At 62.0% G+C, this 57,671-nt stretch carries 48 protein-coding genes; 11 read left to right on the forward strand and 37 right to left on the reverse strand.

Annotated elements, in window-relative coordinates; all coding sequences use genetic code 11:
• On the forward strand, nt 1–526 hold a 526-nt coding region (locus tag KJQ12_RS09230), incomplete at its 5' end, for a HEAT repeat domain-containing protein (RefSeq protein WP_213484421.1).
• A 118-nt stretch (nt 527–644) separates the two neighbouring features.
• Here the strand turns inward: KJQ12_RS09230 and KJQ12_RS09235 are convergent.
• The 4 genes from KJQ12_RS09235 to ndk form a co-directional block, all read right to left on the reverse strand.
• Nucleotides 645–2,780 (reverse strand): right-handed parallel beta-helix repeat-containing protein, encoded by a 2,136-nt coding sequence (locus KJQ12_RS09235; RefSeq protein WP_213484422.1) that lies wholly within the window; start codon nt 2,778–2,780, stop codon nt 645–647.
• A gap of 144 nt (nt 2,781–2,924) precedes the next feature.
• Nucleotides 2,925–3,737, reverse strand: a complete 813-nt coding sequence (locus KJQ12_RS09240) for a DUF2935 domain-containing protein (RefSeq protein WP_213484423.1) — start codon at nt 3,735–3,737, stop codon at nt 2,925–2,927.
• Nucleotides 3,738–3,826: 89 nt separating this feature from the next.
• Nucleotides 3,827–4,942 carry a transglutaminase domain-containing protein gene (locus tag KJQ12_RS09245; protein ID WP_213484424.1) on the reverse strand — a complete coding sequence of 372 codons (1,116 nt, stop codon included), beginning with the start codon at nt 4,940–4,942 and terminating at the stop codon, nt 3,827–3,829.
• 102 nt (nt 4,943–5,044) lie between these two features.
• A complete protein-coding gene (gene ndk, locus KJQ12_RS09250; protein WP_015255991.1) occupies nt 5,045–5,461 on the reverse strand; it encodes a nucleoside-diphosphate kinase in 417 nt (138 codons plus the stop codon).
• A gap of 199 nt (nt 5,462–5,660) precedes the next feature.
• Here ndk and KJQ12_RS09255 point away from each other — a divergent pair, with 199 nt between their 5' ends.
• Both KJQ12_RS09255 and KJQ12_RS09260 read left to right on the forward strand, forming a co-directional pair.
• Nucleotides 5,661–6,710 (forward strand): Gfo/Idh/MocA family protein, encoded by a 1,050-nt coding sequence (locus tag KJQ12_RS09255; protein WP_213484425.1) that lies wholly within the window; start codon nt 5,661–5,663, stop codon nt 6,708–6,710.
• A complete protein-coding gene (locus KJQ12_RS09260; protein WP_213484426.1) occupies nt 6,707–7,471 on the forward strand; it encodes a sugar phosphate isomerase/epimerase family protein in 765 nt (254 codons plus the stop codon). The genes KJQ12_RS09255 and KJQ12_RS09260 overlap by 4 nt, the downstream gene beginning before the upstream one ends.
• Before the next feature lie 451 nt (nt 7,472–7,922).
• Here KJQ12_RS09260 and KJQ12_RS09265 read toward each other — a convergent pair whose 3' ends face one another.
• From KJQ12_RS09265 to KJQ12_RS09285, 5 genes are all read right to left on the reverse strand, one after another.
• On the reverse strand, nt 7,923–8,882 hold the full coding sequence (locus KJQ12_RS09265; protein WP_015255994.1) for a glycoside hydrolase family 43 protein: 960 nt from the start codon (nt 8,880–8,882) through the stop codon (nt 7,923–7,925).
• Between the two features lie 38 nt (nt 8,883–8,920).
• Entirely contained in the window at nt 8,921–10,510 is a 1,590-nt protein-coding gene (gene abnB, locus KJQ12_RS09270) for an arabinan endo-1,5-alpha-L-arabinosidase AbnB (protein WP_213484427.1), read from the reverse strand.
• A gap of 40 nt (nt 10,511–10,550) precedes the next feature.
• Nucleotides 10,551–11,411, reverse strand: coding sequence for a carbohydrate ABC transporter permease (locus KJQ12_RS09275; RefSeq protein ID WP_213484428.1), 861 nt, complete (start codon nt 11,409–11,411; stop codon nt 10,551–10,553).
• Nucleotides 11,412–11,424: 13 nt separating this feature from the next.
• Nucleotides 11,425–12,354 (reverse strand): carbohydrate ABC transporter permease, encoded by a 930-nt coding sequence (locus KJQ12_RS09280; RefSeq protein ID WP_213484429.1) that lies wholly within the window; start codon nt 12,352–12,354, stop codon nt 11,425–11,427.
• An 82-nt stretch (nt 12,355–12,436) separates the two neighbouring features.
• Complete coding sequence (locus KJQ12_RS09285; RefSeq protein ID WP_213484430.1) at nt 12,437–13,828, reverse strand: ABC transporter substrate-binding protein; 1,392 nt, start codon at nt 13,826–13,828, stop codon at nt 12,437–12,439.
• Nucleotides 13,829–14,221: 393 nt separating this feature from the next.
• Here KJQ12_RS09285 and KJQ12_RS09290 point away from each other — a divergent pair, with 393 nt between their 5' ends.
• The gene (locus KJQ12_RS09290; RefSeq protein WP_213484431.1) at nt 14,222–15,142 is read left to right on the forward strand and encodes an ArsR/SmtB family transcription factor; all 921 of its coding nucleotides are present in this window, start codon (nt 14,222–14,224) and stop codon (nt 15,140–15,142) included.
• Nucleotides 15,143–15,225: 83 nt separating this feature from the next.
• Here KJQ12_RS09290 and KJQ12_RS09295 read toward each other — a convergent pair whose 3' ends face one another.
• Nucleotides 15,226–15,780, reverse strand: coding sequence for a Rossmann-fold NAD(P)-binding domain-containing protein (locus tag KJQ12_RS09295; protein ID WP_213484432.1), 555 nt, complete (start codon nt 15,778–15,780; stop codon nt 15,226–15,228).
• A gap of 229 nt (nt 15,781–16,009) precedes the next feature.
• Between KJQ12_RS09295 and KJQ12_RS09300 the strand changes: the two genes are divergently transcribed.
• Genes KJQ12_RS09300 through KJQ12_RS09310 form a run of 3 tightly spaced genes read left to right on the forward strand, consistent with a single transcriptional unit; the run spans nt 16,010 to nt 18,856 of the window.
• Entirely contained in the window at nt 16,010–16,840 is an 831-nt protein-coding gene (locus KJQ12_RS09300; protein WP_213484433.1) for an amidohydrolase family protein, read from the forward strand.
• A 24-nt stretch (nt 16,841–16,864) separates the two neighbouring features.
• Nucleotides 16,865–17,809, forward strand: a complete 945-nt coding sequence (locus KJQ12_RS09305; protein WP_015256002.1) for an aldo/keto reductase — start codon at nt 16,865–16,867, stop codon at nt 17,807–17,809.
• A gap of 27 nt (nt 17,810–17,836) precedes the next feature.
• Nucleotides 17,837–18,856: a zinc-binding alcohol dehydrogenase family protein gene (locus KJQ12_RS09310; protein ID WP_213484434.1), complete on the forward strand. Its 1,020-nt coding sequence runs from the start codon at nt 17,837–17,839 to the stop codon at nt 18,854–18,856.
• A 173-nt stretch (nt 18,857–19,029) separates the two neighbouring features.
• Here KJQ12_RS09310 and KJQ12_RS09315 read toward each other — a convergent pair whose 3' ends face one another.
• The 14 genes from KJQ12_RS09315 to KJQ12_RS09380 all read right to left on the reverse strand — a co-directional run bounded on the left by KJQ12_RS09315 (nt 19,030) and on the right by KJQ12_RS09380 (nt 41,359).
• Entirely contained in the window at nt 19,030–20,448 is a 1,419-nt protein-coding gene (locus KJQ12_RS09315) for a family 43 glycosylhydrolase (RefSeq protein ID WP_213484435.1), read from the reverse strand.
• Between the two features lie 18 nt (nt 20,449–20,466).
• Entirely contained in the window at nt 20,467–22,782 is a 2,316-nt protein-coding gene (locus tag KJQ12_RS09320; protein ID WP_244860538.1) for a glycoside hydrolase family 95 protein, read from the reverse strand.
• Nucleotides 22,779–23,534, reverse strand: coding sequence for a response regulator transcription factor (locus tag KJQ12_RS09325; RefSeq protein ID WP_213484436.1), 756 nt, complete (start codon nt 23,532–23,534; stop codon nt 22,779–22,781). The genes KJQ12_RS09320 and KJQ12_RS09325 overlap by 4 nt, the downstream gene beginning before the upstream one ends.
• Nucleotides 23,509–25,275: a sensor histidine kinase gene (locus KJQ12_RS09330; protein WP_244860545.1), complete on the reverse strand. Its 1,767-nt coding sequence runs from the start codon at nt 25,273–25,275 to the stop codon at nt 23,509–23,511. Before KJQ12_RS09330 ends, KJQ12_RS09325 begins: the two co-directional genes overlap by 26 nt.
• A gap of 115 nt (nt 25,276–25,390) precedes the next feature.
• Entirely contained in the window at nt 25,391–26,956 is a 1,566-nt protein-coding gene (locus KJQ12_RS09335) for an extracellular solute-binding protein (RefSeq protein ID WP_213484438.1), read from the reverse strand.
• 66 nt (nt 26,957–27,022) lie between these two features.
• Nucleotides 27,023–27,895, reverse strand: a complete 873-nt coding sequence (locus KJQ12_RS09340; protein ID WP_213484439.1) for a carbohydrate ABC transporter permease — start codon at nt 27,893–27,895, stop codon at nt 27,023–27,025.
• A gap of 19 nt (nt 27,896–27,914) precedes the next feature.
• Nucleotides 27,915–28,892 carry an ABC transporter permease gene (locus KJQ12_RS09345; RefSeq protein WP_015256015.1) on the reverse strand — a complete coding sequence of 326 codons (978 nt, stop codon included), beginning with the start codon at nt 28,890–28,892 and terminating at the stop codon, nt 27,915–27,917.
• Between the two features lie 169 nt (nt 28,893–29,061).
• Nucleotides 29,062–30,861, reverse strand: a complete 1,800-nt coding sequence (locus tag KJQ12_RS09350; protein ID WP_213484440.1) for a sugar-binding protein — start codon at nt 30,859–30,861, stop codon at nt 29,062–29,064.
• A gap of 62 nt (nt 30,862–30,923) precedes the next feature.
• Complete coding sequence (locus tag KJQ12_RS09355; RefSeq protein WP_213484441.1) at nt 30,924–32,750, reverse strand: sugar-binding protein; 1,827 nt, start codon at nt 32,748–32,750, stop codon at nt 30,924–30,926.
• Nucleotides 32,751–32,972: 222 nt separating this feature from the next.
• Nucleotides 32,973–35,270 carry a glycoside hydrolase family 95 protein gene (locus KJQ12_RS09360; protein WP_213484442.1) on the reverse strand — a complete coding sequence of 766 codons (2,298 nt, stop codon included), beginning with the start codon at nt 35,268–35,270 and terminating at the stop codon, nt 32,973–32,975.
• A 145-nt stretch (nt 35,271–35,415) separates the two neighbouring features.
• Nucleotides 35,416–37,434, reverse strand: coding sequence for a glycoside hydrolase family 127 protein (locus KJQ12_RS09365; RefSeq protein WP_213484443.1), 2,019 nt, complete (start codon nt 37,432–37,434; stop codon nt 35,416–35,418).
• A 331-nt stretch (nt 37,435–37,765) separates the two neighbouring features.
• A complete protein-coding gene (locus KJQ12_RS09370) occupies nt 37,766–38,665 on the reverse strand; it encodes a carbohydrate ABC transporter permease (protein WP_213484444.1) in 900 nt (299 codons plus the stop codon).
• A 19-nt stretch (nt 38,666–38,684) separates the two neighbouring features.
• Nucleotides 38,685–39,539 (reverse strand): ABC transporter permease, encoded by an 855-nt coding sequence (locus KJQ12_RS09375; protein ID WP_244860547.1) that lies wholly within the window; start codon nt 39,537–39,539, stop codon nt 38,685–38,687.
• 179 nt (nt 39,540–39,718) lie between these two features.
• Nucleotides 39,719–41,359 carry an extracellular solute-binding protein gene (locus tag KJQ12_RS09380; RefSeq protein WP_213484446.1) on the reverse strand — a complete coding sequence of 547 codons (1,641 nt, stop codon included), beginning with the start codon at nt 41,357–41,359 and terminating at the stop codon, nt 39,719–39,721.
• Between the two features lie 197 nt (nt 41,360–41,556).
• Between KJQ12_RS09380 and KJQ12_RS09385 the strand changes: the two genes are divergently transcribed.
• Complete coding sequence (locus KJQ12_RS09385; RefSeq protein WP_213484447.1) at nt 41,557–41,874, forward strand: hypothetical protein; 318 nt, start codon at nt 41,557–41,559, stop codon at nt 41,872–41,874.
• 19 nt (nt 41,875–41,893) lie between these two features.
• Here KJQ12_RS09385 and KJQ12_RS09390 read toward each other — a convergent pair whose 3' ends face one another.
• The 6 genes from KJQ12_RS09390 to KJQ12_RS09415 form a co-directional block, all read right to left on the reverse strand.
• A complete protein-coding gene (locus KJQ12_RS09390) occupies nt 41,894–43,252 on the reverse strand; it encodes an ABC transporter substrate-binding protein (RefSeq protein ID WP_213484448.1) in 1,359 nt (452 codons plus the stop codon).
• Nucleotides 43,249–45,198, reverse strand: a complete 1,950-nt coding sequence (locus KJQ12_RS09395) for a sensor histidine kinase (protein WP_213484449.1) — start codon at nt 45,196–45,198, stop codon at nt 43,249–43,251. Before KJQ12_RS09395 ends, KJQ12_RS09390 begins: the two co-directional genes overlap by 4 nt.
• Complete coding sequence (locus KJQ12_RS09400; protein ID WP_213484450.1) at nt 45,198–46,958, reverse strand: response regulator transcription factor; 1,761 nt, start codon at nt 46,956–46,958, stop codon at nt 45,198–45,200. Before KJQ12_RS09400 ends, KJQ12_RS09395 begins: the two co-directional genes overlap by 1 nt.
• Nucleotides 46,959–47,085: 127 nt before the next feature.
• Nucleotides 47,086–47,850 (reverse strand): DUF4097 family beta strand repeat-containing protein, encoded by a 765-nt coding sequence (locus tag KJQ12_RS09405; protein WP_213484451.1) that lies wholly within the window; start codon nt 47,848–47,850, stop codon nt 47,086–47,088.
• Nucleotides 47,847–48,395: a DUF1700 domain-containing protein gene (locus tag KJQ12_RS09410; protein WP_213484452.1), complete on the reverse strand. Its 549-nt coding sequence runs from the start codon at nt 48,393–48,395 to the stop codon at nt 47,847–47,849. Before KJQ12_RS09410 ends, KJQ12_RS09405 begins: the two co-directional genes overlap by 4 nt.
• 3 nt (nt 48,396–48,398) lie before the next feature.
• Nucleotides 48,399–48,710: a PadR family transcriptional regulator gene (locus tag KJQ12_RS09415; RefSeq protein WP_213484453.1), complete on the reverse strand. Its 312-nt coding sequence runs from the start codon at nt 48,708–48,710 to the stop codon at nt 48,399–48,401.
• 400 nt (nt 48,711–49,110) lie between these two features.
• On the opposite strand from KJQ12_RS09415, the gene KJQ12_RS09420 reads away from it, so the two are divergent.
• Complete coding sequence (locus KJQ12_RS09420; protein ID WP_213484454.1) at nt 49,111–49,635, forward strand: tubby C-terminal domain-like protein; 525 nt, start codon at nt 49,111–49,113, stop codon at nt 49,633–49,635.
• Nucleotides 49,636–49,931: 296 nt separating this feature from the next.
• Here KJQ12_RS09420 and KJQ12_RS09425 read toward each other — a convergent pair whose 3' ends face one another.
• From KJQ12_RS09425 to KJQ12_RS09445, 5 genes are all read right to left on the reverse strand, one after another.
• On the reverse strand, nt 49,932–51,053 hold the full coding sequence (locus KJQ12_RS09425) for a sn-glycerol-1-phosphate dehydrogenase (RefSeq protein WP_213484455.1): 1,122 nt from the start codon (nt 51,051–51,053) through the stop codon (nt 49,932–49,934).
• Entirely contained in the window at nt 51,050–51,859 is an 810-nt protein-coding gene (locus KJQ12_RS09430) for an HAD-IIA family hydrolase (RefSeq protein WP_213484456.1), read from the reverse strand. Before KJQ12_RS09430 ends, KJQ12_RS09425 begins: the two co-directional genes overlap by 4 nt.
• A 158-nt stretch (nt 51,860–52,017) precedes the next feature.
• Nucleotides 52,018–52,800 (reverse strand): DeoR/GlpR family DNA-binding transcription regulator, encoded by a 783-nt coding sequence (locus tag KJQ12_RS09435; protein WP_213484457.1) that lies wholly within the window; start codon nt 52,798–52,800, stop codon nt 52,018–52,020.
• Between the two features lie 549 nt (nt 52,801–53,349).
• Nucleotides 53,350–54,264, reverse strand: coding sequence for an alpha/beta hydrolase (locus KJQ12_RS09440; RefSeq protein WP_213484458.1), 915 nt, complete (start codon nt 54,262–54,264; stop codon nt 53,350–53,352).
• 29 nt (nt 54,265–54,293) lie between these two features.
• The gene (locus KJQ12_RS09445; RefSeq protein WP_213484459.1) at nt 54,294–54,929 is read right to left on the reverse strand and encodes a bifunctional 4-hydroxy-2-oxoglutarate aldolase/2-dehydro-3-deoxy-phosphogluconate aldolase; all 636 of its coding nucleotides are present in this window, start codon (nt 54,927–54,929) and stop codon (nt 54,294–54,296) included.
• Nucleotides 54,930–55,133: 204 nt separating this feature from the next.
• Here KJQ12_RS09445 and KJQ12_RS09450 point away from each other — a divergent pair, with 204 nt between their 5' ends.
• On the forward strand, nt 55,134–55,760 hold the full coding sequence (locus KJQ12_RS09450; protein ID WP_213484460.1) for a hypothetical protein: 627 nt from the start codon (nt 55,134–55,136) through the stop codon (nt 55,758–55,760).
• 67 nt (nt 55,761–55,827) lie between these two features.
• Here KJQ12_RS09450 and galU read toward each other — a convergent pair whose 3' ends face one another.
• Nucleotides 55,828–56,712: a UTP--glucose-1-phosphate uridylyltransferase GalU gene (gene galU, locus KJQ12_RS09455; RefSeq protein ID WP_213484461.1), complete on the reverse strand. Its 885-nt coding sequence runs from the start codon at nt 56,710–56,712 to the stop codon at nt 55,828–55,830.
• Between the two features lie 130 nt (nt 56,713–56,842).
• Here galU and KJQ12_RS09460 point away from each other — a divergent pair, with 130 nt between their 5' ends.
• The gene (locus KJQ12_RS09460) at nt 56,843–57,244 is read left to right on the forward strand and encodes a secondary thiamine-phosphate synthase enzyme YjbQ (RefSeq protein WP_213484462.1); all 402 of its coding nucleotides are present in this window, start codon (nt 56,843–56,845) and stop codon (nt 57,242–57,244) included.
• 33 nt (nt 57,245–57,277) lie between these two features.
• Here KJQ12_RS09460 and KJQ12_RS09465 read toward each other — a convergent pair whose 3' ends face one another.
• Nucleotides 57,278–57,616: a hypothetical protein gene (locus KJQ12_RS09465; RefSeq protein ID WP_213484463.1), complete on the reverse strand. Its 339-nt coding sequence runs from the start codon at nt 57,614–57,616 to the stop codon at nt 57,278–57,280.
• Nucleotides 57,617–57,671 lie beyond the last annotated feature (55 nt).

Consider the following 57,671-nt stretch of genomic DNA (forward strand, 5'->3'; position numbering starts at 1 on the left):
CGCGGAGGAGCTTGCCGAAGCGCTCGACGCGCCGGACTGGCAGACGCGCTATGCGGCGCTGGAGCGGACGCAGCCGGAGCCCGGCATGCTGCCGTTGCTCGCCAAGGCGCTGCGCGACGACAACGTGTCGGTCCGGCGGCTAGCGGTCGTCTACCTCGGCGATCTTCGTTCGCCGGAGGCGCTGCCCCTGCTGGTGGAGGCGCTGCGCGACCGGTCGCCCGCCGTCCGCCGCACCGCGGGCGACACGCTGTCGGACCTCGGCGACCCCGCCGCGATGCCGGCGATGATCGAGGCGCTGCGCGATCCGAACAAGCTCGTCCGCTGGCGGGCCGCCCGATACTTGTTTGAAATCGGGGACGAATCGGCGCTGCCGGCGCTGCGCGAAGCGGCGGAGGACGAGGAGTTCGAAGTCCGGCTGCAGGCGAAGATGGCGCTCGAGCGGATCGAGCGCGGCGAAGAAGCCGCCGGCACGGTCTGGCAGCAAATGACCGCCGCCCGGCGGGAGCGGTCCGACACGCAGCCATAACGAACGGGGGCGGCCCGCGGCTGCCGCGCCGCCCGCCGAACAACGCGAAGACCCGGCCGGGCCGCCTTGCCGCGCGCCCGCCGGGTCTTCTTCATGCCCCCGTCACCTGGGCATCACATTATTTCGTCAACTCCTGATTGCCGGACTGCACGTCGTCAGCCTTCAGGAACAGCTTCGCGTTGTACAGCGTGTTGTCCTTCACGATATACGGCGGAGCGCCGACTCCCGCGTAGATCGTCGATATGCCCCTCGCCGCGATATTCGCCTCGATGACATTGTTCTGGATGACCGCCTTGAGCACATCGGCCGGGTCGTTCCGCTGCCAGTAGTCGTTGATCTTCACGAGCTCGAGTTCCGCACGTTTGAGCGCGTTCGCTTTTACCGTATTGTTCTCGAACACGAACGATTTCGCCGCTCCCACGAAGACGCCGTGGCTGTCGCCGTCGAGGATGACGGACGAATTCCGGATCGTCACGTCCGAGCCCGGATCATAGATGGCGAGCGGAACGATCGGCGACTTGAACGTGCAGTTCTCGAACACGTATGTTCCGGGGGCCGAAATCGCCAGCTCGCGCTTGTTCTCCGGCGCGCTTTCAAAATAGCACCCGTTGTACGTTCCGCGCGGCAGCGTGCCGCCGCTGTGGCCGACCACCCGCAGGTTCGTGAACTCATTGCCCGTCGTGTTGCCGGCGTTGATCACACCGAGCCGCGATTCGCCGATAATCGTCATGTTCGTGACGCGGATCGGATTCACCCAGATGCCGAACCCGCTGTCCGCCCGCTTCGTATGCACCATCGTGACATTCTTGACTTCCACGCCGAACGGCCGGCTGCTGCTGATGGTGAACGACGAATCCGTAAATTTCATGCCGTCGATGGTCACATTCGGCCCTTCGATGAAGGTGTACGAATCGTTCATCTGGTTGCCGACGAGCGTTACATCGTGATAAATCACAAGCCGCGTGCCGTCGAAATGGTTGTTCTTGACGAGCGCGCCCGTGAACGGCGACGACACCGCCAGCCCGATCTTGCCCCGCGACGCAAGATGGTTGCCTTCCACAACCGCGTTGTTGCCATCGTACAGGATGACGTCATAGGCGGCATTGTTATAGAACTCGTTGTTCCGGATTTGAATGTTCGTATTGAGAAAACCGTTCTCGCCGTAACCGCCTTCGACATCGATGCCGGACTGGGGCGCAACCCCGTTAATGTCGTGAATGACGTTATGCTCGATCACCACATTGTCCGCTCCGCCGATCGTGATGCCCTGGCGGCGGTTGTGATGCAGTTCCGAATTTCGGACGATGACGTTCTCCGACGGCACCCTCGACCAGACCTCGATGTACGAGCCGTTGCTGTCGGCCCGCTCGAACACCAGATGGAACGATGCCGCTCCGGCGGGGATTTGGATCCGTTGCCGCACCTTCGCGTTCAGCTTCGGGCCGATCAGGTTGCCGTCCGCATCATAGAAATAAAGTTCGAAATCGGCGGGCAGGTTGATGTTGTTCGACAGTTCGAAGTAGGGGTCTGTTTTGAACCTCTCGTGGTTCAGCGGCACCGGCGTAATCGTCCGGATCCGCCCTTCGGCTGCCGTCGGCTTGCCGTCCGAATCGAAGGCGCCGGGGACGAAACTGCTCCCATACAGGTCCCTCACCATCTGGCCGCTGCCGCCGATCACGATCCCGTCTCCGGTGAAGTTGTACACCTCGACGCCCTCAATCGTCAGATTGCGCGCGCCAAGCGCCACAATGCCGTAGCCGCCCTCGTGCGTGCCGGACGAGTACGGGTGATCCTTGCGGCTGTAATCGTGCTGGTCCCGGTCGCCGACAAACTTTCCGCCTCTGATCGTCACATTGTTCACGCCACGGCCGATGTAAAGCAGTTCGTAGATTTCGGAGTCATTCGGTTCCTTTACCAGTTCGGCGCCGTCTTCGAGCACGAACGTCATGTCCGGCACCATGTTGATCCGCGCGTCCGGGCCGGGCTGCCCTTTCGCGCTCTTCTTGATCATGTAGGTCCCGGGTGGAACGATGAATGTCGTATATCCTTGATCATGCGCCCACTGGAGCGCATCGTTGAATCCTTTCGTCGTCTCTTCCGGATGCGTGCCATCCGTATGGATGTCGAATTTGCCGGGCACCAGCCGATAGACGGAATCTTCCGTCTGCGCGGACGTCGAGCCGTCCGCCGTGACTGATGCAGCGGCGAAGATCAGCACAGCTGCCAGCAGCAATCTGCCGACCAATCGCCTCATCGCGATCACTCCTTCCTCGCCCCGTTTCAGTATATTGCGATTTGCGGGACAAGGAATGGGTATATCGCACGGTTCTTCTAAAAATAGGCAGACAAGCCCCTGATTCGCGCCTAATCGACACATACCGCGCGAGGCGGTTTCCCGTCACGCGAGCCTCGGTCTTGCCGGATTGCAGCCCGGTTCGGGAACGAGGCCGTAAGCGGCCAGTTTCGTCAGATAGTAGCACTCCTCGCGGAACATGTGGTCCGGCATGAGCGGATGAATCCGGTCCAGGAGCTTCGGTCCGATCTGCAGCTCCTCGATCTCCTGCAGGAAGCGCATGAACAGCTTCATCTCAAGGTCGATGTCGGAATGGAATTTCTGGAAGGCGGGGAACGTCCGGAGCGAAGTCCGCAGATATCCCGCCATTTCAACCGCTTTCAGGAAAAACGCGCCGAACTCCTGCTGGAACGCCCGGCTTTTCTCGATCCAGCGCCGCTCGACGGGGTCCATGTCAAAGGACAGCTCAGCCGCATGGCCGATCGCATCCTGCAGCCAGACCATGTCGTAGTGCAGCGGATGCTGGCGCGGCACCGGGCGCCCGGCCAGCAATTCTTCGAGAATGTGCTCGTATTCCTCCAGTTCGTTCACCATATGGTTCAGGAAGGTCGGCGTGAACAGCAGGTCGACCTTGCCGAGCAGCAGCCGCTCGAGCAGGCTGAGCTTGAATTGCTTGAGCTCCCGGGTCGCATCCATCGCCTCCCGGTTCAGCGCCGCCAGCCGCGCCTCCGCATCCTGCATCCGGGCGGCCGCCAGCAGCGCGTCGAACCGCGAAATGAACGATTCCGCCTGCCGTACGTCATCCTTCTCGGCCGGCGACAGCGCCATCAGGATGAATCGGGCGTGGTCTCCCAGTATCTGCAGCCAGAACCGATGTTCGAACAGCGGCCCTTCCTCTGCAAGGCTCGCCATGTTCATGGACTTCTCCGCTCCTTTCCGGCTTCATGCTAACCGTAAGGAGTATATGCCCGCGGGCGGGCCGCCAGAACGAAGGCAAGCTCCGCTGCCTACCGGATCAGCGACACTTCGACCAGCACGGCCCCGTCATCCCCGAACGGCAAGATGGATGCCTCGTACGCGCGGATGCCGGCCGCTTTGATTTCCGCCGCCGCCTTCTGAAGATCGGTCCGCACGGCGTCGCCGCGCAAATAACGCACCTTGAAGCCGTCCGCGCCGGATGCCGCCGCTTCCTCCATCTTGCGCCTGAGCTCGTCCGCCGTCGCCGCCGTATGCTCCGGACGCAGCCATTTCCAGCCGAGCGCCGCTTCCAGCGACTCGTAGAAGCCCGCCCGCGCCGGATCGGTCTGCTTCGCTTCCCTGACCGCCGCCTCATACGGGGTGTCCGCGCGCGGATATTCCCGCGTCCAGGTGTGGTCCTTGCGCATCTCTTCATCCGTCTTCAGGTAATAGTCGTAGGACACCGCGCCGCCCCGGTCCGGCACCGGGTCGTCCCAGGTCACGTCCAGGTGGTACCACCGGCCGCCCACGCGCACGAGATTCCAGGCATGGTCGCTTTCGGGAACGGCCCCTTCCACAATCCGCGCAGGGATGCCCGCCGCGTTGAACATTTTGTAGGCGAGCAGCGCATAGCCTTGGCAGACGGCCTTGCCGGTCCGCAGCGCTTCGTATGCGGTGTAGCGGTTCAGCCCGACGTCGTAGGCCAGACGCAGCACGATCCAGTCGTGAATCACCTTCACCCGCTGATGGTCGTTCATTTCGGGCGTGATGAGCCGGTCGAGCACTTCCCGCACCTGCCGGTCCACTTCCGCCGTCTGCGCAAGCGTCTCCCGGTAATTCAGCGTCAGCCGGATGTGCGACCGCCCGCTGAGCTTGCGGATCGAGTAGAAGTAGGAATCCACGATGTACGACGTGTAATCGTCCCGCTTCAGCGCGTCCATGATGACGTCCTTGATGCGGCCCGACAGTTCCTGGCCGTCGCCGGTATAGTCGATCTGCACGGACTCCCGGCGCTCAAGCAGCGCGGCGGCGACGGCGGTCTCCAGCTGGTGCAGGTCGGCTGCCGCCTCGGCAGCGGCGGCCGGCCCGGGACGGAGGCCGACCGTCAGCAGAGACCATATGGCGATCGCGCAGATGGCAATACGGAATGACGTGCTGCGGTTCACTGGCATGACCCTCCGGGAAATGGCGTTTGGCATTTTGGCCCAAGTATAACCATAACGGCCGGACCTTAAGCCCCCGCCTTCACGCCTTCCGTTCCCGCAACTTCACGCCTGCGGACCGAAGAACCGCCGGATCTCGCGCTCTGCGCTCTCGTCGGAATCGGAACCGTGGATGACGTTCGCTTCGACCGACCTCGCGTAGTCGCCGCGGATCGTGCCGGGCGCGGCATTCGCAGGATTCGTCGCGCCGATCATCGCCCGGGCCAGCTGCACGGCCCCCTCCCCTTCGAGAATCATCGCGAAGACCGGGCCGGACGTAATATAGTCGACCAACTCTCCGAAGAACGGCTTGCCCTTGTGCTGGGCGTAATGCTCCTCCGCCGTCTCCCTGCTGATGCGCATCATCCGCGCTTCCGCCAGCTTAAACCCGCGGCGTTCGAAGCGCGACACAATCTCGCCGACCAGCCCTCTCTCCACGCCGTCCGGCTTGATCATGACGAATGTCCGCTTGCCGTTTTCCATGACGCATGCCCTCCTTCGCCGATTTAATTTCCCCATTATAGGCATCTTCTTCAGCGAAGGATGTGATTCCGCTCACGGCATCAAATGGATCCAGTTTAACTTCGCTTGCGTGCATTGAGCTTCCGGACCGGCCATCCCATAATGAAAGGGGATACAACATCTCAACAAACATCATCTCAACAAACGGAGGGATGGCTGGTTGAACACGAATGCAACGTTCCGCGTCGCCTTCATCGGATGCGGCAAGCGCGCCCACGAGCACGCCCACGGTGTCAAGGCCGACGGCCGGCTTGAGGTCGTCGCGCTGGCCGACATTTCGGAGGATTCGGCCAATGCCCTGAACGAAGCCTTCGGATTCGGCGCCGCCGTTTATACGGATTACCGGCGGATGCTGGACGAGGTGAAACCCGATATCGCCATCATCTGTCTCTGGACGCCGCTGCATCTGCCGGTGTTCCGGGACTGCGCGGAGGCGGGCGTCCGGGCCGTGCTGTCCGAGAAGCCGATGGCGCCCGGATGGGGCGAATGTCTCGAGATGGCCCGCATCGCAGAGGAGACCGGCTGCCAGCTGACGTTCTCCCTGCAGCGCCGGTTCGCGCGCGGCAACCAGACGGTGCGCCGGCTCATCCGGGAAGGCCGGATCGGCCGCGTGGTGCGGATGGATCTGTACTCCCCGCCCAATCTGCTCGACTGCGGCATCCATACGTTCGATCAGGCGATGAGCTTCATGGACGAGACGCCGGCGAAATGGGTGCTCGGCGCCGTCGACGCCAGCGAGACGCTGAACTGGTTCAATGTGCCGTCCGAATCCGTCGCGGCGGGCCTCGTCGTCTTCCGCAACGGCGTGCGGGCGAACATCCAGGCGGGCGGACCCGACATGGACATCTGGGGCGGCGTGCGCGTCATCGGCACGGAAGGATTCCTCGAGGTGATGTGGGATGGCGAGATCAAGGGCGGCGCCGTCTACGCCGATCCGTCCTGGAAGCCGGAAGTGGAAGTGACGCCGCATGCCGAGCAGATGGCGGGCTACGTTCGCCATGCGGTCGACTGCCTGATCACGGGGGAAGAGCCGGAGGTGTCCTATAAAAAAGCGTTGCGCGCGTCGGAGATCATTTACGCCTTCTACGAGTCGGTGCGGCGCAACGCGCGGGTGGAACTGCCGCTTGAAGGGGTAACGGACAATCCGTTCATCACCATGCTGCAGGAGGGCCGGTTCACGGCGCCTGCGGAAGGAGGGAAATCCTCATGACGCGGCCGAAGCTGGGACTGATCGGCATCATCCACGAAGAGGCGAACCAGGATTTCTGGGGCACCATGGAACGCATCGCGGCGATCGGCTACGAGGGGATCGAGGGCGGCGCGAAGCTGCTCGAAGGCGATGCGAAGGCGAATGTCGCCCGGTTCCGCTCGCTCGGGCTGCAGGTGGCGACGCACAGCGTAAGCAAGGATCTGCTCGCGGACGGGAAGGAGCTGGACCGCATTATCCGGGAGGCTCATCTGATGGAGACGAAGGACGTCACGCTGTGGTGGGCGCCCGCCGATTCGCGCGATCAGCTGCTGCGCGACGCGGAGCTGTACAACGCGGCCGGCGCGCGGCTGGCCGCCGAAGGCCTCAGGTTCTGCTACCATAACCACGCCCACGAGTTCAGGAACACGTTCAACGGCGTGTATGCCCTGGATATTCTGGCGGAGCATACCGATCCGAAGGCGGTTTATTTCCGCCTGGACGTCGCGTGGATCACGCTCGGCGGCGCCGACCCGGCGCATATTCTGCGCAAGATGGCGGGCCGCGTGCCGGCGGTTCACCTGAAGGATGTCTACGGCACCGACGAGATCGGCAAATGGACCGCGCTCGGCACCGGCGTCGTCGACATCCGCGGCTCGATCGAGGCGGCGCGGGAGATCGGCGCCGAGTGGATGACGGTCGAGCAGGACCAGCTCCGCCACCTGTCCGGGCTCGACACGGCGTGGTTCAGCTATATGTATTTGAAGGAGTCGGAATTGATTTAGTTTTTCGCGAACGTCAGGCGGGTGCGGTGATGCGGGAGAACCGCGTTGCTGCGCCCTTTTTTTCAGGTTGGTTTCGCTGGTTGTCGTATCCGCACGCGGTCCATGCACTCCTTTAGCGTGGTTTCCACGTTACTGCTCCCCCGTACGCGGCCCACGCGCCCCTGTAACGCGCTATCCACGTTACAGTTCCTCCGCGCGCGGTCCATGTACCCCTGTAACGTGGTATCCACGTTACAGCTCCCTCGCACGCGGCCCACGCGCCCCTGTAACGCGCTATCCACGTTACAACTCCCCCGTACACGGTCCATGCACCCCTGTAATGTGCTATCCACGTTACAGCTCCTCCGCGCGCGGCCCATGTACCCCTGTAACGTGCTATCCACGTTACAGCACCGCCACGTGCCCACAAAAAGAAGCTGCAGCGCGCCATCCACGCCGCAGCTCCTGCCACTTACCCGAACACCGGCCTGCCGTCCGCATCCCACGCCAGCTTCCGCACGAACGTGTGCCGGTTCGGATCGTACAGCGGATCGCCGACGATCTCCTTATACGTCCGCGCGTGGAACACGAGCAGATCGCCGCCGTCCTCCGCGACGGTGAAACTGTTGTGCCCCGGCCCGTACAGGCCGCGCGCCTCGTCCGTCGCCAGCACCGGCACCGGCGACTTCGTCCAGACGGACGGGTCCGTGAGATCGGCGTCCTCCGGCGCCTCGAGCAGCCCCATGCAATAGTGGTGATCCGTCGCGCTCGCCGAATACGTCACAAACACACGCCCGTTCCGCTTCAACACGGCTGGCCCCTCATTCACGTAGAACCCGATCCGCTCCCATTCGTATTCCGGCTTCGTCAGCATGACACCGGGCGCGGCGAGCGTCCACGGATTCGCCATCGGGGCGATGTACAGATTGGAGTTGCCCGCGATCGCGGGATCTTTCTGCGCCCAGACGAGATAGCGCGTCCCCCGGTGTTCAAACGTCGTCGCGTCAAGTGAAAAGGTCTCCCACATCGTGCGGATCTGCCCCTTCTCGACCCACTCGCCTTCGAGCGGATTCGCCGACGCGTTCTCGAGCACGTACATCCGGTGATCGAACAGCCCGTCATTCGTCTCGGTCGTCCGCGCCGCGGCGAAATAGATGTACCATTTGCCGTCGATGTGGTGAATCTCCGGCGCCCAGATGTTCGCGCTCATCGGCCCGGATGGATGCCGCCGCCAGACGACGGCCGGTTCGGCCGACGCCAGCCCGGCAATCGTGCGCGCCCGGCGCACTTCGATCCGGTCATATTCGGGCACGGACGCCGTGAAGTAGTACCAACCGTCCGAATGCCGGTACACCCACGGATCGGCCCGCTGCAGAATGAGCGGCTGAACGCCCGACGTATCCGCAATTCCGGTTCCGACAGTATGATCCATCGCTCTCTCCCTCTCCCTTGTTCATGTAAAATGCCATTCTATTCTTCCCGCGAAGGTTCCGGCCTCCGCGCGCCCCACAACGCGATGCCCTTTCCCGACAGCGCGCTGAACGTCTCCGTGAACGCTTCCGCTTCCGGGTCCCAGGCCCGCAGCCAGACGCCATCGTAATCTTCGCCGCTCAACGTGAGCCGGATCTTGCCTCCATCCCCGGCGGTCCACCGGCCGGACACGCTGCCGCTGATCGTGCCGTCCGCCTCCAGCCGGATCGGCACAGACTCCTTCACTTCAGCAGAGATGTCCTTGCCGTGGTTCACCAGCTCGTAGTCGCCGGCAATCCGCTCCGGATCGGCATCCTCCGGCCGCTCCCCGCCGTACCGGAACGGCACGACGACCGGCCATCCCTGCTCGTTGAACACCATCTGATGCACCCGGATCTCATGCCGCTCCCCGCTGTACGGAAAACGCGAATGGAAAATCAGGTAGTACCGTCCGGTCTCCTCGTCGTACCAGGCCGAATTGTGCCCCGGCGACACATAGCCGAACTCGCGGAACGCCCCGTGCGGATCGCGCCACCGGTGATTGCCCATCAGCTTCACCCCGAACGGCTCGATCGACGCGTCGTCGAACAGCGGCTTCGCCGGATCGGCCTTCACCTCGGCCATGTCGACCCCTTCCGCGTCGACGAACGGACCGTCCGGATGTTTCGACCGCGCGACCCGGATGTTGTAGCCGCCGAAGGAGTCCAATCCGCCGAACGACAGGAACAGATAATAGTATTCCGTGTCCGGGCTGTACAGCATATACGGCCCCTCGATCCGGCTGTGGTTGCCGCCGACGAGCTTCTTGCCGTACCCCTGCCCCGGCAGCGGCTTGCCCGTCGTCTCGTCCATTTCCAGGATGAAAATGCCGCCCGAATACGAACCGTACACCATCCACAGCTTGCCGTCCTTGTCAAAAAACACATGCGGGTCGACGACGTTCGGATGGACCCGCGCGTCATACACCGTTCCGTCCTCGCTCGGCTCCCCCCACATGCCGGATTTCAAAATGATGCCGATATCCCGGTATGGTCCCTCGATCGAATCGGCGAGGGCGACTCCCATGGCGGAGCGCGGCGAGTCTCCCCGGCACGCGTTGTAGTACATGTAGTACTTGCCGTCCGGCAGCCGGATGACGTCCGCCGCCCACAGCGTGTCACTCTCCGCCCATTCCAGCGTCTCGCGCAGCTCCTCCCTCACGTTCGGAATGAGCGGGTTGCCGTCCGAGACGCCGGACGCGATCAATTCCCAGCGCATCAGATCGGGCGATTTCGCTGCCGCCAGGTGCGAGCCGAACACATAGAACATGCCGTTTTCATCGCGCACAATGGACGGGTCGTGCACGGACGCTTCATGGAACACGGGAACCCACGCCTCCTTCCCGCCGCCTTTTTCGCCGAATGCACCGCATCCCGTCAAAAGCGCCCCCGCGGCCACCAGTACGGCCAACGCACCGCCAGCCGCACGCACCATCCGCCGCCTCCCCGGCTCATCGCCGCGACTCGAGCCGCGCCTCCGCAACCGACGCCGTCCTTCCAGCGGTATTCGCCGGCGCAGCAGCCTACCGACGACGATAGACAGTGCAGTCATTCATCCATATCTCCTTCACAACATGATCGTCCAATCCCCATCAAGCCTTGATCCCCGTTAGCGCGATGCCTTCAATGAAGAAGCGCTGCGCGAACGCGAACAGCACGAGCGTCGGAATGAGCGCGACAACCGCGCCGGCCATGACCAGCGTCCACTCCGTCCCGTAGTACGAGGAGAACGAAGCCAGCTCAAGCTGCAGCGTATAGCGCTCCGGCGAGTTCAGATAGATGAGCGGTCCGAGATAATCGTTGTAGCCCGCGTTGAACGACAGAATGCCCTGCGTGATGAGCGCCGGTTTCGTCAGGGGAACGATGATGCGCAGGAAAATGCCGGGCGGGCTCATTCCGTCGATTTTCGCCGCGTCCTCCAGTTCGTCCGGCAGCGTCTTGATGAACTGCCTCAGGAAGAAAATGACCATCGGCGCGCCGAACATGCCGGGAATGATGAGCGGCTTCCAGCTGTCCGTCCAGCCAAACGTCTTGAACATGATGAACGCCGGAATCATCATGACCGCGCCCGGCACGACCATCGTGCCGATGAGCAGCATGAACAGCTTGTCGCGCCCGGGAAAGCGAAGCTTCGCGAAGGCGTAAGCCGACATCGCGCAGACGAACAGGCCGATGATCAGCGTCGGGACGACGACGATCATCGTGTTGAAGAAGCCACGGATCAGGTGCGCCTCCTCGAAAATGATGCGGTAATTCTCCCAGGCCAGCCGCGAACCGATCCACTCCGGCGGATAGGAGTACAGTTCGCCGTCCGGTTTCAGCGATGTCGCGAGCATCCACAGGAACGGAACCGCCATGATGACGCCGCCGAGGCCGAGCAGCATGTAGGCTGCCAGATCGGCCAGCCGCTTTGCGGCCCCGCGCTTCCGTCTGCCCGCCGCAATCACAGCCATCGCCCATCCCTCCTCAGTTGTAATGGACCCATCGTTTCGAGAACACGAAATTGATCACGATGATCAGCATGATGATGATGCCGAGGATCCAGGCGAGAGCGGAAGCATACCCCATCTCGCTGTACTGGAACGCGACGGTGTACAGATAGTACACGATCGTCGTCGTCGAATAGTTCGGCCCGCCGCCGGTCAGAAGCTGGAACCGTGGGAAGTCCTGCAGCGCGCCGATGAGCGACGTAATCAGAATGAAGAACGTGACCGGAGAGATGCCGGGGACCGTGATGTGGATGAACTTCTGCCAGCCGTTCGCGCCGTCGACCGTCGCCGCTTCATACAGCGAAGTCGGCACGTTGCCGAGCGCCGCCAGGTACAGAATGATGCTGACGCCGAGGCCGCCCCATACCCCCTGGATAATCATGGCCGGCATTGCCCACGTCTGGTCGATCAACCAGGCCGGCGCATCGATGCCGATGACGCCGAGGTAGTAGTTGAGCAGGCCGAAATCCGCGTTGAAAATCCACCGCCACACCATCGCCAGCGCCACAACCGAACAGATCGTCGGCAGAAAGAACAACATGCGGAAGAAATGGCGCCCGCGCAGCTTCCGGTCCAGCAGCAGCGCCGCGAACAGGGCGGCGATCATGCCGAGCGGCACGCCGAGCGCGGCGTAGAACGTGTTCCAGAGCGTCTTCCAGACGAGCGGGTCGTCCGCAAGCGCCCGCTTGTAATTGTCCAGGCCGATGAATTCCGCGGGCTGTCCGAAGTTGAAGTTCGTCAAACTCATATACAGCGAGTTCAGCAGCGGATACAGCAGGAAGACGAAGACGCCGATGAACGGCGGTGCGATGAACAGATAGCCCCAGCGCATCTCGCTGCGGTACAGCAAGCGCCGCTTCCGTTTTGCCGGCCGCGTCTTCACGGCGGCTGAAGTCTGCGCTTCCATCCGGATGGTTCCCTCCGTTTCCGTGCGGTGTTGTGTGCGGCGCGGACGAATGCCTCCTCGCCCGCGCCGCGGGCGTCTGCGTTTACTCGAACAGCTCCGGATTGCCTTCCTTCAGCGCCTTCTCGACTTCCGGCTTGATCCGGGTGAAGAACTCGGCCGCCGTCTCCTTGCCGCTCCAGAATTCGCCGAGATACTGGTTGAGCGTGTCCAGCCACTTGCCGTTCGGCAGATACGTCCACGGACCCGGCTGCTGGGCTTCGCCCGCCTTGACGAACACCTCGGGATGCGCCGGCTTCTGCCCGGGCTGCGTGTACACTTCATCGTCGGCCATCGACTTGAAGTTCGGAATCTGGAAGCCGAGTTCGGTCATCTTCGTCTGGCCTTCGATGCCGGTGAAAAATTCAACCAGCTTGAAGGCTTCGTCCGGATATTTCGTCTTCGCGTTGACGCCAAGACCGACCGATCCGGACCAGCCGCTGAGCCAGGTGCCGTTGTTCGAAGGAATCGGCGCGACATCCCAGTCGAATTTCAGCTTGCGGTAAGTCGGCACCATCCATCGGCCGCCCGTGATCGTCGCCAGCCTGCCGGCCTCGAACATCTGGCCGTCGTTCATCGACTGCAGCGCCCGGGAGTCGGGCACGACCTTGTGCACATGCGTCAGATCATAGATGAACTGCATCGCTTCGGCGGCAGCCGGCTCGTTCAGCGTGAATGTCTTCCGGTCTTCGCTCAGAATCGTGCCGCCGTTCGACCAGACGAACCCTTCCCACCAGATCGGGCCGGCGCCGTAGATGTCGATCTTCCCGTCGCCGTTCTCGTCCACGGTCAGCTTTTTCCACATCTCGAGCGCCTCGTCCCAGGTCATCGGCTGATCCGGGCTCGGGTGCGGCACGCCCAGCTTGTCGAAAATCTCCTTGTTGTAGTACATGACCGTCGGTCCGATGTCCTTCGGCAGCGCATAATAAGCACCGTCGCCGGTCTTCTTGCCGTCGTAGCGGTAGCGGTTCAGCCCCTGCTCCCACATATCGTTCAGGTCGAGCTTCGTGCTCGCCATCACGTAGTCGGTGATGTCCAGGAACGCGCCCTGCTTCACCCAGCGGGGAAAATCGCCGTCACTGGTGAAAATGACGTCGGGCGCGCTGTTCCCCGCGATCATCGTGTTCATCTTCGTCGTGTAGTCGTTCGGGATATGGATGAACTTGACCTTGATATCCGGGTACGCTTTCTCGAATTCCTTGAGCACCGCCTCGAACACCGCGCGCTCGTCCGGCGCGCCCCAGGACGAGATCGAAATCTCGACCTTGCCGCCGGACGAATCGCTTCCGCTGCCGACCGAATCGCCCGCTCCGGCATTTGTGCCGCCGCCAACGCTTGAATTTCCTCCCGAATTGCCGTTTCCTCCTCCGTTGCCGCCGCACGACGTTACGACCAGACAGACGGCCAGCATCAGCATGAACAACCATTTTGACCTCATGTCGGAAAACAACCTCCTTGAGCCTGCATGATTTCGGATGAAGACGCCCCCATAATAGCGCTTACATTTTTGATGAATTACGAATGCCTGACCTTGCTGCGGACACCTCCCTGGCCGGTCTTCCGTCATCCGGGATATGCTTGCAGACCTCGTCGCTGCCGACTCACCGGCAAATACTTCACATTGATGTTAAATATTTCGCTTAAAATCGACTTACTTAGGATGATAACGGGGGATCTTTGCGGTTGTCAATTGGTTTTTATAAAACATTTTATATTTTTATAAAATTATTCTCCTGTAAAAACAAAAATTCGACCGCATTCGCATCCACTTGCCAGAGCTGAACACGTTACGATATATTTAATACAAAACTGAAATATTGGATGAGATCGCATGGAAACCATCGTATCGGAAAGCAATCTCCCCCTGTTTGAAGCACTGGCCAGCAACGTCCGGATCAAGATCATCGAACTGCTCGCGCAGGAGCCGATGATCATGAAGGATCTGGCGTCGGCGCTCGGCCTCAGCAACTCCATCATTACGATGCATGTGAAGAAGCTCGAACGCGCCAATCTTGTGCGCACCGAGATGATTCCCGGCAAGGGCGCATCCCAGAAGCTGTGCACGCTGGTCGCCGACCGGATCGAGCTCGTGTTCCCGAGCAAGGGCCGCATCCCGCGCAACTTCCACATCGTCAACATCCCGATCGGCCACTACACCGACTTCGATGTCAAGCCGACCTGCGGCCTGGCGACGAAGTATCAGATCATCGGCGACGGCTTCGACGATCCGCGGTATTTTCTCCACCCCGAACGGGTCGACGCGAAGATTCTCTGGTTCTCGAAGGGCTACATCACATACAAGATTCCAAACTACCTGAAGCCGGAAGAGGAGCCGGAGGAACTGGAGATCACGATGGAGATCGCGTCGGAGGCGCCGCTGTCGAACGTTCATTGGCCTTCCGACATTTCGTTCGAGTTCAACGGGCGTCCGATCGGCAAATGGACGAGCCCCGGCGACTTCGGCGGCACCCGGGGCAAATACACGCCCGAGTGGTGGAACATCGAGATGAACCAGTACGGCATCCTCGTCCATATCCGGGTCAACGGCGACGGCACGTTCATCGAAGGGACGAAGGTGTCCGACTACACGATCCATGATGTCGACATCCGCCGGATGCAGTGGGACCTGAAGCTGGAAGTGAAGGAAGACGCGAAGCATATCGGCGGCCTGACGATCTACGGCGCCGGATTCGGCAACTACTATCAGGACATTGTCTGCAAACTGACCTATGTGGAACCGAAGAAGGAATAAGCGGCGCGCGGGCGTTCCTGCACATAAAAGGCCGAACAGGAGCTTTCATCCTGTTCGGCCTTCATCGTCTGTCGTCTCCATCCTCAATATCCGGGTCGCTTCTCCCATGGTTCCAGCGTGCCGACCACATGGCGGCGCCGATTGTTCTGGATACATTCAATTACTCCGTTGCTGATTTCGTCATGGGTCAGCCAACGGGACCGGCCTCCCTCGATGACAAAACCCAACTGAACCTGATGGCAGGCGCATTCGGGCGGCACCGCAATTTTCCGGAGCATCTCGTCCAGATTGGAGCTGCTGCCCAGGACGTGGTACAGCTCCCAGCCGAAATCCGCTCCGCCCGCGAGCCGGATGGCCTCGGCCGTCTGTCCGATCACGCGCTCCTCGTCGTGATGAATCCACGCGACGACGAGATCGGCGGGCCCCCATTTCCGCATCATATCGTTCAACGTCTCGGCAAACTCCGCGGCGCGCGAATAATCCGCCGAAACGCCATGCAGATTCGGATGCTGATCGCTGAGCAGCTTCAGCTTTTGCGGATTCCGGCCGATCACCGTCACCTCGCGGCCCTGTCGGGCCAGCCACAGACTTGCGCCGGCCAGCATGCCGGAACCCCCGATGACAAGCGCATGACGCATTCCGATCATACCTCCTTTCCGTTTCCTCCCCGATCCGCTCGATCAATGGGCAACAATGACGCCAGTGAAATTATGGGACAACTTTAAATATTATTAAGCATTAATTCTAAACAATGGACAACCACATCAAAATAAGGTACATTCACGCAAACGGCGGCCATTTTATTCCCTTTGCGCGCCCGTATAATGAAGATAACCGTGCATTTGCCATGCGAAAGGGGGCCAAACGGTGCGAATCGACGCCCATCAGCATTACTGGAAGATCGAGCGGGGCGACTACGGCTGGATTACGCCCGAGTACCCCGTCCTGTACCGGGATTTTCTGCCGGCCGACCTGTCCCCGCATTTGAAAGCGCATCAACTGGACGGCACAATTCTGGTGCAAGCCGCTCCGACGATCGAGGAAACCGAGTTCATCCTGTCCCTGGCCGATGCGGACGACACGATTCTCGGCGTGGTCGGGTGGCTGGACCTGTTCGACCCGACCCACCGCGGGCATTACGAGCGGTTCCGCCGGCATCCGAAGTTCGTCGGCTTCCGCATCATGATCCAGGATATGCCGGACGCAAGCCGGATTCTCGAGCCCGCGTTCGTCGAGGCGCTCCGAGGCTATGCGGACGAAGGCACGACCGTCGATCTGCTCGTGAAGAGCAGCCAGCTGGAACCGCTGGTCAAGCTGCTGGAACAGGTTCCCCATCTGCGCGGTGTTATCGATCACATCGCGAAACCCCGCATCCGGGACCGAGAGATCGAACCGTGGCTCACCCATATGCGGGTCCTCGCCGGCTATCCGAATCTGTACTGCAAGCTGTCCGGCATGGTGACGGAAGCGGACCATCGCAACTGGAAACCGGAGGACTTCAAGGTTTATGTCCGCCGCGTGCTCGACCTGTTCGGCCCGGACCGCGTGCTGTTCGGCAGCGACTGGCCGGTATGCCTGCTGGCGGCCGAATACGACCAAGTGATGGACGTGCTGCTCCAGGCGCTGCCGGACAACTGGGGCGAGCGCGAGCGGGCCGCATTGTTCGGCCTGAACGCCCGGAACGTGTACCGAATTTGAATCCAAGGAAGGTGCGACACCCCGATGCGATACCGGAAACTCGGCAATACCGGCCTCGACGTCTCGGTCTTGAGCTTCGGCGCATCCTCGCTCGGTTCCGTGTTCCGCGAGGCGGACGAAAGCGAGAGCATCCGTACGGTGCATGCCGCGATTGACGCCGGCATCAACTACATCGACGTCTCCCCGTATTACGGGCTGACCCGCGCGGAGACGGTGCTCGGCAAGGCAATCCGCGACATCCCGCGCGACAAGTTCCTGCTGTCCACCAAAGCAGGGCGCTACGGCGTGGACGCGTTCGATTTTTCCGCCAGGCGGATTCAGTCGAGCCTCGAAGAAAGTCTGACCCGGCTCCATACCGATTATGTCGATCTATTTTTCCTGCATGACATTGAATTCGTGCCGGCGGATATCGTGCTGGAAGAAGCCGTGCCGGCCGCGATGCGCCTGAAGGAGCAGGGCAAGATCCGGTTTTGGGGCATTTCCGGCCTTCCGCTGCAGCTGTTCGAGAAAATGCTCCCGCAGATCGACGCGGACGTCATCCTCTCCTACTGCCACTACTCGCTGAACGACACGGCGCTGCTCGATCTGCTGCCGATGCTGGAAGCGCGCGGCATCGGCCTCGTCAACGCGTCGCCCTTGTCCATGGGATTGCTCAGCCTGCGCGGCACGCCCGACTGGCACCCGGCTTCCCCGGAGCTGAAAGCCGCCTGCAGGAAGGCCGCCGAATTTTGCGCCGCCAGGGGAACCGACATCGCCAAGCTGGCCATCCAGTTCTCGACGGGGAACGAACGAATTCCGACGACGCTGGTCAGCACGGCGAACCCGGACAATATCGCGCGCAACGCCCGATGGACCCTCGAGCCGATCGACGAGGAACTGCTCCGGGAAGTGCTTGAATTGCTTGCGCCCGTCCATAACGTCACCTGGGTCAGCGGGCGGCCGGAGTACAACGAGAACATCCGGGTGTAACGTTGCGCAGGGAGGTTTATTTTGCGTATGAGAGGCATTGTATGCGAGGAAATCGGCGTCTTCCGGCTGCGGGACGATCTGCCCGAGCCCGCGGCCGGTCCGGGCGAGGCCGTCGTCCGGATCCGCCGGGTCGGCATCTGCGGAACGGACATGCACGCCTTCAAGGGCAACCAGCCCTACTTCACCTATCCCCGCATTCTCGGCCATGAGCTGGCGGGAACCATTGAATGGATCGGCGGGAATGAGGCGGGGCTCAAGGAAGGCGACCAGGTCGCCATCATGCCGTATCTGCACTGCGGGACGTGCATCGCCTGCCGGAGGGGCCGGACGAACTGCTGCGCGGGTCTCCGGGTGCTCGGCGTTCACACCGACGGCGGCATGCGCGAACGCATCACCGTGCCGGTCACCCATCTGATCAAGACCGACGGGCTCACGCTCGATCAGACCGCCGTACTGGAACCGCTGGCCATCGGAGCCCATGCGGTGCGACGCTCGGGCGCAGGCAGCGGCGAGACGGCGCTCGTGATCGGCGCCGGACCGATCGGGCTCGGCGCGGCCGCCTTCGCGAGGCTCGCCGGCGCGCGGGTGATCGTCATGGACGTGAACGATGACCGGCTTGCTTTCGCCCGATCCTGGGCGGACGCGGATCAAGTCGTGAACGCTCTGGATCATCCGATGAAACGGATCGCGGAGCTGACGGACGGCGATCTCCCGACCATCGTCCTCGATGCAACCGGCAACGCCAGGTCGATGATGGATGCCCTCGGCTATCTCGCCCACGGCGGAACGTTGGTCTATGTCGGACTGGTCAAAAACGACATCGCGTTCCCGCACCCGGATTTCCACAAGCGCGAGACCACCCTGATGGGCAGCCGCAACGCCACGCGCGAAGATTTCGAACATGTGCTTGATGCCGTCCGGCGCGGCGCGATCGACGCGGACCGGTACATTACCCACCGCGCGCCGTTCGACGCGATGATCGACGCCTTCGACGGCTGGCTGCGGCCGGAAAGCAACGTCATCAAGGCGATGGTGGAGTGGCCTTGATGCATGGCGAAGGTGCACGCCTCCCCCGCCGTGGAACGAAACTGAGACTTAGCGCCGTTTTCGGCAAAATAACGTGTCGCAGTTTCATCGAGGCGATCCATAAAGGACCGAAGCTCACAACACCGGCATTTGAACATCCGACATGCAAAAGGGAGGCGCATGCCTCCCTCTTCTCATGATTCCAGCGTGAACGATTTAAGCTGCGCGTTGCCCTCGCCTCTGTACGTGAAGTACAGCGCGTGGACGCCGTCCGGAATCGCGATGTCCGCCGCGTATTCCTTCCATACGTTCGTGAAGTTTACGGGAATCGAGCCGAGCGCCGGGCCGTCCCACGACGTCTTCACCTCGAAGGCGCCTTTCGCGTAGCCGCGCACCTTGATTTTGACCCTCTTCACGCCGCGGCAGTCGAAATATTTGAAGCCGGCCGTCGCCGTATCCCGCATGTTCGCGATGTAGCCGGGCTCCTCGTCCCCGTCCTTGCCGTCCTGGGTAATCTTCGGGAACCTGCCGTCCATCCAGGCGCCGTAGGTGCCGATGTACAGCTCCTCATCCTTGCAGAACAGATTGCAGGCGATATAGGCCGGATATTCGCCGCGCCCGGCGAGCGGTCCGCCGTTCAGGCCGCAGGACGTCATCTCCGCCTGCACGATGCTGCCGTCCTCACGGAATCGGATCGGCTCCGCGCAGCCTTGCCGGGAGTAATGGTGGCCGTTCGTCTGCCGGTGATAGAAGATGTACCACTGATCCCCGATCTCCACGATGCTGCCGTGGTTGTTCCCGCCGTAGTACATCGGCTTGTCCGCCGGCTTGTAGGCATCGATGTGCAGGTCCGCGTTGCTGACGATGACCCCGCCATACTTGAAGCCTTTCGTCGGGTCCTTGCTCGTCGCGTAGCACAATTCATGCATGACAATCGACGAATAGATCAGATAGTACGTATCCCCGCGCTTGCGGATGGACGGCGCCTCGAAGTATTCATGCCCCTCGAACCCGGTGCCCCGGCTGTAAGGCTCGCTCGGCAGCACGAAGACCGGCTCCTCGACGATCGTCAGCATGTCCGGCCCGAGCACGGTGGCCATGCAGCCGCTCCGCGACTTGTCCCCTCTCGGGCAGAAACCGGTATACAGATAGGTCCGGTCCCCTTCCGTCAGGACGCCGGGGTCGAACTGGTGCTGATCGCCTTCCCGCTCCCCGAGCCGCGTGCCGTCCGGATACCGGACATAGCCGTAGAACTCGAACTTGCCGGCCGGCGTGTCGGACACCGCGACCGAGACGACGGAGACTTTGTCCAACACATAGAACAGATAGTACCGCCCGTCCGGCCCTTTCGTCACATCCGGCGCGTACAAGCACATGCTGCCGTCCGGATTGAGCGGGTCGTCCGTCTTCTTGTATATGACCCCTTCATACCGCCAATCCCCCAGATTGTCCACGGGCGCCGACCAGCAGACGTAATCGTTCAGGCAGAAAACATGGCCGTTGAACCGGTCATGCGAGCCGTAGACGTACACACGGCCATCGAACACATACGGTTCGCCGTCGGGTATGTACTCCCAGGACGGCAGATACGGGTTGAACGCTTGTTTCTTCATGCCATCATCCCCTTTTATTTATTTGGCCTTCAGGCAATATCTGAGCCCTGCCTGCGCTTCGAACGACATCACATCCGCATATCGCGCGTCCCGCCGGACCGCAACCTCGCGTTCGCCCAGCCGGACCTCCACATCGCGGGAAACCCGGAACGTGCAGGCGCCGTCGCAACGGGACGTGATCCACGCCTCGACCAGCTCGCCATCCGCCCAACGAATGTCGATCTCGTATCCCCCGCGCGCCCTGAGACCCGCAACTTCCCCCGAAGGCCACGCCTTCGGCAGCGCCGGAAGCAGATGGAGGGCGCCGTCATGGCTTTGCAGCAGCATCTCGGCGATGCCGGCCGTCCCGCCGAAATTGCCGTCGATCTGGAACGGCGGATGGTTGTCCAGCAGGTTCGGCAGGGTGGACTTGCACAGGAGAGCGACGAGATTGTCGTAAGCCTGCTCGCCGTCCTCCAGCCGCGCCCAGAAGTTGATGATCCACGCCCGGCTCCAGCCGGTGTGCCCGCCGCCGTGCGACAGCCTGCGCTCCAGCGTGCGGCGCGCGGCCTGCGCAAGCTCCGGCGTCCGCCGCGGCGTAATCTGATCGCCCGGGTGCAGGGCGAACAGGTGCGAGATGTGGCGATGCCCCGGCTCCGCTTCATCGTAGTCTTCGTACCATTCCTGGATCGTGCCGAGCTTGCCGATTTTCTCCTTCGGAAGCCGCTTGAGCACGAGCTCCGCTTCGCGGATGAACGCCTCGTCGGAGGCCTTGCCCGTCCGGTCCGACAGCACCCGCTCAGCCTCTACACAAGCGCCCAGCAGCGCGCGGATGATCTGCGTATCCATCGTCGGGCCGGCGCACAGCACGCCCGTCTCCCCGTTCGGCAGCACGTAGCTGTTCTCCGGCGATACCGATGGACAGGTGACAAGCTCGCCGCTCGGCCCTTCCACCAGGTAATCCATCACGAACCGTGCCGCTTCCTTCATCGTCTCCAACGACCGCTCAAGGAACGGCAGATCCTGCGTGAACCGGTAATGCTCCCACAGATGCAGGCAGAGCCAGGCCGCGCCGAGCGGCCAGTACGATGCGGGAATATAGGTGTCCTGCGGCGCCGTGTCCGCCCAGATATCGGTGTTGTGGTGCGCGGCGAACCCCCGGCAGCCGTACATGACCCGCGCCGTCCTGCGGCCGGGTTCCCTGAGCCGCTCGATCAGGTCGAACAGCGGTTCATGGCATTCGGGCAAGGCGCAGCTTTCCGCGGGCCAGTAGTTCATCTGCGCATTGATGTTGATCGTGTACTTGCTGTCCCACGGCGGCAGGAAATGGTCGTTCCAGATGCCCTGCAGATTGGCGGGCAGCGATCCCGGACGGCTGGAGGCGATGAGCAGATACCGTCCGTATTGAAAATACAACGCCGCAAGCGCCGGATCCTCTTCTCCCATGCGCAGACGTTCCAGCCGCTCCGGAACGGGAAGTACGCTCCGCTCCTCATCTCCGCCCAAAGCGAGTGACACCCGGCCGAACAGTTCCCGATAGTCCCGCACATGCCGCGCATACCGCTCGTCATCCGGCGCCGCGCATACGGTCCGGGCATGCGCCAGACAATGCGCGAGCGGCTCCTTCTCGCGGAAGCTGGTCGCCGCCGTGATGACCAGCGTCACGCTGTCCGCATGCTCAACCACGAGATGTTCGCCGACCGCGTCCAGACTGCCGCCCTCGGCCCTCGCCGTCACCGCCGCCGCGAAGGAAACGCCCTCCGCTCCGCCGCTCGCGCCCGTCATGTAGATCGCATCCGTCCCGCTGCGGCCCGTCGCATCGACGTAGCGCCATCTCGCCCGCTCCAGCCGCGCCGTGAGCGAGATCTGCCCCGGCCGGTCGGCGGTCGCGCGGACGATGATCGCCTGATCCGGACAGCTTGCATAATACTCCCGCCGATGCCGCACGCCGCGGTGCAGAAATTCAACCGACGCGACGGCCCGCTCCAGATCCAGGCTGCGCTGATATTGCTCGACCGCATCCGGATCGATCCCTTCGAAATGGAGCAGCAACTGCCCGAGCGGTTCGTAATGCCGCTGCGTCTCGGGAATGCCCGACAGGCCCGTCACCGCCAGCCGCTCCGCCTCCCGCGGCTTTCCTTCGAAAATCAACCGGCGAATTTCGGGCAGCACCTTCGCCGCATCCGGATTGTTGCGGTCCCGCGGACCGCCGTACCAGAGCGAATCTTCGTTGAGCTGCAGCCGCTCGCTCACCGGGTGGCCGAAGACCATCGCGCCCATGCGGCCGTTGCCGATCGGCAGCGCTTCATTCCACTCGGCGGCCGGCCGGTCGTACTTCATCACCAAACGGCTCATGCTCCATCCCCTTCCACATCCGATTCCCGATAAGCCCCCGGCGTGCAGCCGACGAGCTTCTTGAACACTTTCATGAAATGCTGCGGATTCTCGAATCCCACCTGATTGCCGATCACCTGAACGGGCAGGCCGCCGTCTTTCTTCAGCAGCTCCTTCGCTTTCTCGATCCGGTAATGGTGCAAATACTGCACGAACGACACGCCCGTCTCCTTTTTGAACAACTGGCTGATGTAGTTGGGATGCAGTCCCGTCAGCTCGGAACACTGGTCCAGGGACAGGTCCCGGTGATAATGCTGATCGATATGCCGCAAAATTTTCTCCACATGGAAGCTGTACTGCGAATCGGACCGCGCATGCTTCGCGCCGTCCTGCTCCTCTTCCAATATCGTTTTAGCTACCGTGCGCAGCAGGTCCAGCAATTCCATCTTGTTGATCGGTTTCAGCAAATAATCGATGACCTGGTGGCGGAGGGCCTGCCTGGCGTATTCGAATTCGTCATGGCCCGTCAGGATGATGAAGCGGCCGCACGCTCCGCGATCCTTCACTTCCTGAATCAGTTCCAGACCGTTCATCTCCGGCATGTGAATGTCGGTAATGATCAGATCGGGCGCGAAATCCTCCATGACAGACAAGGCTTCACAGGCATCCAGGGCGCTTTCGATCCGGGTGAACGGCGTCTTCCCTTCCCTTATGATCTTGACGATGCCGTGCAGAATCACCATCTCGTCATCCACGATCAGCAGGTTCAACATGTCCATTCATCCCTTTTTTGTTCAAATAAAGCCTGAAATCCGTCCCTTCGCCGGGCTTGCTGTCCACTTCCAGACGGGAATCTTCTCCGTAGTACGTCTTGATGCGTTCGCTGACGTTGTAAATGCCGAGGCCGCTGTCCTGGGTCGAAAATTCCTTGATATCCAGCCGATTGTTCAGCAGCCTCCGGATTTCCTCCAGCCGCTGCTCCGGCATGCCCGCGCCGTTGTCCGAGATCTCGACCCGCACGCGGTTGTCGTCATCCGTGATGCGGATCGCGATGGCCCCCTTCCGCCGGATCGTCGACAGTCCGTGCACGATGCAATTTTCAACCAGCGGCTGCAAAATAAACTGCGGGCACGGGATCTGGCGGATGTCGGCCTCGACCGAGATGCTGTACGTGAGCCGGCTGCCAAGGCGGGTTTTCTGGATTTTCATGTAGTTCTCGATATTCCGGACCTCATCGCTCAGCCTGAACTGCTCGTGGTCGCTCGACAGGCTGTAGCGCATGAACTGTCCGAAGGAATAGGCGAGTTCCGCCACTTCGCGGTCGTCGTTCGCCTCGGCCAGCATGCGGATCGTTTCCAGCGTGTTGTACAGGAAATGCGGCTTGACCTGCGCCTGCAGCGCCTTGTAGGCGCTTTCCTTCCGAAGCAGCTCCGAGCGCTGCACTTTGTTGACCAGCTCATCGATCCGCTGCAGCATCGAGTTGTACGTGTAGGTCAGATAGCCGATCTCGTCCTGGTCGTCCCGATGGTCGAGCGTCTTGAAGTTGTTCTCGCCGACCTGGCGCATATGTCTGGCCAGCCGCGACAGCCGTTTCGTTACCGACACCGCCAGCATGTAGTAGATCCCCGACAGGAGCAGCAGCAGCCCGGCAATCATCAGGTACAGCCAGACTCTCTGCTTGGCCGTGCTGGCGAACACATCCTCCGTTTTGCTGACGACGGCCGCTCTGAGCCCCAGCTCCTCGATCGTCAGGTGGTTGACGAGCAGCGACTTGCGGTCGAGGAAGAAATACGCGAACGGCCGCTCGAGCATCTTTCCGATCATGTCTTCCCTCGCGCCGGGCGGGCTGGACTTCAGATCCCCGGTCAGCAGGTAAACGTCCGAGCGCCCTTCATTGCTCAGCGTATTGGCGAAGCTGTACAGCAGTTTCGGATCGACCTCGACGGAGAAGACGCCGACATGTTTGGAGAACCGCTCGGCGTACATGTTCTGGTAATAGGCCAGCTTCCATTCGCCCGATTCGGACAATTCGCAGAACCAGAGGCCTTTGCCCGGAGGGAGCCGGCGCAGCTCTTCCCGGACGTTCGATGGAAGGGCTTCCATATCGATGATGTGTTCCGGAGCGGTGAATACCCGCTCGCTTGCCTTGTAGATCCGGATATCCCGGATATGGTCATTGCCGTACAGCATGCCCGACAGCAGGGGCTTGATGTACTTCTGGTACGAGTAGACGTATTCCCAGTTGTACCGGTACGCGCCGTTCAGATAGTCGATGACGTTGGCGTTATGCTGGAACAACCCGTAATTGGACGAGATCTGCAGCAGGTCGATCCTCAGGTTGGCGTACGACTGTTCAATGACTTGCTGCTTGCCGCTCGCATATTCTTCGATCATGCTCTGGTACATCAGATGATTGTGGTAGAAACCGAAGGTGATGACCGGGACAAAGATGATGACGAAATAGCCCAGCACCATTTTCCTGACAATGCTCATTCTGGAGAACAAACGTTTCATCACCTTCACGTCCCCTGGGCAGCAACGTCTTTACGACTACTTTAACCCCTGCGCAGCTGCGTCACAAGTGAAAAAAAGGGGTCTGGGAAGGACCCCTTTGTACGCCTGCTCCGGATTATTGATTGAACAGCTCCTGCATCTTCTTGTATTCGGCCGTCGCCCAGCTTTCCAGCTTGCTGAGCCCGATGCCTTCCGCGAGCTTGAGCATGTTCTGATATGCCTGTTCCGCGGCTTCTTCCGATTCGGCCAGATAGATGCGGACTTCCTCCGTCTTCACCATCTCTGCGACCTTGTCAAAAATGACTTTCTCGTCGGTGCCGTCCTGCAGCTTCACCATGCCGATCGCGGGGTTGTGTTCCGTAATTTCCTTGATCTCCTGCAGCGCCTTCGTCGTCTGCGTGCCCGGCACGTATCCGCGCAGCCCTTCCACGATCGCGTCCGAATACAGGTACCACCATTTCAGACCTTCCGAATTGACGTAGTCGGCGTCGTTCACGTCGTAATGGAAGACCGGATAGCCGTCCGGATGCCACTCCCAGTGCTGGCCTTCGATGCCGAACATGACCAGCTCCAGGCCTTCCTTGCTGGCGAGGAACTTGATGAGCTCGATCGATTTCTGCGGGTTCTTGTTGTTCTTCGTAATATAGACTCCGGAGAACCCGGTGCCGGTGCTCAGGTTGTACGCTTCATCGGTGAGCGCCGACGGAATCATCGTGAACTGATAATTGCCGCCCTGATTCTTCACCTTGGCGTTGTCCGCCTCCGCGACGCTGACGGTATGGCTGTGGGCGAACGCTCTGCCGGTGACCGCGTATTCGTCGTCAATCTGGTCGTTGCTGTACGTGAAGTTCTCGGCCAGAATATAGCCGTTCCGGTACAGACTGTTCATGAATTTGTAGAACTCGAGCGCCTTCGGATGCGAGATGATATGTTTCAATTGGCCGTCCTGCTCATGCCAGGAGCTGTGCGGCGGGATGCCGAACTGCATTTTGAAATACTGCGGAATCCATTCGATGTCCATCGTCATCGGGACCATGTCCGGGTATTTCTGCTTCACCTGCTCCAGGACGGAGACGAAATCATCCAGCGTTTCGATCTTCGCGCCGAGCTCGTCCAGAATGTCCTGTCTCACCGCGATGCCGGGGTTGCCGTCGTTGCCCAGCGCGTAAGGGTTGCTCGCCCATTCTTCCGGGGTGGCGAAGGAATTGAGCACCGTGTACACGTTGCCGTCTTGCGCCGTGTTCACCGCCAGCCGGACCGGATCGATCTCGAAGTCCGGCGCGTACTTCTCGATCAGTTCATTCCAGGGGTACGACATGTCCGGATTTTCCAACCGCGGCTCCCTTAACGTGAAGATCAGGTCGGGCAGATCGCCGGATGCGATCATGAGCGGCAGCTGTTCCGAATCGGCGGCGACCGTGACGTTCAGCTTGACGCCCGTCCGCTTCGTGATTTCTTCCGCGATCGATCCCGTCCAGGACCGAACCGGGTACCAGGAGTGGTTGATGAACAAGTCCAGCTCCACGATTTCATCCTGCGATCCGGAGTCGGAGGCCGATCCGTTCTGGCCCGTCTGACCCCCGGAATTGGAGCCGGATTTCGCGTTGCCTCCTCCGCCGCATCCGGCCAGCAAGGCCAGGATGAGCGTCAGAATGAACAACGAACCCCATGTCTTTTTCATTCGCGAGCCCTCCATTGTCTGTGAGTTTATCTTATTAAAGCTTGCGCTTTAATAACAAATGGGAAGTTATTCCTTGACCGAGCCGAGCATGATGCCCGCCACGAAGTACTTCTGCAGGAACGGATACACGCAGATGATCGGAGCGATCGACACGATCATCGCGGTCACCTGCAGCGAGTAGCTGGTGACCGATGACGCGCCGGCGGCGGCCTCGATCGCCTCCTGCGGCACCCGGCTCTGGTTGATGATCTCGATCAGCCGGTAGGACAGCGTCCGCAGATACTCTGCCCGGACGAAGTAGGCGGAATCGAGCCATGAATTCCAATGCCCGACCCCGACGAACAAAGCCATCGTGGCGATGAGCGGCTTGGAGATCGGCAGAATGATCCGATAGAAAATCTTCAGCTCGCTCGCGCCGTCCATCCACGCCGATTCCTTCAGATCATTCGGAATCTCCCGGAAGAACGAGATCGCGATCAGCAGGAAGAACGTGTTCAGCATCCCCGGGATGATGTAAGTGGCGAACGAATTGAGCAGCCCAAGGGAGCGCAGCACAACGTAGTACGGAATCAGGCCGCCCGAGAAATACATGGCGAAGATGACCAGGGAAAAGTAAACCTTGCTGAACACCAGCCCTTTGTGCGACAGGCCGTACGCCACCAGACAGGTGAACAGCACGCCCGTGACGGCGCCGACGACCGTCCGCGCAATGCTCATGAACAGCGCGGACAGCCATTTCGAATCGTTGAAGAACGTCTTGTAGTTCTCCAGCGTGAAATCCGAAGGCCAGAAGTATGCTCCTCCCAGGAGCGCGTCCGTGCCCGAGTTGAAAGATGTGACAAGCAGATAATAGAACGGATAGGCGGTGACGAAGAAAATGAGTGACAGCAGCAAATAGTTGACGCCGTCAAATATCCGGTCTTCCAAGCGCCCTTTCATGATGACCCTCCTGACGGTATTAGAACAAGCTGGTTCCGGACACCTTCCTCGCGATCGCGTTGCTGGTGAAGATCAGGATGACGGAGATGACCGATTGAACCAGATCGATGGCCGCGGCATACGAATATCGGCCCTGGGCCAGCCCGACTTTGAAGGCGTAGGTCTGCACAATCTCCGAGGTGTCGTTGTTGCCGGCATTGCCCATCAGGAAGGCCTGGTCGAAGTTGGAACCGACGAGCCCGCCTCCGAGAATGCTTCCGATCGTCAGAATGAGCACCACGACCACCGTTCCCCGGATGCCCGGCAGCGTAATATGCCAGATCCGGGCCAGCCTTCCGGCTCCGTCGATCTGGGCCGCCTCGTAGAGCGTCGGATTGATGCCGGCGATGGCCGCCAGGAAAATGATCGCCCACCATCCGGCTTCCTTCCACATCGCGCTGCCGACGGCCAGTCCCCAGAAATAGTTCGGGCTCGTCAGGATCGGCAGCGGTTTGTCGATCCAGCCCCAGTCCAGGAGCAATTGATTGATCAACCCGACGTTGCTGGAGAAGAAAGTGAACGACAGCCCGAGCACGACCACCCAGGAGATGAAGTGAGGCAGGTAGCTGGCGGTCTGCACCACCCTTTTGAACGCCATGTTCTTCGCTTCGTTCAGCATGATGGCGAACAGGATGGGGATCGGGAACGTGAAGATGACCTTCAGAAAGCTGAGCACCAGCGTGTTTCGCACGATGTCGTAAAATTTGTAGTCGTTGTAGAACTCGATGAAATATTTGAATCCGGCCCAGCTGCTGGTGAAAATCCCCTTGATGCCCTGCACGATGGTGTAATTTTTGAAGGCCATCAGAATGCCGAACATCGGCGTATAGGCGAAGACCAGCAAATACAGGATGCCGATCCAGACGAAGAGATGCAGGGTTCGCTGCCGTTTGAAACGCTTCCAAACAAGCGATGACCGAATCGGTTTGGCATCGGTTGTATTCGTGTCGGCGGTCATGGCGCAAACACTCCTTTCACTTTTCATTGTAGGGAAGCGGCTGTTTGAAAGGCAGACATGATTTTGAAGATGCGTGTGTGCATTTTTTATATTGTTTGTAAGCGTTTTCATTTTTGGTTAAGAAAGAAAGCCCCCGGTTCCGTTTGCACGGAAACGCGGGGGACGCGGATCAAGCCTCGCCTTGGAACAGATCCGGCAAAATGTTGTAAATGTATTGGTTCTGCCAATACCAGGTGTGCGACCCGCCCTCGGCTTCGATGAAATAGAAGTTGCCTTTGTCGAGGTTCGACGAGTAGCGGAAGACATCGTCCAGCTGCTTCATCGCTTCGATCTGCGGCTTCAGATTCGGATAAGCGATATCCTGCGTGCCCGTGGCGCTGAAGATGTAGAAATCGTGCGGCTTGTAGCCCGACTTGCGGACAACCTGCGCAAGGAACTTCGCCGTTTCCTCAGGCCGGGTGCCGCCGCTCCTTTCACCGAGCGCCCAGCTGTCGCCGCTGAGCGGGATGTAGTATTTGAAGTAGTCCAGACCGCCCTTGGCGAACAGATGCCATGTCGTCACCGATCCCATCGAGAACCCGCCGAACGCGCGGTGAGCCCGGGACGCCTTCAAATCTTTAAGGCTTGCCGAGTTCGCGTATGTGTTGTACTTCGACTCCACCAGCGGAACAATATCGTGGATCAATTCTTCGTGGAACAGGGCGACATCGTTCTTCCCGCCGTAGAAGGTCGGCGTCACGACGATGAGCGGCTCGATGTCGCCGCGGGCGATCATGTTGTCGATAATCTTTTTGAGCGCCCGGTTTTCGCCCGGTCCGCCGAAGAGCAGATCCTCATTCTCGCCGCCGCCGTGCATCAGATACAGCACGTTGTACTTCGTGCCTTTGTCGGATGCGTTATAGCCGTGCGGGAGATAGACGTGCAGCCGCTTCTTGTCCTTGCCGCCGTCCAGGTTCGCCGTCTCGTACGACAGCGTCTCGATCGTCCCGGGCTGGTCGCTCTCAGCCAGGTATTCGACCGGAAGCGGCGTGAAATATTTCTCGTTCGCGGCTTCTTCCGTCATCTCCAGCGCGCCGATCGCTTCCGCAAGCGCGGCATACTGTTCATCGATCTGCTGCTGCGTCACTTCCGTGCTGCCCAGCAGGCTGTCCGCGGCAATTTGAAGGACGGCATCTCTCACGACTTCCGGATTTTTGTACAGCGAGTAATCGATGGACAGCGCTTTCTTGATCAGGTTGAGCAAATCATAGGGATTGAGACCGCTCGTCTCGCGTGCATTCTTCCCGACCAGCACAATCTCGCCGAACAGGCTCGTATCGTCCCAGGCCATGCCCGTCGAATCGAACAGATTGAGTGTGCCGACGCGTTCTTCGCCCACCGCATCGTTGATCTGCAGCTCGATGCCCAGGACGGTGCCGTTGGCCGGCTTCTTCTTGAGGGCGACCCGGGCTTCGATGACATAGCCGTCGTCCGTCTTGGTCGCAGCGGTATAGAATCGCGAGGCGTCGCCTTTGTCCACGGATTGGACGTTGTCGATGTTGACGCGGAAATGCAGATCATCCGCGCCGAATTCCCGGGTCTTGTCGTTGTTTTCGTCCAGGAAGATTTCGAGCGAATCCTGCATGTACGGCGTTCCGGACCGGGTGGACAGCTGGCCGTCCTTCACTTCCGCCAGGATGTAGAGTGCACGGTCATCCCACAGCGCCCTGAACGTTGCGCTCGCGTTGGTGTTGCCGGATGAATGCCGCGGTTGGTACGGCCGCGCCTTCTCCCATACTTCATCGATCCGGCCGTCGATGACCGGCGATCCGAACTGGGCGATAATTCTTCCGTTCATGGATGCCTCCTTGATTTCAACCTGCGCAGCAGCCGCTCTGGCGTAATCTCCGGTCTGGATGTTGATCAGCAGCGCGCTGAATAGTGATGCCGCGGCCAATGCCGCGCCGAACCTTTTGGTTTTCCGTCTCATAACGGATCGATCCTCCCCTTCCGCATCCGGTTTTGCAACTTCGTTTTAGCTTGCCGGGTTTTTCAAGACTCGCCTTTGAACAGATCCGGCAAAATGTTGTAAATGAACTGATTCTGCCAATACCAGGTGTGCGTGCCGCCTTCGCCCGCGATGAAGTAGAGATTGCCTTTCGCCGGGTCCGATGAATAGGGGAACACATCGGACAACTGCCTCATCGCCTCGATCTGGTCGTGCAGTCCCGGATAAGCGAAGTCCTGCGTGCCCGCGGCGCTGAAAATGTAGTATTCATGCGGCTCGTAGCCGGATTTCCGCACCACATCCGCAAGGAATTCCGCCGTTTGCGCCGCATCGCCGCTTCCGCCCAATCCGAAACCCGCTCCGCTGAGCGGCATGTAATATTTGATGTAATCCAGGCAGTGGGCGAAAATATGCCAGGTCGTGGCCGAACCCATGGAGAACCCGCCGAATGCGCGATGGGCCCGGGATGCCTTCAGATCTTGCAAGCTTGCCGATTTCGCATAAGTATTGTACTTCGTTTCCACCAGCGGAATGATGTCTTGCAGCAGTTCTTCGTGGAAAACGGCGATATCGCCTTTTCCGCCGTAGAACGTGGGCGTGACGACGATGAGCGGTTCAATGTCCCCGTTCGCCATCATGTTGTCGAGGATCTTCTTGAGCGAACGGTTTTCGCCCGGTCCGCCGAAGAGCAGATTTTCGTTCTCGCCCATTCCATGCATCAAGTAGAGCACATTGTACCGGGTGTTCTTGTCGGAGGCGTCGTATCCGTGCGGAAGATAGACATTCACGTACTTCGTGTCCATGCCGCCGTCCGGATTGGCCGTCCGGTAGGACAGGCGTTCGATGCTCCCCGGCTTGTCGCTCAAGGCCAAATACTCGACCGGAAGCGGCGTGAAATATTTCTCGTTCGCGGCTTCTTCCGTCATCTCCAGCGCGTCGATCGCTTCCGCGAGCATGGCATACTGCTCATCGATCTGCTCCTGCGTCACATCCGCGCTGCCCAGCAGGTTTGCCGCGGCAACCTGGAGGATGGCATCTTTGACGACGCCGGGATTCTTGTAGAGCGAGTAATCGATGGACAGCGCACGCTTCATCAGGTTGAGCAGATCATACGGATTGAGGCCGCTCTTGTCGCCGCGCTTCTTCCCGGTGAAGAAGATCTCGCCGAACAACCCCGTATCGTCCCATGCGCCTCCCGTCGGATCAAAAACATTGAGCGTGCCGATCCGTCCCGCACCTTCAGCGTCATTGACTTGCAGCTCGATGCCCGATACTGTGCCGTTGTCCGGTTTATTCTTGAGGCTGATCCGGGCTTCGACAATATAGCCGTCATCCGTAAGCCGCGTCGCCGTGTAGAAACGGGAGCCATCACCTTTGTCAATGGTTTGGACGTTCGCAAAATTCACGCGGAACTGCAGGTCATCCACGCCGAATTCCTTCGTCTTGTCACGGTTCTCGTCGAGGAAGATTTCCACCGAATCCTGCTCGTAGGGAAGCGGAGATTCCATGGAAAGGCTGCCGTCCGTGACTTCCGCGAGAATGTAGAGCGCATGGTCGTCCCACAGCGCTCTGAACGCTGCGGACGCCCGGGTATCCCCCGACGCATGCCGAGCCTCGACGATCCGGGCCTTGTCCCACACCGGATCGATTTCGCCGTCAATGACGGGCGATCCGTATTGGGCGACAAGGCTGTCCCGAACATTGACAGCGCTTACGATTGTGCGCGTTCCCGACTCCGCCGCATGTGCAAGCGCTTCCCCGGACACTTCTGGTGAAGCCGCATGCACGCCGGACTGCGCGTTGAGCCCTGCCGCGCACAAGAGGGCTGCCGCGGCCCATGCCGCCGTGAACCGCTTCGCTCTTCGTCTCATCCATCGCTCCTCCCATACTTGATTTTTTGCGGATAATTGGTTGCAATTTCGTTTTAGCATGCGTTGGTTCCATTTTATTCCGTCAAGCCCAAAAATACAATCACCAATTTCTTTGTCTGCGCCTGGATTTCATCCGTGCCGCCCTCCGAGCATGACGCAGACATCAACGGCGGGTCCGCGCAGCCGCGCGAACCCGCCGCATTCCCGAGGGGTAATCCTCCGTCAGAATTGAATGGGTATCGTATCGCCCTTGCTCGTCTCCAATTGTACGGACCGGTCCCCGTAATAAATCCGGCAGATACCGCCGCACAGGGCATGCAGCGAGGCTTCCGTGAGCCGTCCGTTCTCCCAGGCGAAAGCCAGCTCGAAACCGCCGCGTGCCCGCAGCCCTTTCACCCTGCCCCGCGACCATTGCGCCGGCAGCGCCGGCAAGAGCTCGATCTCATACACGGCGGCTGTGCCGTCATAGCGGCTCCTGCTCTGGAGAAGCATTTCCGCAATAGCGGCCGTTCCACCGAAATTGCCGTCAATCTGCATCGGAAGCGGCGGTTTCTCGTTGAGCAGATTCGGGTTGGCCGACAGCGCGATCAGATTGACGAGACGGCGGTGCGCCATCCGGGCATCGCGCAGATGCGCATGCAGGGCAATCCGCCAGGCGGCCGGCCACGCGCGGAAATCGTGGGTGCCGCGAAGTTCCAGGCTCCGCCCGACCGCTTCGGCCAGTTCCGGCGTGTCCTTGACGGAAATCTGATTACCGGGGTACAGCCCGTACAGATGGGAGACGTGGCTGTTGTGATCGTCGGGCCGGTCCCAATCCTCCGCCCATTCCTGCAATTGGCCGTATTTTCCGATCTGCATGCCGGGCAGCCGCGCCATCGCCTCCTCGAGTTCCCCGCGGAAATCTTCATCCACGCCCAGCATCTCCGCCGCTTTCATGCACCGTTGGAAGAGATCGCGGATCAGTTGAATGTCCATCGTCGCCGCATAGGTCAGATAGCGTCTCCGCCCCTTGTCGTCAATGTAATGATTCTCGGGGGAATAGGACGGATTGGTCACCAGCTTGCCGGCGAGCCGGGTGCCCTCCGGCGCTTCCGTCAGATAGTCGAGCACGAACAGGGCCGCTTCGCGCAGCGCCGGATACACCCTGTTCCGCAGAAACGCCTGGTCCGGACAATATTCGTAGTGGTCCCACAGATGCTGCACCAGCCAGACGCCGCCCATCGGCCAGACGGCCGCGTCGTAATCGACCGGGGTCGCGGCCCGCCACAGATCCGTGTTGTGGTGAACCACGAACCCTCTGCAGCCGTAGTGCGTTTCGGCGGTTTCCGCCCCGGTGATGCGGAGGTCGTCGATCAGGTCGAACAGGGGAAGATGGCACTCCCGCAGGTTGCCCGATTCCGCCGGCCAATAGTTCATCTGCACGTTGATGTTCGTCGTCCATTTGCTTCCCCAGAGCGGCCAGGGATCGTCGTTCCAGATGCCCTGGAGATTGGCGGGCTGTCCGCCGGGCCGCGAAGACGCGATGAGCAGATAGCGGCCGTATTGGTAAAACAGCGCGGCCAGCCCGGGGTCTTCCGTCTCGGCGTACGTCCGCACCCGCTCATCCGTCGGCGTGCCGTCGCCTGCGCCGTCCCCGAGTTCCAGCTCGACTCTGCGGTACAGCGCGGTGTAATCCTCCAGATGGCGTCCGAGCAGTTCCCCGTACGACTTGCCTTGCAGGCGTTCGATCACGCCGGCCGCCTTGGTGCCCGGGTCCCCGTCGATGCTGCGGTAATTCACGAAGCTGGTTGCGGCCGAGAAAATCAGCGTGACCGCGTCTGCTCCCCTGACCTCGAGCGCCTGCTCCCCTCGGAGGACACGGCCGCCCTCGGAGATGGCGCGCAGCCGCGCTTCGAACCGCACCCCCGGCCCGTCCCAGCCGGCGTTGAGCCGTCTCGGCCTTGCTTCCCGCTTGCCCGCCTGTCCGGTCAGGACCAGCGTGTCGTCGCCCGCGAAACGGACCCGCTGCTCCCCGTTGGCCGCGGCAAGCTCCGCGGCCATGTCGATCTTGCCCGGACAGTCGGATGAAATCCGCATGATGATCGCCTGATCGGGGTACGAGCAGAACACTTCGCGCGTGTACGTCACCCCGTTCACCTGATATCGGGTGGTTGCAACGGCCCGGTCCAGATCGAGTTCCCGGTAATAATCCCGGCCATCCGCATGGCCCGGAAAATGGAGCATCATATCGCAGCACGGGAGAAAAGCGTGCAGCAGTTCGGGATCGCCTTTCATCCGTTCATCGAACAGCTGCTGCGCTTCCTCGACCTTGTCCTGAAAGATCAACTCCCGGACCTGCCGCAAATATCGGGACGCGCCCGGCCGGCGGTAATCGTGCGGTCCGCCCGACCAGAACGTCTCCTCGTTGATCTGAAGCCTTTCCCGCTCCATGCCGCCGTGCACCATCGCGCCCAATCTGCCGTTGCCGATTGGCAACGCTTCCAACCAATCCGATGCCGGTTTCGCATACCACAGTTTCATGCGGCGCCCCTCCTGTTCAAGCCCTGTTTCCCTCCATTCTATGGGTCGCGCGTGCCCGTCCGCCAGCCATCATTTCTAAGATTCGGGTGTCGGATTTTCATCAGAAAAAGCCCCGGCGTTGTGAAAAACGCCGGGACTTTCCCGATTACCGGTACCGCACCCACACCGCCATCTCGCCTTCGCCCCGGTTGCCCCAGAGATAATAGGGGATCGCCCGGAACGCGGCCGGCTCTTCGCGGCGGGCGCCGTCCTCCTCTTCCAGCGGCAGGTACAACGCGTCCGCCCAGTCGCGCGCCCCTTCGCGGAACGCGCGCCCCTCGATCACGACGCAGCCGCCGAGCAGCTGCGCGTCATACGTTGCGGTCAACGGCGTCTGCGTGTCGATCGCGAGCGCGCTCAGCGGTCCGCCCGGATTGTCGGCGGACTCGAGGCAGTAGACGAGCGGCCCGCGCTGGATCGCGACGCGGCCGGCGTCGGCCCGCACCTCCGGGCGGGCGGCGAGCAGCCGGATCGTCATGTCGAGCTTAAGCTCGACCGTATCGCCCGGCTGCCAATCGCGGCGGATGTACGCGTAGCCGTCCCGCACCTCCGGCGCGATCCGCTCGCCGTTCACCGCAATCTCCGACGTTCGGCTCCAGCCCGGCAGCCTGAGCGCGAGGGTGAACGCCGATAAGCCGCCCGCTTCGGGCGTCACCGTCAGCATCACGGCGCCGTCCCACGGATAGTTCGTTTCCTGCCGAACGACGACCGTGCCGCCGTCATGTCCGCCGCCTTCCTTGCCGACGTTCAGCCGCGCCTCTCCGCCGATGTACAGATGCGTGTACACGATACCGGATTCGGCGTCGACGTCGTAAACATAGCCGCCGAGCGACGCGATCAGCCGCGCGATGTTCGGCGGGCAGCAGGCGCAGCCGAACCAGCGCTGCCGCACCGGCTTCACGTGATGCTTGCCGGGGTTGCTGCGGCAAGCCTCCGGCCATACCTCCAGCGGATTCACATAGAAATAGCGTTTCCCGTCCTGTGACATGCCCGCAAGCACCGTATTGTACAACGCCCGCTCCATCACGTCGCCGTATTCGCCTTTCGCCTCGATCTGCAGCATTCGCTTCGCGAACATGATGAGGCCGATCGACGCGCACGACTCCGCATAGGCCGTATCGTTCGGGAGATCGTAGTCCGTGGTGAACGCTTCCAGGTGATGCGTCGAGCCGACGCCGCCCGTCACATACATCCGCTTGCGCGTCGTGCTCCGCCACAGCCGCCGGCACGCTTCCAGCAGCGACTCGTCGCCGTTCTCTGCCGCGAGATCCGCCATCGCCGCGTACAGATACATGGCGCGGACGGCGTGGCCGACCGCGTCGGTCTGCTCCCGCACCGGGCGGTGCGCCTGGTGGTATTCCAGATTAATCGGTGCCGGCCGCTTGAGGAAGAAGTTGATCCGCCCCCGCTTCTCCCATTCTTCGCGCAGGAAGTTCGGCTCCCGGCCCCGCTCGTCGACGAAAAACGCCGCCAGCCGCAAATACCGCTCTTCTCCCGTCACCCGGTACAACTTCACGAGCGCCAGCTCGATCTCCTCGTGGCCATCGTAGCCGCGGAGCTGCCCTTCGTTCGGTCCGAACACCCGGTCGATGCAATCCGCGAGCCGGCAGGCGACGTCCAGCACCTTCCGTTTGCCGGTCGCCTCGTAATACGCGCACGCCGCCTCGATCAGGTGGCCGGCGGTGTACAGCTCGTGGCAATCCGCCAGGTTCGTCCACCGCTTGTCCGGTTCCTGGATGGTGAAGTACGTGTTCAGATAGCCGTCCTCGCCCTGCGCCTCCGCGATGAGATCGATAACGTCGTCGGCGAGCCGCTCCAGCTCCGGGTCCGGATGCGTCATGAGCGAATAGCCGACCGCCTCGAGCCATTTCGCCACATCGGTGTCCTGGAAGACGAACCCGTGGAACTCTCCTTGCTTCCGGCCCGCCGCGATCTCGAAATTGGCGATCGCATGGCTCGGCTCCGCGTCCGGCACCCGGTCGTGCAGCGCCTCGTACTGGTACGGAATGACGACCTCGCGGACGAGGTCGCGGTATCTTGACCAGAAGGCGTCCGTGAACTTCACCCGGCCCGCCGGCAGCGGCCGGAGCGGCTGCGGGTGCCTTTGCGCCGTATGGGTTGACATGCGCCGTTCCTCCTCTCATGGTTGCAGATCGTGTTAGAAGTCTTCGCTCAGCCCCGGGCAATTTCCTGCGAGCGGCTCAGGGTTGTAACGCGCATACCGCGTTACAGCTTCGTAATCTCCGCCCGGCGGCAGGCTGTAACGTGCATACCACGTTACAGCTTCGTAATCTCCGCCCGGCGGCAGGCTGTAACGTGCATACCACGTTACGGCCCCGCAATCTCCACCCGGTGGCACGCTGTAACGTGCATACCACGTTACAGCTTCGTAATCTCCACCCGGCGGCACGCTGTAACGCGCATACCACGTTACAGCCCCGCAATCTCCGCTCGCATCACCCCTTCACCGAGCCGATCATGACACCTTTCTCGAAATACTTCTGAATAAACGGATAGACGAGCAGAATCGGCAGCGTCGACACGATGATGACGCCGTACTTGATCTGATCCGCGTACCGCTGGGCGTAGCCGCCGGCCTCTCCGCCGGTACCCGCGCCCGCCTGGAACACCTGGTTCGAGAGCAGGATGTCGCGCAGCACAATCTGCAGCGGCTGCAGCTCGTTGTTGCGCACATAGACCAGCGCGGTGAAGAAATCGTTCCAATGCGCCACCGCATAGTACAGGCCGATGACGGAGATGACCGCCTTCGAGAGCGGCAGCGCCACGCTCCAGAAGAAGCGGAAGTGCCCGCATCCGTCAATCGCCGCCGCCTCGTACAGTTCGCGCGGCAGCGACGTCTCGAAGAACGTGCGCACGATGATCAGGTTGTAGACGTTGACGCAGAACGGGAAAATGAACACCCACATCGTGTTCGTCATGCCGAGTCCCTTGATGAGCAGATACGTCGGGATCAGGCCGCCGCTGAAAAACATCGTCACCACGAACACGAACATGAGAAATCGCCGCGCCCGGAACTCCCGACGGGACAGCGCATACGCCGCCGGCAGCGTGAACAGCAGATTGACGAACGTGCCCAGCGTCGTATAGAGAATCGTGTTCCGGTACCCCCGCCAGATGCGTGTGTCGTCGAAAATCTCGTTATACCCGTACAGGCTGAAGCCCTTGGGCCAGAGCCACACCTTGCCCGTCGCCACCATCGTCGAATCGCTGACCGATGCAATGACGACGAAGTACAGCGGGTAGGCGACAATCAGGAAGACGATGATGCAAGCGGCCGCGATGAACGCGTCGAACAGCACGTCGCCCGGCGTCCGCTTCCGCAAAATCCATCCCATGACACGTTCCCTCCCCGGCCTACCACAGACTGATGTTCGACACGCGCCGTGCAATCTGGTTCGTGACGAACAGGAAGAAAAAATTGATCACCGTGTTGAACAGCCCGATCGCCGCCGAGTAGCTGAACTGGTTCGACAGAATGCCGATCTTGTAAACGTAGGTCGAGATGACTTCCGATACGGGCAGGTTGAGCGTGTTCTGCATGAGGAAGATTTTCTCGAACCCCGTTGTCAGCACACCGCCCATGCTCAGGATGAACAGGATGATGATCGTCGGCGCGATGGCGGGCAGGTCGATATGGCGCATCGTCTGCCATTTTCCAGCTCCGTCGATTTTGGCCGAATCATACAGCTGCGGATCCACGGTGGACAGCGCCGCCAGGTAGATGATGCTGTTCCAGCCGCAATGCTGCCAGATGTCCGACAGCACATAGACGGGGACGAACGCGCTCGTCGAAGCCAGCAGATTGATCTCGTAGCCCATGGAACGCAGCAGATAGCCGACAATGCCCGTATTCGGCGACAGCAGCACGTTCAGGAGGCCGACCAGCACGACAATCGAGATGAAATGCGGCATGTACACGACCGTCTGCAGCATTTTCTTGCCCCGTTTCCACCGCACCTGGTTCAGAATGAGCGCCAGAATGATCGGAGCCGGGAAGCCGAGCAGAATCGTCGCCAGGCTGATCGTCACCGTGTTGCGCATGATGTCCGCGAACATGTAGCTGTCAATGAATTGCCGGAAATAGTACAGCCCCCGCCATTCGCCGCCCGTCAGCCCTTTCGTGAAATCATAATCGCGGAAGGCGAGCTGAATGCCGTACATCGGCACGTAGTTGAACAGCAGTATGACGACGATCGCCGGCAATATCATGATCCAGAGCTGGCGGTCCCGCTTGAGCGTCTGCCATGCCGATCTCCGTCTGCCCGGTCCGGCGGCCGTCCGGACGGCGCCGGATGCGGTCTGGGTGGCTTGCGCCATTGCTCATCAACTCCCGTAAATGACGGGGCCGCGCCCGGCCATGCCGCGCGCGGTCGCCCGTGTCAGATTCGTCATTGGTTCCGCTTGTTTTCGTCCACGTACCGCTGGATGATTTCGAGACTCTGCGGCAGTCCGGTCCGTTCGACTTCTTTCACATAGTTGTCCCATTCCTGCTCGATGCCGCCCGACGTCACCCATTGCGAAAATTTCGCCATGGCGAGGTTCATCAGGTTCGTGTTGTTCAGAGCCAGCGTGCTGTTGTCCTCCGGCGAATACTTGATGAACATCGTCGGCAGCACGTCATTCTCCTTGTCAATCGCGTCGAGCGCCGGCATGAGCGGCTCCGTCTGCGCGCCGACCGACTGCATGTCGGTGCCGAGCGTCAGCACCAGATCGTCGGCGATATACATCGGACCGTTGTCCGCCCAGGTGGACGTCCATTTCCAGGTGCCCGGGTCCATTGCCGGATCGGCCGGCGGGAGCACTTCATACGTGCCGTCGCCGTTGTCCTTGATGTTCGGACCGATCGAGCCGAACAACACCTGCATGCTGACAACCGGATCGTACAGCTCGTTGATGAACCGCATCGCCGCTTCCTTGTTCTTCGACCTGGCCGACATGACGACCATGTTCACGCCGTAGTTGAGCGCTTCGTACGTATAGTCCCACGACACCTGTACATCCGAATCGGCTGTCTCCTTCAGCGGCGCCATGGACACATATTGCGGCGCCAGCGTGTTGCCGAACCGGTCCGTCACTTCCCATCCCCAGGTGAAGCCGACCTTCGCCGTATTGCCATCGCCGCGGGCGACCGACTGGAACTTCGTATAGTCCTGGGTGAACACTTCCGAATTAATAAGCCCGGCCGCGTAGCATTTCGCGAGGAATTGCACGACCCGTTTGTACCGCTCGTCGACAAGGAAATTTTTCACCACGCCGTCCTCCATGAAGTAGCCCTGACCGCTCGCGTTCGTCAGCGTGATGCCCGTGCTGCCGAGCAGCACCGTCGGTTGGAAGTGGCCGAATCCGCCCGTACCGACCGGCGCGAAGTCCATCGGAATCTCGTCGTTCGGATCGCCGTTGCCGTTCGCATCCTGCTCCTTGAACGCGACCAGCACGTCGAACAGTTCATCCCAGGTCGTCGGCATCTTCAGGCCGAGATTGTCCAGCCACTGCTGGTTGATGTATTGCCGCGTGGCGGTCGCCGGCCAGAACCGCTGGTATTTCGGCAGGCCGTAGATGGAGCCGTCCGTCTGCGTCGCGAGCGCCCGCGTCTCCGGTTTCGCTTCGAACATCGCCTTCACGTTCGGCCCGTGGCTTTCGATCAGATCCCGGAGATCCTGGAACAGCCCCGGGAACATCGCGATGTCCGCGTCCGTGATCGCATTCGGCCCGATGATCAGATCCGGAATGTCGCCGCTGGAGAGCAGCGCCCCTTTCTTCTGGCTCCAGTCCGCGGTCACTTCTTCCCATTCAATCTCAACGCCCGCGCGTTCTTCCGCCGCCTGCAGCCATTCCATCTCCGCGAACGGTTTCGTGAGCGGATGCTTCGTCATGATGGCGGTCAGTTTCACGCGTTTGCCCGAGCCGCCGTCCGAACCGCCGTCCGATGATCCGCCCCCGCCGCCGCCGTCGTTCTTGCCGCCGCTGCAGGCCGCAAGCGCGGATGCCGCGAGCAGGATTGCCAGAACAAGAGACCACGCCCTTTTCATCCCTTCGATTCCTCCGCTTCTGCCCGTGATATCGTTTACATTCGCCGGCAGCCGATCCGGGGCGCCGGCAGTCCCAGCCTACCAAGCGGTTCACGGGCGGAACAACGCGCACAATGATTGGAAACGGGGGATAACGATTGGATGATGGCGAGGCATAATCGTATTGCCGGATATTTCCTTTTGACGAGGTGAAGGGCATGAGCAGAAAAACGGGTTTTGCCGGCGTGCTCGCGGGCTGCGCGGGTTCCGCATGCTTGCTGTATGCCGGCCTTGCTTCATCGGGGAGCGGTGATGATTCCGTGCTGATGGTTGCTTACGGCATCCTGTCGCTGCTGGCTTTCCTCTTGTCCGCTTATTACTTGAAAAAGGCGAACGGGAAGGGCGTCCTGTATTGCGGCGCCGCTTTGACCTTGTTTTCGGTGCTGGGGATGATGTCGGTCGGATTGGTTTTGCTCCCAGGCTCCTTGCTCATCTTCATACCGTCAGCAATCCACAGGCTGGAACATCGGGAATAAAAAAGGGGCCGGCGCCCGATCAGCGGTAGAGCCCCCGGAACTCGGCCTGCACGTCCGCCGCCACGGAACGAAACGCTTCGCGGACGGATTTGCGGCCGAGCCACACCTGATCGAGCGCCGGATTCAGGATGGCGGCGATTTTCTCGTTGTTGCGGAGGTAATAATCGAAGGAATTGACGCCGTTCTCGATCGTCTGCCGCATGACGGCATCCTCGTAACCGTCCGGGTGGCCGGGCTTCACGGATGCCCACCGGGCGATCAGTTCGGGCTGCGTGTAGTAATCGAGCAGAATCGGCATCCACAGCCCGTCGGCATGCAGCTCGATCGCGTTCTCGGGGTCGAGCAGCCATTTGAAGAACAGCCAGGCTTCCTGCGGATGGCGGGTCGTCGCGGCCATGACGAGCGGTTCGCCGAACTGGATCGTATGGCTCGATTTGATCCTGGGCAGCACGCCGACGCCGTAATCGGCCCCCGCCGCGCCGAGGTCAAGCTGAATCCATTGGCCGTCCAGATTCATCGCGACCATGCCGCTTTCCAGCGCCAGCGCCGGCTGCGGCAGATGTTTCTCCTGCAGCGGGTTCGGCGCGACATGGTGGACGTACATCAGGTCGGCGAGCCGCTGCACGGCGTCGATCACATCCGGATCGTCCAGGTTCATGCCCGTTCCGTCCGGCGCGATGATCGAGGCATTGTTGGAGGGCACCATCAGATGCCACATCCACGTGTTGATCCGGACGCCGTATTGGACGATCGCATCCGGATCGAAATCCGGGTGGAACGCGTCGCGGCCGGCGCTGTCGATCGTCAGCCGTTTCGCGGCGGCAACGAACTCGTCCCACGACCACGCGTCCTCCGCCCTCGTCGGTGGCGGCTCGAGGCCGGCCTTGCGGAACAATTCGGCATTGTAGTACAGCGCGAACGACTCCTCCGTCGCCTTGATACCGATCACGCTGCCGCCATCCCCGCGCATGACGGCGTTCGGAATGAACGAAGATTCGCCGAGCTCAGGGTCGGCCTCGAGCAGCGGGCGCAGATCGTACAGCTTGCCCTGCTCCGCCCATTGGACGGCGGTATGCTTGTACAGCATGTAAACATCCGGCGCCTGGTTGCCCGCATAGAGCGTGGTCAGCACCTTCACGTAATCTTCGGGAATGTGCCGGTAGACCACTTCAATCTGCGGGTATCGCTCCATGAACTTGCGCACGATTCGCTCGTGCGCCGCCCGTTCGTTCGGCGATCCCCAGGTCGCGTAGGTGATCGTGACGCGCTCCTTCCCCGCGCCGTCCGGCTGGTCCGGCACCGGGCGGCCGCATCCGCCAGCGGCGAGCATAACCGTCAGCAGAAGCAGAACGGCCCGCGTCACAGTTCGGTTTCTCATAAAAGCTGTCCCCTCCGTTCGCCCGCCGCTTCCATCGCTGCCGCCCCCGTCGACGCAACCGGCGTTTCCGCCGGCGACGGATCCACCCGGGGCGCGCGTTTTAACGCCAGCCGGATCACAATCCGCGTGCCGCGCCCTTCATCGCTTTCGATGGCGACCCCGTACGGCGGTCCGTACAGCAGCCGGATCCGCTTCCCGACGTTCGCCATGCCGGTCGACTGGCCTTCGCCGCTGGCCATGCGCGCCAGCCGTTCCGGCGTGAAGCCGCGCCCGTTGTCCTCGACCGTGAACACCGCCGCTTCCCCTTCGCGCCGGCCGCGGATGCGGATGACGCCTCCACCGTCCATTTCCGCGAATCCGTGGATGATCGCATTCTCGACGAACGGCTGCAGGAACAGTTTCGGCACGTCCATATCGAGCAGTTCCTCCGCCACGTCGACGTCCATCGTGAACAAATCCTCGAAACGGACGGACATGATGTACGCATATTTTTCGAGCCAGTCCAGATCGGTGCGGAGCGTCCACATCTCCCGCTTGTTGCGCGTCGTCGTCTGGAGCATGTCCGACAGATTGAGCATGACGCGGGCCATCTCCTGCTGGCCGTTCTCGAGCGCGATCCAGTACAGCGTCGTCAACGTGTTGTACAGAAAATGCGGATTGAGCTGCAGATTGAGCGCCATCAGCTCCGCCTCCTTCTCCCGCAGCCGGGCGGCATAGTTCTCCTCGATCAGCGCCGCGATCCGCTCGTTCATCTGATTGAACAGCCGGATCACCCGGCCGAACTCATCCCGTCCGCCTTCCGGTATGCGCGCGTCAAACCTCCCCCGCTCGACCGTGCGGATCGCCTGTTTGATCCGAACGAGCGGCTTCGTGACGAGGAACGACATCAGGTAGGCGAGCACCGCGGACACCGACAGCATGACGGCGAGGAACAGGAACGTGTAGCCTTTCAGCGCGCCGAGGCCGAGCAGCGCATCCTGCACGGGAATCTCGATCCAGGAGAGCCATCCGGTGCTCGCCATCGTGTCGTAGCGGACGAGCATTTCGCTGCCGCCGCGGTCGAACCGCAGCATGCCGCGTTTCTGCGCCAGCGCCTCCGCAAGCCACGGCGGCGTCTCCGGCCTGCCCGCCGCTTCCGGCTCCGACGAGGCGACGACGGTGCCGTCCGGCGCCGCAATGCCGTAGGAGAGCCTGCGGAAGCCGCTGCTTCCCGCATATTCTTCGAACAGCCGGCTGAAAAAATCGACGGTCAGGTTGACCATCAGCACCGGCTTGTCCCGATGATCCGGCAGCGTGTGAAAAATGCCCCGCTCGTCGATGTACGTCAAGTTCAGCTGTTTTACCGCCGACGCGAGCCGATCGTACTCGAATTCGAGATCCGTAAGGCGCGGCTCGTCCATGACGTCCGCGAACCGGTACGTCGGCACCCAGACGAGATCGCCGTCCGCCACCGCCGCGGCCTCGCGCAGTCCGGAAGAGAAGAAGCCTTCCGGCGGCACGAACATCCGCGCCGCGCTGCCGAAGGCGTAATCCGGCGTCAGGATGAAGACCGAATAGATGTTGTCGTCGCCGCCGAAATAGCGGAACAGAATCTGGGTAATGCGCCGATCCGCCCTCAGTAGCGATTCGTTGTTCTCCGGATCGAGGGCGGCGAACGTCTGGTACAACTCCTCGTCGATGGGCAGCACTTCGCTTTTGTCGCGGATGTCGCGCAGCGTCTCGTCCAGCTGCAGGTTGTGGTTCAGGATGACATCGCCGAGGCTTTCGCTGACGTTCGCGAGCATGTTGCGCGCGCTGATCTGGTAATAGGCGAACCCGAGCAGCAGAATGATGAAACTGACGAGCGCGAAATAGGAAATGAACAGCTTCGTCCGGAAGCTGGCGCCCGCTGCGGCGTCCCGCATGCCGGAGGCCAGCCGGCGTACGGGCCGGATGACGGCGCGCATCAGCCGTCCCCCGCTTCCATGCGCAGCGCGAACATCCGCCGGAATTCGTCGGGTGAGCAGAGGAACATTTTGCGGAACACTTTATTGAAATATTTCGTATCCCGGTACCCGACCCGGCGCGCAATGTCCGCCACCCGGAGGTTGGTCTGCAGCAGCAGCTCCCGCGCCTTCCGCATGCGCGTCTGCACGAGATATTCGGAGAACGGCATGCCGGCATGCTGCTTGAACAGAATGCTGAAATAGGAAGGATTATAGTAAAACCGCTGCGCCACCGACTCCAGGCCGAGGCTCTCGTGCAAATGCGCGTCGATATACTCGCGGCATTTCCGCATGATCAACTCGCTGCGGGATTGGCGCGACACTTTGAGCCGGCCGATCAGATCGCGCAGCAGCAGCTCCGCGGCGGCCTTCACTTCGGCCCACGACGGACAGGCCATGATCTGCCGTTCGATCCGCTCGGACAGTTCGCGGCTGTCGGCTTCATCCAGCGCCGATTCCGTCCGCTTCATGCAGCCGAGCAAGAGCTGCGCCGCGGCCAGCTTCGCCCGCATCGGCGGCGTACCGGACGCCGCGATCCGTTCCAGCGACGCCGTGAGAAGCTCCGCCGCCCGCGGCTCGTCGCAAGCGGCCGCCGCCAGTTCCAGCGCGTCGGCATCCCGGACCGCGTCCAGCGGCGCGCGCTCCTCCCGGCGCTCCGCAGCGCCCGCCGCATCGGCGGCGAGCCACGTCCCAGGCGGCGCGTAGAACAGCCGGTCGAGCGCTTCAAGCGCGCTGCGGCACGATGCGTGCGCCTCCCGCTCGAGCTGCGGCGTCTCGCGGCCGATGCCGGCGCCGACCGTGCGGCCGTACAATCGGGCGAGCCGTTGCACCGCCTCCCGGAGCTTGCCGATCGCCTCGTCGGAGCGGCAGCCGTCCTTCCATGCGGCCGCTATGTACAACCGGCGCGGCTCGTGTTCCGGTGCCGCGGCGGCCGCGTCCGCATGCGCCGCCAATGCCCGGAGCGCCGTCTGCCGGAGCATGCCGCGCCATTCCGCCGGGTGGGCGGGCTTGCCGCCGGCAGAGTCGCTTGCCGCGCCAGCCGGCTCGGCTGTTTCCAAGACCAGCACGCAGCCCCTCCCGGCCATCCGGAAGCGGCGCTCCCATTCCGCCCGTTCGCAGCCGGTCAAATCCCCGGCGGTCATCCATTTATAGAGCAGATGCTCGCCGTACAGCCTCGAGGCAAGCGACTCCGGCTCCGCCTCCCGCTGCTGCACGGAAGCGGCTGCATCCCGCGCGCCCGCATCCGGTTCCGGACCGCTCAAGCCAGCAGCCCCTCCGGCGGGCTCCGGCCATCCCGCGGGATGCGTCCGCCGCCCCCCGGCGCTTCGTGCCTGCTCCCGGTGCAGCTGCTTCTCCAACTTCTCCAACACGTCCGACAGCTGCTCCGGGCGCACCGGCTTCAACAGATAATCCTTCGCGCCGAGCCGGAGTGCCTGTTGGGCATAGCTGAACTCGCTGTATACGCTTACAAGAACAACCTTCGGCTGCGCCTGCTGAAGACGGCCGACCGCCTCAAGGAACTCGAGTCCGCTGGCGAGCGGCATCTGAATGTCGGTAAATACAATCTCCGGCGCGGATTCCCGCACCAGCTTGAGCGCTTCCTTGCCGTTCTTCGCTTCGTAGACGCGGTAGCCGGGCCGGAGCGAGCGAATGAGCGCGGCCAGCCCGCGCCGCTGCCGCGGTTCGTCGTCCGCCACCAGCACGCCGATCGGTTCTGCCATGATCCTGGACGCCTCCTCAGGTGGAACAACCTTGTACTTCCTTCCTCTCAATTGTACGAAAAGCCCCGTCCCCCACAAAACGGGGCTACGGGGCAATTTCATTGGAAAGAGGGCAAATGATTGGATGTTATCTTCCCGCCGACACCGCAATATCGCCGGCCTCCGCGGAGAGCTGCACCGTCGGCACGCCCGGATCGCTTTCCACGATCGCCGTCCCGGGCAATTCGACCTTCCGCTCGCCGATCAGCGTCTTCATCTCGAGCGCCAGCTTCTCCGGCTTCTCTTCCGTCACAAGCTTGATGTCGCCCAGCAGCGATTCGGCCTGAATATCGTCCGTGATGGCTTGCACGCCCAGCCGGATGTCGCCCGTATCGGTCCGGGCGCCGATCCGGCCGGCCAGTCCGGCCGTCTTGATGTCGCCGTGCACGGCTTGCATCGAGATGTGCTGCGCCCGGACGCGCTCGGCCGAGATGTTCGCGATTTCCGTCGAGATCCCCAGCTGCTCATAGAGACGGTCCGGAATTTCCACCAGAAGGTCATAGTCATCCGGATAAATCGAGATCAGCTTGCGCTTGAGGTCCCGCGCCGCTTCGATGACCACCCGGCCGCCCTGCTCGCTCACCGACAAATGATACTCGCCCTTGTGCATCCGTTCGGTTCTGCCCGTCATTTTGACCGTAATCTCGTCGCCCCCGGACACAACCCGGACATCGCCGGCGTTGGAGAACACGTCGATCCGGGATACGCCCTCGGCCGATACCGAACGCTCTTCATTGATTTTCACGCCGTTGAAAGGCGACACGCCGATCGCGTACATCACCAGGTTTCCAATCACGGCAATCCCGATCAGCACAAGGCCGATCATGATCAACTTGCGACTATTTACTTTCATTTCAACTTCTCCTTTACCTTTTCAACATTCGATTGCAAAATCGCCAGCATCCATTTGACGAACAACGTGATGCCCTTCACCGCCGCCACCCAGAAGATCAAGCCGAGCCCGAGCAGACCGGCCGCCAGCGGCAGCTTCAGCAGAAATTCGACCGACCAACCGTCCTGCACCAGCATCAGCACAGGCGATACGGTCAGATAGGCTGCCAGTACAAACAGCCCCGCCAGCAGCAGCATTCCAATCGCAAAAGGAATCAGCAGCATCAGCACATTCATCAGCCCCAGCCCGACGCCGGCGAACACCGCCCGGGCGATGCGGCGCACTGTCGGATTCGCGCGCGCTTCGTCGACGCTGAGCTGATACTGAATCTCCCGGGCCACAAGCTGCGGCGGTCCCAGCCGCTCGGCAATTTCCTCGTCCGATCTTCCGCTTGCCCGGCCATGTTCGAAATGCGCCTCGTAATCCGCCAGCAGTTCCGCGCGTTCATCCGCGCTCAGATCGCCCAGCCGCTTCTCCAGTTCCGCAAGATATTCCGCCTTGGTCATCGCCTACTCCCCCTTCACCACGTTCTGCACGCCCTGGACGAACTGCTCCCATTCCCGCAGCAGCCGCTGCTGGACCTCATGTCCTTCGGGCGTCAGCCGGTAATATTTCCGCGGCGGGCCTTCCATCGATTCCGCCAGATAGGTGGTGCAGAACCCTTCCTTCGTCAGCCGGCGGAGCAGCGGATAGATCGTGCCCTCGGCGATTTCGATGCTCTTGGAGATTTCCTCGACAAGCTCGTAACCGTAGCGGTCTCGCCGGGCAATCAGGCTGAGCACGCACAGCTCCAGCACGCCTTTTTTAAATTGAACATTCATGGGTGAATCACCGCTTCTCACCGTTTATTCGCGATATCAAGCCTCTTCCGCCAACGGCCGCAAGGAATGCTTCCGGACGATTGCCGGCGCCTGCCGGGAAGCGAAGCTTAAGGGGGCCCATCCCGCCGCGGCCGTTCCCGAATGTGAGGAAAGTCAAAACGGACACCTCCAAAATCAAAGTACGGCATGGAGGTACTGCATCATTAAACAGTACTGTACATTGCAAGATACCTCGGAATAATTTATAACACGAAAAATGGAGGTTGCGCAAGTCACGGGTTAAAATCTTTTCGTGTCTGGTATTGGGGGCAATTTTGAGGTGAAATTTTTAAGTCAGCAGCAGCGGGAAGACAAATGAAGTACAATAAGCGGGGCGTCACACGGCCAAAAGGAGGGGCCCATGATCTACAACGTTCATTTTCCACTCTTGCGAAACAGCACCGCGGTCTGTGAGATCACCGACCGGGAAGGGACGGTCGTCGGCTATATTCAGCGCTATCACGCCACGCGAATGCAGCAGCTCGTCAATCTTCTGCTGGACAACATGTTCAACAACGTATGCGCCTGTGACCGGGAGAAGAAGCCTGTGGTCAACATCGTGGAAATCAACAACCCGGGGACACTTCTGCGCGAAAAATGGGTTGTCCATGTCGGCGGCGGGCAATTCCAACTCGAGAACAAGTCGAAGATCAGAACCCATCCCCGATTCTTATACCGGAAGCATGACACCGAAATCTGGATCCAAAAAGAGTTTGCCGACCGCACCGTGCGTTTTGTGCAGCATAACCGGACGGTGGCAGAGGCGGTTTCGGAGGGATTGATGCCGCCCAAGTCCTGCCGTGTGGCGTTTCATTTGGCAGGTTCCGAAACGGACATCTATGAAATTGCGGCTCTCTATTACGTGTTCAAATTGAAAACCGGCTGAGCCCCGGGGAGCTGCAGCGCTGCAGTTCCTCCGCGGGGTGCCAAGCGGGGCTGTAGCGTGGTATGCACGCTGCAGCTGCTCCGCAGGGGCGCCGAGCGGGGCTGTAGCGTGGTATGCACGCTGCAGCTGCTCCGCAGGAGCGCCGAGAGGGGCTGTAGCGTGGTATGCACGCTGCAGCTGCCCCGCAGGGGCGCCGAGCGGACTGATGCGTGGTATGCACGCTGCAGCTCCCCGCAGGGGCGCCGAGCGGACTGATGCGTGGTATGCACGCTGCAGCTTCTCCGTCCGCCAGAGCCTTATTCGCCGTTGATTGCGCGCAGCAGCGTGTGCCGGTTCAGGCGCACCACATGCGCCCGGCGCAGCGCTTCGTCGCGCAGCTCCGGCTCGATCCCGAGCTCGGCCGGAACGGCGGGCCCGCCGGCGACGCGCAGCAGCCGGCGCAGCTCGTCGCCGTCCGGCAGCTCCGCCAGCATGCGCCGGCAGGCGTCGGGCAGCGGCCGGCCTTCCGCCGCATACCGCTTGTACAGGTCGGCGACCTCCGCGCAGGCGACACCCACCTTCGCGCCGTGCAGCACCTGCCGGCGGCCGGTGCGGAGGAAGTGCATCTCCCAGTAATGGGAGATGTGATGCTCCGCGCCGGATGCGGGATGCGACTGCCCGAACCGCAGCAGGGCGATGCCCGATTCGATGAGCGATTGCATCAGGGCGCGCACGCCTTCCTCCGTCCCTTCGCCGATCGCTTCGGCATGGGACACGCAGCGCTCGAGCGCGCCCCGCGTCAGGCCCGCGATGTCTTCATCGTACGGCTCGCCCGCCGTCTCGCGGCCGTACACCCAGTCGAACAGCGACGTGTACTTGCCGAGCATGTCGCCGAACCCGGCCGCGATCAGCGGCTGCGGCGCCGCGCACAGCACGTCCAGGTCGGCGAACACGGCGACCGGCGCGGCCGCCGGCAGCGTGATCTTCTCGCCCCGCAGAATGAGCGGCGCGCCCTTCGACGTGAACCCGTCGACCGACGGCGCCGTCGGCACGGACACGAACGGCAGGCCGAGCGTGCAGGCGGCGTAGCGGACGATGTCGTGGATCGTGCCGCTCCCCGCCGCGGCGATCGCGTCCGCGCCGTGGTGCTGCGCCGCGATGATCGCCTGCAGCACCGACGCCTCGTCGGCGACGACGTCGCCGGCCGCGTTCGGCCGGATGATCTCCAGGCGGGCCGCGCCGCCCGCCGCACCGTACCGCTCGGCCAGCCGGCTGCCGATCACCCGCGCCGTCGTCTCATCCGCGACGAAGAGCGCGCGCTTCAGGCCGGCATCCAGCAGGTACGGCACCGCCTCGTCCGCTGCGCCCCGCGCGAGCCGGATCGGGTCCGGCAGGCCTGCGGCCTTGCCTCCCCCAAGCACTTCCGATGCACCGTTCATCGTTCCATCTCCTCCAGCAGCCGGCGGATGTCCGCCAGCGAATCGAGAATCCAGTGAGGCCGTTCGGTCTCATCGAGCGCCATCGCCGCCTCCCGCGTCCCCGAGCCGGTCAGCACGAGCGCCGTCCGGAGCCCCATGCGCCGGCCCATCGCGATGTCCGATGCCAGGCTGTCGCCAATGACCATGCATCGCTCCGGCGGCAGCCCGAGCCGGTCCAGCGCGGCTTCGGCCATAAGCGGCGAAGGCTTGCCCACGACCGTGTCCACTTCCGTCCCGGTCGTGTGCGTGAGCGCCGCCAGCAGCCCGCCGACATCGATCGCTTCCCCGTCCTCGCCGGGGAACGTCCTGTCGGCGTTCGTCGCGATGATGCGGGCGCCGGCCCGGACCGCGCGGAACGCGTCGTTCAGCTCCGCGTAAGTGAGCGTCTCGTGCAGCGTCACAACGAGCCGGTCCGCTTCCTGCGGCCGCGCGGCGAACCGGACGCCGTGCGCTGCCAGCTCGTCCCGCAGCCCCTGCTCGCCGAGCACCCAGACGCGCGCGTCCGGCTCATGCTCCGCCAGATACCGGGAGACCACCGACGAAGTCAGGATAATGTCCTCCGCTTCGCACGGAATGCCGATCGCTTCGAGCCGCTCGCGGCACATGCGCCGCGAAATGTTGCCCCGGTTGCTCAGGAAGACGATGCGTTTTCCCTTCGCCCGCAAATATGCGACCGCCTCCGCCGCCCCCGGGATCGGGCGGCTCCCCGTATAAACCGTGCCGTCCAGATCGAGAATGAACCCGTCCGGCGACCAATCCTTCGCCATGCGTCACCGCCCCGCAATTCCACGTTGATCTTCATCCCCATTGTCCGCCCCGCCCGGTCCGAAAGTCAACGATTGAATGCGGGCGGCTGCGTTTACGTTCGCATTGTCGTTTTCCGTTGTTTGTTTGCGTTTGGCCCGCATTTCGCTGCGCCGAGCTGTCATTTTTCGCCGGCCGGCACATCCGCGACGATCACCCGGATCTTCCCGAGCGTCTTCAGCCACGCCGGATCCGCCCCCGCGTCGGTGATCAGCGTCCGGATGTCCTTCGCCTGGATGGACGTAACGATCGACCGCCGGCCCAGCTTCGTATGGTCGAGAAGCGCGACGACCTGCGACGCGTTGGCCGCCATCAGCTTCTTCAGCTCCGCTTCGTTCGGGCTGAAATCGGTCATGCCGGTCTCGACCGTGAACCCTTCGGACGACGTGAAGAACAGGTCGGCGTGGACTTCCTGCAGCAGCCCGCGCCCGAGCGTGCCCTCCACCGTGCGCGAACCGGGCCGCAGAATGCCGCCGATCAGAATGACGTTGTTGCGCGGATTGCGCCCGACCTCCTCGGCCGCAGCCAGCCCGTTCGTCACGACCGTCAGGTAGTCGTACTCCGACAGACACCGCGCGAGCTCAAACACCGTCGAGCTGGCGTCCAGCAGAATGCACTGGCCGCTCCGCACCATTTCCGCCGCCCGCCGGCCGATCGCCCGCTTCTCCTGCCGGTTCAGTTCACCGCGCGACGGCATGGCGTGCGCCGGCGGCTGATGGCCCGCCCTGACCGGCACCGCGCCGCCGTGCGTGCGTTCGAGCAGCCCTTCTTCCTCCAGCAGCCTGAGATCGGTGCGAATCGTTCCCTCCGAGACGTTCAGCTCCTTCGCCGCTTCCTTCACGATAATCTGCCGGTTTTGCGCCAGCTGCTTCAGCAGCCATTCTCTCCGCTGTGCCGCGAACATGCGAACTTCCACCTGCCTTGAAAAAGTAACCCTTCTGCCGTGGCAATTTCTTTTTTCCAGTATATCGGCAAACGCGTGTATTCATCAACAAACAGCAGCATCCGCACGAAAACGAAATACCAGCCGCAGTGTGAATCCGCCAATGCCGCCCGGGCAGACCGCGCAAACCAAAAGGATGCGCCGTCCTTCAGGATCAGCGCATCCGATGGCGATCGATATTCAAGGGCTTGCAAACAGCGTGCAGCCCGTTCTCGGGTTGACAGGGCAGGTGGCAGGCAGTATTCCGGCGGCGCGAACGTTTCCCCCTTGACGGAAGCATGGTAGAAGTCGCCGTTCCTTGCCGTGAAGACCCGTGCGAAGAAACTTCCGCCATCCCTGCCAAGCCAAACTTGTAATGAAATTGTAATATTTCTTTCAGATTCCGTTCATGTTGGGCGGGTATGATGTGAACATAACCCCCCATTTTCATATACCCTTTCCTTGAATCCCGCGGCGATGGAACCGGATCGTCCGCGGGACCTTTTTTTGTCCGTCAGCCGTCGATCCGTTTCAGCGCCGCGGACCGCCTCCGGCCAGATGCCGCTGCAGGAAAGGCAGCACGGCCTGCCAGAACGCGGGGTCCTGCTCCGAGCAACTGTGTCCCTGCGCGTCGACGAACCGGTGCTCGACCGGCGCCCTGGCGGTGACGCTGCGCAGCTCTTCCGCCGGAATGACCGGGTCGCCGGTGGAATGGATCATGAGCACCGGCTTTCCGCCTCCGCCGCGGACCGCTTCGGCGTTGGCCGCAACCCAGGCCGGCATGTCGATGCGCCGCACTTCCCTGTACGGGACGCCCGCCCGGAGCAGCCAGACGCGCAGGATGATCCGGGCCAGCGGAAACACCGGCAGATTTCTGCGCCTGAGCTCGGACCGGAGAATCGTCTCGATCGTGAGCGGCGCGTTGTCCGTAATGACGGCGCGCACCGGCAGCCCGCCGGCATAGGCGAGCAGGGCGCCGAGCCCGCCCATCGAATGGCCGAGCACCGCGATGCGCGAGGCGTCGACGCCGGGCAGCCGCGCCGCCGTCGCGACCGCCGCCTCGATGTCGGCCATGAACATGAGCCCGGTCGGCGCCTTGACCGAGCCGCTCTCGCCGTGGCTGCGCGCGTCGTACACGAAGACGGCGTATCCGGCTTCGACGAGCGGATGCGCGTAGCGCAGCACGCGCGACCGGTTCGAGCCCCAGCCGTGCGCGATGACGACGAGCGGCAGCGGCCCGCCGGAATCCGTGCCGGCCGCATCCGGCCGGATCAGCCAGCCGACCATCGGCACGCCTTCGCTCTCGAACCGGACCGTCTCATACGGCGCCCGCGGCAGCTCCCCGATCGGCCGCCGCTTCGGCTGCTGCGTCTTCGCGCCGAGCATCCATGCGCCGCCTCCCGCCGCCGCGATGGCGGCAGCCGCCCCGATGACCCAGCCGACCATGTCCGTCTCCCCCTTCGCCTGCGTCCGGTTTAGTTCAGCGACCGGACAATCTCGACATAACGGCGGGCATTGTCCGTGAGCCGTTCGAAATCGCCCGCCTTGATCCATTCCCGGTTCAGCAGCTTGCTCCCGATCCCGACCGCGGTGGCCCCGGCCTCGAAATACGACCGGATCGTCGTCAGGTCGACGCCGCCCGTCGCGATCATCGGGATATGGTCCAGCGGCGCGCGGATTTCCTTCAAATATTCCACGCCGAGCGACGCCATCGGGAACACCTTCACCGCCTCGGCGCCCGCCTTCCACGCGCGCACGATCTCGGTCGGCGTCATGACTCCCGGCCAGACGGACAGCCCCCGCTCCGCGCCGAAGGCGATCACCTCTTCGTCCAAATTTGGCGAGATCAGATACATGGCGCCTGCCGCCGCCGCTTCCTTCGCCATTTGCAGGTCGAGCACGGTGCCCGCTCCGATCGCCGCCCGCCCGTCAAACTTCTCCCGCCATCCGGCGATCGTCTTCAGCGCGCCCGGCGTGTTCATCGTCACTTCCACCAGCCGGATGCCGCCGTTTACCAGCGCTTCGGCCGCCCGATCGGCCGACTCGCCTTCCAGTCCGCGGACGATCGCCACAATGCGCTCCTTCAGAAGCAGATCCAATGTGCCGCTCACATTCGTTCCCCCTGTAACGACAAGGGCGGCATTCCGTCTGCCGCCTGTCGAACTTCAGCTTCTTCCATTGTACGCCATCCGCCCGGACGCGCAAGAGCCGCGCAGGCGCCTGCCCGCGGACGCGTGTATCGGCATACACCGGATGGGCATGTGCCGCATACGATATCCCGAAAGCCCAATCTTACACGAAGGAGCAATCGACAAATGGGAGTTCAGCATGCAAACCCACACGTAAGCGCCGGATGCGGCTGCGGTTCGCTGCGCGCTTTCCCGGCTCCTCCGACTCCGGGGCAGCAAGGGCCCGGGCAGGCGCCCGGACAGCAAATCGGCCCCGGATTTGGTCCCGGCTTCGGTCCCGGCCCCGGCTTCGGTCCCGGATTTGGTCCCGGCTTCGGTCCCGGCCCCGGCTTCGGTCCCGGTTTCGGTCCCGGTCCGTTTCCGCCGTTCCCCGGCCCGGGTCCGTTTCCGCCATCCCCCGGACCAGGCCCGTTCCCGCCGTTTCCCGGTCCCGGACCGTTCCCGCCGTTCCCCGGCCCGGCGCGGTTCGTCACCGTATTCATCAACGGCGGCCGGCAATTCCCGTGGCTGACGCGGTCCTACAACATCCCGCACCGCTTCGGGCTGACGGTGCGCCAGGCGCTCGCCTCGACGGGAGCGGTGCAGTTCGGCCTGGGCGGCCAGATCGTGTCGGTCGGCGGCGTCTTTACCGGACCCGGCAGCAACATCCGGACGACCGTCCGGCTGAACGGCCGTGTTATCCCGCCCGGTCTCCTGAACACACCGGTTCAGCCGGGCAGCTTCATCTCGCTGGAATTGAGCCGGTTCTTCTGACGCCTCGCGGCGGGCGGTTGCCGGCGGCTCAATCGGCCGCATGCCGGGCAATCGCCCCGCCGGCCGCTTACATAGATTCGTCCGCGCCGAGCCGCTGCCGCAAATACGCCCTGACCCGCTCCGCCAGATCCGGCCGGTCGAGCGCCAGATCGACGGTCGCCTGCACGAAGCCGAATTTGTCGCCGATGTCGTACCGCCGGCCGCGGAACGGATAGGCGGTCATCGGCGACTCCGCGTTCAACTGCTGCATGCTGTCCGTCAGCTGGATCTCGCCCCCGCGGCCGGGCGCCGCCTTCTCCAGATAGCGGAAGATGTCCGGCGTAAAAATATATCTCCCGACGACCGCCCAGTTGGAAGGCGCCTCGCCGCGCGGCGGTTTCTCGACCAGACTGCGGATGCGATGGTCGCCGGATTCGGCATCGAAATCGGCGATGCCGTATTTCTCCGTCTCCTCCCACGGCACCTGCATGACGGCGACGACGGACGAGCCGGTCTGCTCGTACACGTCGATCATCGACCGGAGGCACGGCGGATCCGAGACGAGAATATCGTCGCCGAGCAGCACCGCGAACGGCTCGTTCTCGACGAAATGCCGCGCACTGAGGACGGCGTGCCCGAGCCCGAGCGGCTCCTTCTGCCGGATGTAATAGATCTCCGCCAGATTCGAAATGCCGCGGACGATGTCCAGCATTTCCCCGTCGCCCTTCGCCTCCAGCGCCATCTCCAGCTCGACCGATTTGTCGAAATGGTCCTCGATCGCCCGCTTGTTCCGGCCCGTGACGATCATGATGCTCTCGATGCCGGACTTCACTGCTTCTTCGACAATATATTGGATCGCCGGCTTGTCGATCAGCGGCAGCATTTCCTTCGGCTGCGCCTTCGTCGCCGGCAGGAACCGCGTGCCGAGTCCTCCCGCCGGAAGGACCGCCTTGCGGATGCGGGTTCTGGTCAACGGCGACCTCCCCTTTCCTTATGTATAGGTACGGGATGAAAAGCTCCCGCGGCTTGTCCCGCATTGACAACCGGCCGCCCGCCCGTGCACAATGAGGCTGACCCGACATTGCAGAAGGAGACGAAGCCCGATGCTCACGACCGAAACGCTCCACACGTCGAGACGCGACGAAATGATCGACATCACCCGTCAGGTCCAGGCCGCGGTCAAGCGTTCCGGCGTCACGGACGGCATCGCCGTCATCTACTCGCCCCATACGACGGCCGGCATCACCATTCAGGAGAACGCCGATCCCGACGTCCGGCACGACGTGCTGCTCCGCCTGGACGAAGTGTATCCCTGGCAGCATCCGGGCTACCGGCACATGGAGGGCAACACCGCCTCCCATCTGAAGACGATCACCGCCGGCGCTTCGCAGACCGTGATCATTTCCGGCGGGAGGCTGCTGCTCGGCCGGTGGCAGGGCATCTATTTCTGCGAATTCGACGGCCCCCGGACCCGCACGTACATGATCAAGATCATCGCGGGCTGAAGCCGGGCCGGCATGCGGCGCCGCGGCCGCGCGTCACCCGCCGATGGCGGGATCTCGCTTGCGGAACTGCTCGAGAATGGCCTTCAGCGCGGCGTCGTCGTGCTCCCGCTCTTCATTGCCGATCTTCACGATCCGGATCTCAAGCGGGTTTTCCCCTTCCCGGTAGAACACGAGATGCTCGCGGTCGCGGACCTTCACGTCGAATCCGCTCTGCCGGAGGAACCCCAGGATATCTTCCGGCGTCGGCGGCTTGCCGTCCGTGTACAGCGTTCCTTTCAGATTGCGTTCTTCCCCGGCCACGTTCAGATAATCAATGCGAAAAACGAACCGCCATTCCGCCACTTTCTGCGCCTCCCTGTTCATCATGCCCATGGTGTATAAATTGCCCCCGGTCCGCCATCCTAATCGCGGAGCAGCGTGCACGGAC

Source organism: Thermobacillus xylanilyticus, from assembly GCF_907165215.1.
Lineage (GTDB): Bacteria > Bacillota > Bacilli > Paenibacillales > Paenibacillaceae > Thermobacillus > Thermobacillus xylanilyticus.

Bases quoted from the DNA above. Each gene is read 5' to 3' on its own strand.
- KJQ12_RS09235 (WP_213484422.1), bottom strand. From the start codon at position 2,780: ATGAGGCGATTGGTCGGCAGATTGCTGCTGGCAGCTGTGCTGATCTTC.
- KJQ12_RS09240 (WP_213484423.1), bottom strand. From the start codon at position 3,737: ATGAACATGGCGAGCCTTGCAGAGGAAGGGCCGCTGTTCGAACATCGG.
- ndk (WP_015255991.1), bottom strand. From the start codon at position 5,461: ATGGAAAACGGCAAGCGGACATTCGTCATGATCAAGCCGGACGGCGTG.
- KJQ12_RS09260 (WP_213484426.1), top strand. From the start codon at position 6,707: ATGACGCGGCCGAAGCTGGGACTGATCGGCATCATCCACGAAGAGGCG.
- KJQ12_RS09265 (WP_015255994.1), bottom strand. From the start codon at position 8,882: ATGGATCATACTGTCGGAACCGGAATTGCGGATACGTCGGGCGTTCAG.
- abnB (WP_213484427.1), bottom strand. From the start codon at position 10,510: ATGACTGCACTGTCTATCGTCGTCGGTAGGCTGCTGCGCCGGCGAATA.
- KJQ12_RS09275 (WP_213484428.1), bottom strand. From the start codon at position 11,411: ATGGCTGTGATTGCGGCGGGCAGACGGAAGCGCGGGGCCGCAAAGCGG.
- KJQ12_RS09280 (WP_213484429.1), bottom strand. From the start codon at position 12,354: ATGGAAGCGCAGACTTCAGCCGCCGTGAAGACGCGGCCGGCAAAACGG.
- KJQ12_RS09285 (WP_213484430.1), bottom strand. From the start codon at position 13,828: ATGAGGTCAAAATGGTTGTTCATGCTGATGCTGGCCGTCTGTCTGGTC.
- KJQ12_RS09290 (WP_213484431.1), top strand. From the start codon at position 14,222: ATGGAAACCATCGTATCGGAAAGCAATCTCCCCCTGTTTGAAGCACTG.
- KJQ12_RS09295 (WP_213484432.1), bottom strand. From the start codon at position 15,780: ATGCGTCATGCGCTTGTCATCGGGGGTTCCGGCATGCTGGCCGGCGCA.
- KJQ12_RS09305 (WP_015256002.1), top strand. From the start codon at position 16,865: ATGCGATACCGGAAACTCGGCAATACCGGCCTCGACGTCTCGGTCTTG.
- KJQ12_RS09310 (WP_213484434.1), top strand. From the start codon at position 17,837: ATGAGAGGCATTGTATGCGAGGAAATCGGCGTCTTCCGGCTGCGGGAC.
- KJQ12_RS09315 (WP_213484435.1), bottom strand. From the start codon at position 20,448: ATGAAGAAACAAGCGTTCAACCCGTATCTGCCGTCCTGGGAGTACATA.
- KJQ12_RS09320 (WP_244860538.1), bottom strand. From the start codon at position 22,782: ATGAGCCGTTTGGTGATGAAGTACGACCGGCCGGCCGCCGAGTGGAAT.
- KJQ12_RS09325 (WP_213484436.1), bottom strand. From the start codon at position 23,534: ATGTTGAACCTGCTGATCGTGGATGACGAGATGGTGATTCTGCACGGC.
- KJQ12_RS09330 (WP_244860545.1), bottom strand. From the start codon at position 25,275: ATGAAACGTTTGTTCTCCAGAATGAGCATTGTCAGGAAAATGGTGCTG.
- KJQ12_RS09335 (WP_213484438.1), bottom strand. From the start codon at position 26,956: ATGAAAAAGACATGGGGTTCGTTGTTCATTCTGACGCTCATCCTGGCC.
- KJQ12_RS09340 (WP_213484439.1), bottom strand. From the start codon at position 27,895: ATGAAAGGGCGCTTGGAAGACCGGATATTTGACGGCGTCAACTATTTG.
- KJQ12_RS09345 (WP_015256015.1), bottom strand. From the start codon at position 28,892: ATGACCGCCGACACGAATACAACCGATGCCAAACCGATTCGGTCATCG.
- KJQ12_RS09350 (WP_213484440.1), bottom strand. From the start codon at position 30,861: ATGAGACGGAAAACCAAAAGGTTCGGCGCGGCATTGGCCGCGGCATCA.
- KJQ12_RS09355 (WP_213484441.1), bottom strand. From the start codon at position 32,750: ATGAGACGAAGAGCGAAGCGGTTCACGGCGGCATGGGCCGCGGCAGCC.
- KJQ12_RS09360 (WP_213484442.1), bottom strand. From the start codon at position 35,270: ATGAAACTGTGGTATGCGAAACCGGCATCGGATTGGTTGGAAGCGTTG.
- KJQ12_RS09365 (WP_213484443.1), bottom strand. From the start codon at position 37,434: ATGTCAACCCATACGGCGCAAAGGCACCCGCAGCCGCTCCGGCCGCTG.
- KJQ12_RS09370 (WP_213484444.1), bottom strand. From the start codon at position 38,665: ATGGGATGGATTTTGCGGAAGCGGACGCCGGGCGACGTGCTGTTCGAC.
- KJQ12_RS09375 (WP_244860547.1), bottom strand. From the start codon at position 39,539: ATGATATTGCCGGCGATCGTCGTCATACTGCTGTTCAACTACGTGCCG.
- KJQ12_RS09380 (WP_213484446.1), bottom strand. From the start codon at position 41,359: ATGAAAAGGGCGTGGTCTCTTGTTCTGGCAATCCTGCTCGCGGCATCC.
- KJQ12_RS09385 (WP_213484447.1), top strand. From the start codon at position 41,557: ATGAGCAGAAAAACGGGTTTTGCCGGCGTGCTCGCGGGCTGCGCGGGT.
- KJQ12_RS09390 (WP_213484448.1), bottom strand. From the start codon at position 43,252: ATGAGAAACCGAACTGTGACGCGGGCCGTTCTGCTTCTGCTGACGGTT.
- KJQ12_RS09395 (WP_213484449.1), bottom strand. From the start codon at position 45,198: ATGCGCGCCGTCATCCGGCCCGTACGCCGGCTGGCCTCCGGCATGCGG.
- KJQ12_RS09400 (WP_213484450.1), bottom strand. From the start codon at position 46,958: ATGGCAGAACCGATCGGCGTGCTGGTGGCGGACGACGAACCGCGGCAG.
- KJQ12_RS09405 (WP_213484451.1), bottom strand. From the start codon at position 47,850: ATGAAAGTAAATAGTCGCAAGTTGATCATGATCGGCCTTGTGCTGATC.
- KJQ12_RS09410 (WP_213484452.1), bottom strand. From the start codon at position 48,395: ATGACCAAGGCGGAATATCTTGCGGAACTGGAGAAGCGGCTGGGCGAT.
- KJQ12_RS09415 (WP_213484453.1), bottom strand. From the start codon at position 48,710: ATGAATGTTCAATTTAAAAAAGGCGTGCTGGAGCTGTGCGTGCTCAGC.
- KJQ12_RS09420 (WP_213484454.1), top strand. From the start codon at position 49,111: ATGATCTACAACGTTCATTTTCCACTCTTGCGAAACAGCACCGCGGTC.
- KJQ12_RS09425 (WP_213484455.1), bottom strand. From the start codon at position 51,053: ATGAACGGTGCATCGGAAGTGCTTGGGGGAGGCAAGGCCGCAGGCCTG.
- KJQ12_RS09430 (WP_213484456.1), bottom strand. From the start codon at position 51,859: ATGGCGAAGGATTGGTCGCCGGACGGGTTCATTCTCGATCTGGACGGC.
- KJQ12_RS09435 (WP_213484457.1), bottom strand. From the start codon at position 52,800: ATGTTCGCGGCACAGCGGAGAGAATGGCTGCTGAAGCAGCTGGCGCAA.
- KJQ12_RS09440 (WP_213484458.1), bottom strand. From the start codon at position 54,264: ATGGTCGGCTGGGTCATCGGGGCGGCTGCCGCCATCGCGGCGGCGGGA.
- KJQ12_RS09450 (WP_213484460.1), top strand. From the start codon at position 55,134: ATGGGAGTTCAGCATGCAAACCCACACGTAAGCGCCGGATGCGGCTGC.
- KJQ12_RS09460 (WP_213484462.1), top strand. From the start codon at position 56,843: ATGCTCACGACCGAAACGCTCCACACGTCGAGACGCGACGAAATGATC.
- KJQ12_RS09465 (WP_213484463.1), bottom strand. From the start codon at position 57,616: ATGGGCATGATGAACAGGGAGGCGCAGAAAGTGGCGGAATGGCGGTTC.